Raw genomic sequence first — 57,671 nt, forward strand, 5'->3', positions numbered from 1 at the left:
AATCAACCAGCATCCCAAGCTCGTCCCGCGTGAAACGGAACGTTTTGCGATCGTCGGAATCTCGTTCAATATAACGCCCATGACGAACAGCCAAAATATCTACGAGCTTCGGTTCGCGCAGCTTAAGCACGGTTATGTTATCAACCTTCTGAAGCATGCGTCCGAGAATTTCAATCTTCTCATCGTCATTCGTTTGCAGCAGCATGCCGCGAGTGCGGTTCTCTACACCATTAATCGTAAGAATGTTTACTTCAAGCATACCCAGCAAGGAAGCGATATCGCCAAGCAAGCCGGGACGGTTCTTATGTATTCTGTATTCCATGTACCATTGTTTGAATTCCATTATGACACCTCGTGTTTGTGGAGGAATAGGTAATTATATGATAATAATTCATGTGTGATAAAAGATTATTCTACAATATTCGTCAATATCCTGCAACCTCCGGCAAACATTACAGAAAAGCCTCCGTTTCGGGAGGCTTTTCTCGTGGAAGGTTTACGAATTTTGTACAAGCTTGACCATTAGGCCAGCAATCGTTTTTCGTTCCTGCTCGTCGCCGACATCCCAAAGTTCCTTGATTGCGCGTTCCTGCTCATTTTTGGGATCGACCTTTTCTCCAAGGAAGGAGCCGATCTCATAGGCAAGATTCGCGATGGTGTCTTCATTCAATCCCATTCCTTTGGCCTGATCCACGCGATCGTGCAAGAAATGCTTCCATGTTTCGAAATTAGAAAGGACAGTTGACATTGTTTCTGTTCCTCCTTCGCATGTTAGCCGTTATACGGCAACAACCGTATTGTACACGCAAAGGGTCGATCTTATTCGGATTTGCCCATCAAGTCAGCCATCCGCCGTTTGGACTAATGATTTGGCCCGTAATGTACGCGGATTCCGGCAGCGCCAAGAAATAAACAAGCGAAGCAATCTCCTCAGGCTGCGCAAAACGTCCAACGGGAATTTCGGACTCCAATGCCGATTTTTCTTCCGCATTAAGGTTGTCCAGCATTACGGTATCGACTGCGCCCGGCGCTACCGCATTCACGGTAACTCCTGACGGCGCCAGTTCTTTGGCTAATGCTTTGGTGAAGGCATTCATGCCGCCTTTACTGGTTGAATACAGCACCTCACAAGAGGCGCCGGACATCCCCCAAATGGACGAGACATTAATAATGCGGCCGAATCGCTGGGAAATCATCGCGGGCATAAAGAGCTGCGTACAGAGAAACATACCCTTTAAATTCACATTCATGACTTCGTCCCATGCTTCTTCCGAAACATCTTCCAGCATGCTGTAATGGGCAATGCCGGCATTGTTTACGACGATATCCGGCATCATGCCGCGTGACTCCAGCTTCTCGCGCATGCGAATCAGCTGTTCCTTAGAGCGAATATCCGCTGTAACGGTCAACACGTTGGCTGCACCCAGTCGCATGCAGGTGCGAGCCGTCTCGTTAGCGGCTTCATGAGCTTGATTATAATGAATGACGACGTTCATGTTCTCCGCGGCGAAGCGGCGCGCAATGGCCGCTCCAATCCCACGGCTTCCCCCAGTCACGAGCACCGTCATTTCCTTTAATGTTTTCAATTGGTTTCTTTTGCTACGATGGATACGGCCATTCGATTCCAGTCAAAATGATTACGCAGTCGCTCATTTGCTTCTTCGAGCGTAATGCTTTCATAGACGGGCAGCATCTTAAACAAATCTGCACCGCGGAATCGATAGCGCGTGAATTCACCGGCGATAGCTTCAGGGGAGTTAAGCATACGAAGATAACCGCCGATTTTTTTGCGTTTGGTCCGCTCGAATGTTTCCTCGTTAAGGCCCGTTGTTTGGGCTTCGTCGATAGCAGCGCGAAGTCGGCGAATGAGTTCATCCGGATCGCGAGTTTCGCCGCCTACAACAGAGAAAGCATAATCCTCGCTGCTGTTGAACTCATGCCCGAAGGAATCCGAGATCAGATTATCATCGTACAAAGCATGATAAATCGGTGCACTCGAACCTAACAACGCATCAAGCATCAATTTAGTTGCAAGCTCTGTGCGAAGAAGCTCCTCCGGATTCAAAGCACCGCGATTTTCTTTAAAGCCGATCATGCATTTCGGCATGGAAACAGGCAACGCTGCTGTTTTGCGCGGGATCTTAACCGTTTCCGGCTCCGGATCGAAAAATCTCGAGATTGGGCCTTGCGGCTCAAAGGTCTTACGGGCCTGATTCTCGCGAACCAGCTTCATAACCGCTTCTGCTTGGACGCCGCCTACAACGAACAAGAACATATTGGACGGGTGGTAGAAGGTTTCATAGCAGCTGTACAGCGTTTCTTTGGTAATCTGGCGGATAGAATCGACCGTACCGGCAATGTCGATATGTATCGGGTGCTTGTGATACAGCGCGTCGATCAGACCAAAATAAACACGCCAGTCCGCATTATCGCGATACATATTGATTTCCTGCTCGATGATTCCTTTCTCCTTCTCGACGTTCTCGTCGGTGAAGTAAGGATTTTGCACGAAGTCGATTAAAGTTTCGAGATTCGCTTCAATTTGCTCCGTAGCCGAGAAAAGGTAAACCGTGCGATCGAAGCTGGTATACGCGTTTGCCGATGCGCCTTGGGATGCAAATGTAGCGAAAATATCTCCCGTCGGCTCTTCAAACATCTTGTGTTCCAAGAAATGAGCGATGCCGTCCGGCACCGAAATCGGTGTTTGATCTCCTACGGCAAACCGATTATCAATCGATCCGTAACGCGTGGAGAATGTCGCGTAGGTTTTGCTGAATCCTTCTTTGGGCAGCACTACTACTTCCAGCCCATTCGGTAAAATTTCACGGTACAGCGTTTCTTGAACGCCTGGGTAAGCTAACGTTTCCATAGGCTTAGCCCTCCTTCCTGTCACGCAGGAAATAGATCGTATCGAGCTCGGTTTTGTGTGCGATGGCGGCGATTTGCTCGGCAGTAACGGCCTGAACTTGCTCAAGCAGCTGCGCAGCGGAACGCTCGCGTTTAGATAGAATCGCATTGAAATCAAAGCCGATCATTTCATTCGCGGAATCTTGCAGCTCCCGCAGATGATTGGCGATCATCGCTTTCGTCTGATTCATCTCCAGGTCACTGTAGCTGCCGCTTCGCATACTCTCCAGCTGTTCTTTAATGATCGTGGTTGCTTTGTCGTAATTGGCGATTTCAATACCGGATTGAATGGTGCAAATGCCTTTATGCCCATCTAGACGCGAGGAAGCATAATAAGCTAAGCTGGCTTTCTCCCGTACGTTCAGGAACAGCTTGGAATGCGGATAACCGCCAAGAATACCGTTATACAGCAGTGCCGCCGGGTAATCATCGTCGCCATAAGCCGTATTAATTCGAAGGCCGAGGTTCAGCTTGCCCTGATTCACGTCCATTTGTTCGACAACCGTTTGAACTTGACTGATCGGCTTGCGAATCTCCGGCAGTTTATAATCGGCCGGTGCTCCCTCATTATGATGGAACGCCTCCGCTACGAGCGCTTTCACTTCTTCCAGCGAAGTGTCGCCGACTACATACAGATCAAAGGCTGCATTGGACAGCCAGTTACGATATGCTGCCGTTACGGACTCCGGTGTCAGACTCGCAATGTCTTCGAGTTTGCCGAGCGGATGAAGCCTGTAAGGCTCATCCTCGCACATGACCTCTAAGCAACGCTCCGCTGCATAACGAATTTTATCGTTAATAATCGCTTCTAGTCGCTTACGCAGCGTTTCTTTCTCGGCCTCTACGTATTTGGCGCGAAGATGACCGTTCTCTAATGTCGGCTCGGTTAATACCTCGCCTAACAGTTTCAAAGATTCGCCGAGCAGCGGCTGCTCGGACGAAACGAACCGATCGTTAATGACGTCCATTCTAAACTGGACGATTTGTGCGTCTCCTCGCTTATACACGTCAAAGCCGAAGCCCGCACCATACAAGTCATCCAGACGTTCGCGGAACTCAATTGTCTCCGGTGTTGAAGCCGTTCCCCGGCGCAGCACAAATGGAATTAGCGCTACAGGAGTAACGGTCTCTTCCGTCAATGGGAGACCGCAGTACAAGGAAATGGAAAATGTTTTGAAGCGCCGTGTGGGCAGAACATGCAATCGAATTCGATTCAGCTGACCTCGTTGAAATGGAGAGTTGCTCACGCAACACGACCCCCTTCCGCTCAAGTTTATAAAGTCAATCTATTCCAATTTCCTAGGATCTATTCCATTCTACCCGATCGGAAATGGAAGAAGCAACCCGCGTCGATCAGCAGGCTGCTCCTCAAATAACTACATGCAGAAAATATGTTTTCCGATCGTTTTCACTTGTGGACGCGTCCATATCCATTTGGATGTCGCAGTCACCGGATTAAAGTAATAGAGACACCCGCCGGTAGGATCCAAGCCGTTAATCGCATCCTGTACCGCTTTCTTCGCATTCTCATTCGGTGTCAGCCAAATTTGTCCGTCAGCCACCGCGGTGAAAGCACCCGGCTGAAATATAACACCGGAAACCGTATTGGGGAAGCTCGGCGACTTCACTCGATTCAAAATAACAGCTGCCACTGCTACCTGCCCGATAAACGGCTCTCCGCGAGATTCACCATACACTGCATTTGCCATCAGCTTGAGATCATTCGCAGACAGGCCAAGGTTATTGGACTTGTTTACATCCGATCCCGACGTGTTGTTATTACCGCTCGATCCACTGCCACTGCTGCTGCCGCTGCTCGTATCTGCTGCGGTCGGTTTCCAATTCTTCGTAGCTTCCCACAGCTTCAATTTGGTTTTCGCCCCGACAACCCCATCGGATTTTAGGCCGAACTTCCATTGAAACCATGTGACTGCTTTTTTCGTGTTGGCCCCGAAAACTCCGTCAACTTTGCCGTCGAAGTAGCCAAGTGCTTTCAACCGGCCTTGCAGCTCTGTGACGTCTTTTCCTGAAGACCCGACTTTGAGTGTAGCGCTGCTGAACGTTTCGGTTGTTTTACCGAACGAGGCATGCTTCAATGTGAAGGCGCCGAACAACAGAAGGACGATGACGATGGTCACCGTAATTAAACGATTTCTCATCTTTAGAATCTGCCTTTCTCTTGCAAATGGATTCGCAAAGCAAGCGAAGCATATTCCTAGTATGAGAAATCAAGGATACGATTATGCATGAATTTGCCTTATGAGCTAATCTTTCCTGCTTCATATTGATCCATTGTGAGCAGCACTTCACGTGGTTTGCTGCCTTCGTAAGGTCCTACGATGCTGCGCGCTTCCATCTGATCAATCAGTCTTGCAGCACGTGTGTAGCCAATACGCATCCGTCTTTGAAGCAAGGAAACCGACGCCTGCTTCGCTTCCAGCACGATACGGACCGCTTGATCATACAGCTCGTCCAGGATCTCTTCATTCTCGGATACGGTATCATCAATCTCCGGTACCAAATCTTCTTTATACTCGGCTTCGCCTTGACCGCGGGCATAAGCAACAACAGCTTCGACCTCGTGATCGGAGAGGAATGCGCCTTGCACCCGAATCGGCTTCGACATGCCGACAGGCAGGAATAGCATATCGCCCCGACCGAGTAATTTCTCCGCGCCTACCATATCCAGAATGGTACGCGAGTCGACCTGCGAAGAAACGCCGAAAGCAATTCGAGAAGGAATATTCGCCTTGATAACACCTGTTATAACGTCAACGGAAGGACGCTGTGTGGCAATGATAAGGTGGATTCCCGAAGCACGCGCCATCTGAGCCAGACGACAAATCGCATCCTCGACATCGTTAGCGGCAACCATCATCAAATCTGCAAGCTCATCCACGATAACAACGATATAAGGAAGTACCGCTGCCGGGTTATCCGCCATGAGCGTATTGTAACCTTCAATATTACGCGTGCCAGACTTGGAGAACATCTCATAGCGTTTCTCCATTTCGACAACGATCTTCTTCAGTGCTAACGAAGCACGTCTTGCATCGGTAACAACCGGTGCAAGCAAATGAGGAATCCCATTGTACATGTTGAGCTCGACCATCTTCGGATCGATCATAAGCAGCTTCACTTCATCCGGTCGCGCTTTATACAGAATGCTTGTAATAATCCCGTTAATACAGACGGATTTACCGGAGCCCGTAGCACCCGCTACAAGCAAATGCGGCATCTTCGCCAGATTCCCAACGATCGGTTGCCCGGAAATATCTCGGCCGAAAGCAATCGACATCTTCGAGCTCGCATTTAAGAACGAAGGTGTCTCCATAACTTCGCGCATCGTTACTACCGACACTTCTGTGTTCGGCACCTCGATCCCGATCGCCGATTTACCCGGGATCGGCGCTTCCATCCGAATATCTTTGGCTGCAAGCGCAAGCGCGATATCATCGGTCAGACCGACAATACGGCTAACCTTAACGCCTGTAGCAGGCTGTACTTCATACCGGGTTACAGTAGGACCTCGAACAACATCAAGCACCTTGGCTCTTACGCCAAAGCTCTCAAGCGTCGCTTCCAGTTTGCGTCTGGACTCCAAGGAGTCGGCTGTTTCCCCGGTCTTGCCAAGTCCGCTCGGCTTCTGCAGGAGTGCCATCGATGGCAGCACATAAGGTTTCTCCATTGGCCGCTTGACCACACTGAGCGTGCCTTCCGGCGAGTCCGGATCATCCGGCATAATGGCAGGACTTGTTGGGATGGCTGCGACCGGCAGCTCTTCCTCAAACTCATCGGCCTCCGCTACATCCTCCTGTCCTTCAGCCGGATCGTCGATCGGGCGGAAATCAGTGAGTACATCCGCGTTATCCTTCTCATCATCGTAAGGAAGCTCCCAAGCCGGAATCGGCTCTTGTTTCGGTTTCGCCGTTCGTTCTTCGATCTGCTCCAGCACATTCGCCTGCCAGCCAAGCTCGTCTTCATCTTCATCGTCTTGCCAAGGCATCCGTCCCGCTTGACCTTTGGCATCCGTCGTCTTATGTCCATCATCCATCTGCCACTCGGAATCATGAGCATCCCCATTAGTCTTCGGTACTTCGTTAAACCAAGAGAAAATAGGAAATCTGCTCTTCTTCGCACGCGGGTTATGCACCGGTGCATAATTCTCATCATCATCGTCATCCAGGTCATCCAAGGTCACGACATTGCCTTTAGCCGGACCTGCTTTCGCACCTGCAGATGCCAACGATTGTCTCTTCGTGAACAACTTCATACGCAGCAGCGACCAGAATCGTCCGCCTCTGATACGGCCAGCCCGCAGTAAATCCACATAGGATTTACCTGTCATGAGCATAATGGCGATCGCGAACATGACGATCATAATGAACTTAGCGCCAAAATAACCGAACAGCCAATAGAGCAGCGTATATTGAATGGCTCCCGCATAACCGCCGCTGACGGTCGGAACGACACCATCCACCTGAGTCTGCTGAGCTGAGGTCATTAATGTCCCGCGAATATCGCTTCCCAGTTGAGAAAGTATGTAAGAAGCCGTCAGTCCGCCAGTTGGTTCTGTTTTCAGATCCATCACGGCTACCGAGCTCCATAAGGTACATGCAAGTACGGCGAGTAGAAAGCCCGTCTTACGCGTGGACCAGCCTGTTGGCCAGGCGCGTTTCATCATGACAATCAGACCGACATAGATGCCGACTAAAGGAAGGACAAAATAAAACTTACCCAGCATTAAACCAAATAGTTTGGACAAGGAACGGCCAACCGTTGCTTCACCCGACAGCGCTATTACGGATACGGTTATGAGTAAAATGCCATATACTTCATATTTAAGGCTCGTCCCAATTGAGCTCTTTCTCTTCTTCTTTTTCTTCGCCAAAATGGTCACCTCTGGTAGCCATTATACCATAGGAGACCATAGGATGTGCTACTATTATCCAGCAAGGGCGGGCTTTCTACGAGGATGGATGCCCGAAAGCGATCAACGTTCCCGGGGAAAGCTCCGGACGTAAATACGCATCTAACGGACCGTCAAGCAAACGTACGATACGCCCGACACCCGGTGTAACCGATTCGATTTGCAACTGTACATCCCCGATCTTAATGGACACATAAGGCCCCGGCTGATGGTTGATTCCGTCATAAACAAGTTCCAGCGGCATTGTTGAATAGATCGTCATTGTGTTAACCCTCCTGCCCCGGCAGCGGTTGCTTGTTTACGCTGATCAATCAGTAAATTCAGATCACGCAGCGCCTGGCCAATGCCGCCTACAGCATCGATCAACCCATGCTTCACCGCATCCGGACCGATAACGGTCGTCCCGATATCCCGTGTCAGCTCACCTGTTTTAAACATCAATTCTTTGAATTTCGCTTCGGATATGTTGGAATGGGAAGTGACGAACCGAACGACCCGTTCTTGCATTTTGTCCAAATATTCGAAGGTTTGCGGAACTCCAATAACGAGTCCGTTTAATCGAATCGGATGAATGGTCATCGTCGCTGATTCCGCAATAAACGATTTGTTGCCGGCTACGGCTATCGGCACCCCGATCGAATGACCGCCGCCGAGTACCAAAGTTACCGTTGGCTTGGTTAGCGATGAAATCATTTCAGCAATAGCTAACCCTGCCTCCACATCCCCGCCGACCGTGTTCAGCACAATCATAATGCCTTCGATCTTAGCATTTTGCTCAGCGGCGACTAGCTGAGGAATCAAATGCTCGTACTTCGTTGTCTTGTTTTGCGGAGGCAATACGAGATGTCCCTCCACCTGCCCGATAATCGTCATGCAAAATATGTTGGACTCCGCTTGCGGCGTCGTCGTCTGACCCAACTGCTGAATCGTTTCCACGATCGGATTTGTGCTTGGTTTACGGTCAGGTGCCGGCGTCGGCTCCGGCTGCTCCGATTTATAAACTAATTGATCCTCAAACATATGCCTTGTCCTCCTCAACATTCCACCTAAACTGCCTATGGTCGGCTCTGCATAGTATGGAATCTGCCTGTAGAATTATACAATTCCGGGCAAAAAGAAACGGCCTCCGAGATTGAGCATGACGCTCTTCGGAGACCGTTTCCTATTGATGGGACAATTCTATACTTCCATGATGATTGGCAAAATCATTGGGCGACGGCGCGTTTGCTCATACAAGAAACGTCCGAGTGCATCTTTCACATTCGTTTTGAGCGATGCCCACTCATTGACTTTATCGTTCATCAGCTTATGCAACGTTGAAGTTACGATACGGTTAGCTTCTTCAAGCAGACCTTCGGACTCGCGAACGTAAACAAAACCGCGGGAGATGATGTCCGGACCGGACAAAATCGCGCCATCTTGCTTGCTTAACGTTACTACGACTACGAGAATGCCGTCTTGGGACAGAAGCTTACGGTCGCGAAGTACGATATTGCCTACATCGCCTACGCCAAGTCCGTCAATCAGGACGTTACCTGCAGGTACTTTGCTGCCTTTACGAGCAACACCGCCTGTGAATTCAACCGTATCCCCATTGTCGATTACGAAGATATTCTCGCGCTCGATCCCTACGGATTCACCCAACAAGGCGTGCTGGCGAAGCATACGGTATTCACCGTGGATCGGAATGAAATATTTCGGTCTGATGAGGTTAAGCATCAGCTTCAATTCTTCTTGGCTGCCGTGACCGGAAACGTGAACGCCGGAAACAGAACCCGGTCCGTAAATAACATTAGCTCCGAGACGGAACAGCTCGTCTACTGTACGGCCAACATAACGCTCGTTACCGGGAATTGGGGTTGCTGCAATAATAACAGTATCGCCAGGCATAATATCGACTTTACGATGTGTCGAACGCGCCATGCGCGTAAGAGCGGACATTGGCTCGCCTTGGCTTCCTGTCGAAAGGACTGCAACACGGTCAGCGGCCATTTTGTTGATTTCTTCAGGCTCGATAATCGTGCCTTCCGGAATGTTCAAATAGCCCAGTTCGGATGCGACCGACACGACATTGACCATGCTGCGGCCAACGACGGCTATTTTGCGTTTTGTTGCGATTGCTGCATTCACGACTTGTTGAATACGGTGCACGTTGGATGCAAAAGTTGCAACAACGACACGTTGCGTAGCTTTACGGAAGATATCTTCAAGCTCGACACCGATCATGCTCTCCGATGGAGTAAAGCCTGCACGCTCCGCATTCGTGCTATCCGAAAGCAAGGCCAGAACGCCGCGCGCTCCGATTCCCGCCATGCGCTGCAAGTCTGCATATTGATTGTTTACGGGTGTATGGTCAAATTTAAAGTCGCCCGTATGCACGACTGTACCTTCCGGAGTATCCAAGCATACGCCAACGGAATCCGGGATACTGTGGTTCGTTCTGAAGAAGGACGCTTTCATGGATCCCAATTGCACTTCAGAATCTGCATTGATCAGGATGCGTTTCGTCTCGCCAAGCAAGCCCGCTTCCTTCAATTTGCCTTCGATCAGGCCAAGTGTTAATTTCGTACCGTAAATCGGCACATTCAGGTGCTTCAATACATATGGCAAACCGCCAATGTGATCCTCATGGCCGTGCGTAATCAGAATCCCTCTTACTTTATCGCGATTCTCCGTTAAATACGTAATGTCTGGGATGACAATATCAATTCCGAGCATATCTTCTTCCGGGAATTTAAGACCTGCATCTACGACTACGATATCATTTCCATATTGAATGACATACATGTTCTTCCCGATTTCACCGACGCCGCCCAGTGCGAAAATAAGCAGCTTATCCTGGATGTTTTTCTTAGACAAGTGTATCCGTACCTCCTAATAGTTTTACGAAACAAACCAGACCTCATCTCTGCCCAACGACAGAAACCGAAGCTAATCTGATCGAACTTATATAATAGTTGTCCAAATTGTATGGCTGTACGTTCCTCCCGCAGGAACGCTGCTTCATACAAGTAATAACTAGTGCTGTTCAACGCCACCCTAGGCGTTACACATTTTCAATATTTTGCCGCACACCGTCACTTGCATTCATTATACATGATTGAAAATACGAAAAACAAGTAAAGGAGAAAATGTCCAGTCAAGAATGGCCTTCTCTATGTACAAACAAAAAACCGATGCAAGCGCACCGGTTTGTGGCGACTGCGGAAATAAGTACCACGAGCAGTGAATAACGTACTAATTTAGAATGCTGCGCAGCGCAGCCAGCTCCGACTCGTTCGCATCAACCAGAGGCAAACGAACGCCGCCTACAGGCAGCCCTTTCAGGTTCAGTGCCGCTTTCACGAGCACAGGGTTCGGAAGATCAAAAAGCCCTCTGAAGATAGGCAGCGAAGCAGCATGCACCTTGTAGGCTTGTGCAACGTCGCCCTTCAAATAAGACTCGATGATTTCACGAATCTGCTTGCCGATAATATGGCTGGCCACGCTGACAATACCATGTGCTCCTACAGCAACCGCAGGCAGTGCACTGCTGTCATCCCCGCTGTAAACGCGGAAATCGGCAGGTGCTTGCGAAGCGATCAAGGTCACTTGGTCAAGGGAAGCACACTCTTTGGTCGCCACGATATTCGGAATTTGAGCAAGACGAAGTGTAGTCTCAGCAGACATGCTGACAATCGTACGTCCAGGAACGTTATAGACCATAATTGGCAGTTTAGTGCCTTCAGCGATAACTTTGAAGTGCTGGAAAATCCCTTCTTGCGTCGGCTTGTTATAATAAGGCACAACCAATAATGCCCCATCCACTCCGCATTTCTCTGCCACTTGAGTCAAGTGGATGGAATGAGCCGTTTCATTGCTTCCGGAGCCTGCAATAATTTTGCAGCGTCCGCGAGCGTGCTCTACGGCAAAAGTAAACAATGCGATCTTCTCATCATCGGTTAGCGTCGGGGATTCTCCGGTCGTCCCGGAAACCACGATGCTGTCGCTCTGCTGATCCTCGATCAAGTAGTCCATTAACCTTCCTATCGTTTCCCAGTCAATCGATCCGTCCGCATGGAACGGGGTAACCATTGCAGTAATTATTCTTCCGAAATCCATGTATGATTCCTCCCAAGGTGAATCGGCTGTCTCCTTCACATCGACGGATAAGCACGTTTCATTCCGATGAAATATAAGTTAAGTATAAAGTAAAACTTATACGTTCTTATATGAAAAAAAAGGTCTGCGAAGCAAAACATTAAAACTCGGCTGCCTTGCTTCGCAAAACTTGACTTCGTAATCTGGTTTCGTGTTTCGAATTGCATGATTATAAGGCTACCTAAGATTGTTATTCATGTAAAGAAAATTTAGTGTGCAGCGCCTGCAGTGCACCGGCCATGTACTTCTCACTGACCAGCACCCAAATTGTCGTGTTGGAATCCGCTGATTGCAAGATGGGAATCCCTTGCTCCGTCAGCGCTTCCACAATACGTGCCATGATGCCGGGAACACCGTTCATTCCGCCGCCTATGACGGAGATTTTGGCACATCCGCTTACTGCCCGCGGTGTATAACCGATATCGTGCAGAACCGAAACGGCTTTGTCTGCATCATGATCAAATACGGTATAAACCGCACCACCGGGATTTACGTTAATAAAATCAACACTGATTTGATGCCTTGCCATCGCTTGAAACACTTGCAATTGCACGTCGGTGTGTCCATCCTGCGCCTGTACCGTAATTTGAGTAACGCCGCTGACATGTGCCACACCGGTGACATGACGATCTCGCACTGCAGAAGCTTTGGCAGCCGCATCGAAGGTGTCCGTCACAAGCGTCCCCTCTTCTTCGGAGAAGGTTGAACGTACTCGAAGCGGAATACGAGCCTGCTGGGCAATCTCTACCGCTCGCGGATGAATGACTTTCGCGCCTTGCCTTGCCATGTTGCCGATCTCAGCATAGCTGATTACGGATAATGGCCGAGCATCCTTCACGATCCTGGGATCTGCGGTTAGAATGCCGTTTACATCTGTATAAATATCGACTCGTTCAGCGCGGAGCGCAGCACCTAAGGCAGTCGCCGAAGTATCGCTGCCACCTCTGCCGAGCGTCGTAATATCCCCTGCTTCTGTCACGCCTTGAAATCCGGTTACGATTACAACTTGACCATCCTCTAATGCTTTATGAATGGCTTCCGTCCGAATTTCAATAATACGGGCACGCCCATATTGATTATCGGTTATAATGCCTGCGCCTCCGCCCGTCAACGCAATCGCCGGGATCCCTGCACCACGCAACAGACTGCATAATAAAGCGGCGGAGATGATTTCTCCGCAACCCTGCAGCATATCACGTTCTTTAGCAGGTAGTGAATCCCCATGATTGCGAATAAGCGAGAGAAGCGTGTCCGTTGCATAGGGATCGCCTTTTCTCCCCATTGCAGAGACGACAACGACGAGTCCATACTGTCGTTGCCGTTCCCGCTCAATATGTCCGATGACTAATTGTCTGGCTTCGTCCGAGGACAATGACGTCCCGCCGAACTTCTGAACGAGGATGCGCATTCACAAGCCTCCGTATCCGAACGAGAACAACGTCGTCGAATCGTTAGCTTCCTGAACAACCTGCTTCTGTTGTGTAGTGTCTACTCTTTCTCAATGGCGATGTATTCTGCGATTTGTACAGCATTCCATGCTGCACCTTTGAGCAGATTATCGGAAACGATCCATAGATTCAAACCGCGTGCATGGCCTAGATCACGGCGAAGCCGTCCAACGAAAACTTCAGGTTTGCCAGCCGCTTCGGTAGCCAGCGGATAACGTTGACCTGTAGGATCGTCGACAAGCTCGACACCCGGAGCTTCGGCAATGAGCGACCTGACGTCTTCCAGTTCATAATCTTGTTTGAGCTCTACGTATACGGATTCTGAGTGACCATAAACGACAGGAATACGAACACATGTCGCAGTTACGTCGATGGACTCATCATCCAAAATTTTCTTCGTTTCTCGAACCATCTTCATTTCTTCAAGCGTGTAACCATTGTCTTGGAACTTATCGATTTGCGGAATCGCATTGAACGCAATCTGATGTTTCACCGGCAACGATCCTACCGGCAAAATATCCGGATTCACGTCATTGCCGTCCAAAACCTCGCGTGTCTGACGCAGCATCTCGTCTATTGCACGGCTGCCTGCGCCGGAAACGGCTTGATAGGTGGAGACAATAATACGAGAAATACCGTATCGGTCTTGCAATGGCTTCAACGCTGCAACCATCTGTATCGTCGAGCAATTCGGATTCGCGATGATCCCTTTGTGATCATTTACCTTATCGATATTAACCTCAGGTACGACTAGCGGCGTATCCGGGTCCATCCGATAAGCATTCGTATTGTCGATGCAAACAGCGCCATGCTCGACAGCGTGGGGGGCAAGTGCCTTTGTCACATCGCCGCCCGCACTGAACAAGGCGATTTCGATTCCTTTAAAGCTGTCCGGTGTAGCTTCCTCCACCGTAATTTCTTTTCCCTTGAACATGATCTTCGTACCTGCTGAACGTGCGGAAGACAGCAATTTCAGCTCAGCGATCGGAAAATCCCTTCTCTCGAGCAAACCAATGATTTGTTCTCCTACTGCGCCTGTCGCACCAACTACTGCGACGTTAAACAACTTCTGATTCGACATGCTGGTTGTTGTCTCCCCTCAAAAAAGAACGTCCGTCAAGGCTTGCTCCGATTACATCTGAATTCGTAAAATCGAGACTTTTCTGCTTACAAATTAAGAACGTTCAATCAATAAAGGCTGCAGCTGTTTACCCAGTAATGCGGCTTCGCATGCCTCAGGTACGAGCTCCATTTTGGCGACAAGCGAGTTGGGCTTCTGAATGGGATTATCCTGCCCGAAGGGTACAAAATAAACGTTTTTACAAACTAAAAGTTTTGCAATGTTAGCGGCGTTTAAGCCGAGACCGTCATTCGTCGAGATGGCGAGAACAAGCGGACGTTGATTGCGCATTTGCGCTTTCGCAGCCATGAGTACAGGGCTATCAGTCATCGCATTGGCGAGTTTACTTGTCGTATTGCCCGTGCAAGGTGCAATAACAAGAACGTCGAGCAGTTTAGACGGCCCCAGGGGCTCAGCATCGACGATTGTCGAAATAATTTCATTGCCAGTGATGGACTTTAGCTGCCGCTGCCACTCTGCCGCAGTTCCAAATCGCGTATCCGTAGTAATCAGTGTTTGCGTCACGATTGGAACAACATTCGCTCCCTCGTCAACAAACCGCTGAATGACCGGCATGACCTCTGCAAACGTACAGTGAGAACCGGAGAGCGCATAGCCCACCGTTTTGCCTTGCCATTTCATTGCTCATTCCCCCGTTGCCTGAAATCTTCCTCAATCAATCGACTTAAACAATCCGCAATGATACGTCCAGCGGTTTTGGGTGCGACGATTCCTGGTAGGCCGGGGGCGAGCAACGCTTTAATTCCGCGCTTCTCGGCAAAGCGGAAATCCGTTCCGCCGGGCTTCGAAGCGAGGTCTATAATGACCGCTCGCGATGGCAAATTTGCTATAATTTGCGCTGTGACTATCATAGTCGGAATTGTATTAAAAAGCAAGTCAATATTCCCTACAAACTGCTGTAATTGCTTGATGTAGAAGGGCTCGAACCCCATCTCATAAGCTCTTGCAAAATGCTCCTCGCGGCGCACGCCTACCTTCACTTTTGCCCCAAGTCCTTGCAAGGTGCGTGCCAATGTAAATCCAGTTCTGCCGATACCGAGCACCATGCAGGATGAACCGTGAATGGTGATATCCGTGTTCTGAATCGCCATCATGACGGCACCTTCCGCTGTCGGGATCGAGTTATAAATGGCGACATCATCGCGGTCGAACAATTCAACAAGCCGAATCGCATATTTAGCGCATAAATTCCGCAAATATGGCTTTGCCATCCCCGTATACACGGTGCAATGCTTCGGTAAACGTGCAACATAATCATCAGTCAGCACTAATTCGCGGTCACTGAAAACAGCAATGATTTTGCCGTCATCGTCCGTTCCGACGGCCGGCAGCACCAGCGCATCAGCAGTCGCGAACAAATCCTCGCTGAGCTCGGCGCGCACCGCTCCGTCCAGTGAGGAATGCAGCTGATCAAAGCCCGCAACCGTAACCGATGCATCGAGCTCGGTCAGCTTCCGGATGACCTCAAGCCCCCGAGCGTCGCCGCCAAGAAGCAAGACCTGAACCCCTGTCAACATAAGGGTATCACTCCTTTCCTACTGTAACCGTTAGACGCGTAAGCATCGCGGCTCGGTTAGCAGCACTACTGTAACCGTTAGACGCGTAAGCATCGCGGCCCGGTTAACAGCATCTCTGTAACTGCCCCAGCGCCTTCCGTCAAGGCAACCCAAATGACAGTATGCGCACTTGGTTATAGACCATCTTATGCATCCGCCCAGAGCGGGGTGAAAATGAAATTCGGGCCGCCATTAAACGCAAAAGAGCACCGAGGCTGCTGCCTCGGTGCTCTTCTCGCAATAAATATATAATTTCTGCTTTTTCGGGTTACACGCCTGTATGGCCAAAGCCGCCTGCACCGCGCACGGTATCCGGCAGCTCATCCACCTCGGTAATGGCTACATCAGGCACGATTTGGAACAGCATCTGCGCAATGCGCTCCCCGCGCTCAATGGTAAACGGCTCTTGCCCCAAATTAACCAGCAGCACCTTTACCTCGCCGCGGTAATCGGCATCGATTGTCCCGGGTGAATTCAAGCATGTTATCCCATGTTTGTAGGCAAGCCCGCTTCTTGGACGGATTTGCGCTTCCAGTTCTGCGGGCATTGCCATCGAGAACCCCGTCGGGATGAGCTTGCGCTCTCCCGGGTTCAAGATGACAGGCTCGTTAACTGCCGCTTGAAGATCGAATCCCGCCGCAAGCTCTGACATCTTGCGCGGCAGTGCGATTTCTTCACTGCCTGGCAGTCTTTTAAATAACACTTGAAACAAGTGAATCCCTCCCGATTGACGCTGCTGCTTTATCGTTGCTGCCGACCATCGCCACGGCAAAAGGAACGGATAGCATTCGTTTCGTTACGTCTTGAATATCCTTCATATCGACATCATCAATGCGCTTCAACATTTCATCCAGCGTATAGTGACGGCCGAGCATCAGCTCGTTCTTGCCGAGTCGATTCATTCGGCTTGACGTGCTTTCGAGGCTAAGAATCAGACTTCCTTTCAGCTGCTCCTTACCACGGTGCAATTCAGTATCCGTTAAGCCTTTAACGGCCAAATCATGCATTTGAGCCATCGTCAACTCCAGCACTTCTTTCGTTTGCTTAGGCGCTGTCCCTGCATAAACGGTAAACAATCCGCTGTCTGCGTAAGATGTGTGATAGGAATAAACCGAATACGCAAGTCCGCGTTTCTCGCGAATTTCTTGGAACAGTCTGGAGCTCATGCCTCCGCCAACCGCATTGTTCAGCAAAATCATCGCATACAGCTGCGGATCTGCAATGGAACAGCCCGGGAACGAGATACAAATATGGTTTTGCTCGGTCTTCTTCTTATGGAACAAGTATTGCCCGCTAAAGGTTGGAGTGGAAACCGCAGTTTCCGTTCCGTTATTTTGGAAGCCGCCGAAATGTTTCTCCAGCAGCTCGATCAGCGCTTTTTCTTCCACATTGCCTGCCACACTAATGACGGTGTTGTCGATTCGATACTGGCTCTTCATATAACCGCGCAGCGAGTCCCCGTCCATGGCACTTAAACGCTCTTCCAGACCAAGAATGGAATAAGCAAGCGGGTGATCCCCGTAAGCGGCACGCGACGCTTCATCATGTACTTTATCATCGGGTGTATCTTCATACATCGAAATTTCTTCGAGAATGACGTTTTTCTCTTTTGCCAATTCTCCCGCGTCCATTTGTGAATTGAAGAACATGTCTGCTAACGCATCCACGGCGATTGGCAAATGCTGATCCAATACTTTGGCAAAATAACAAGTGTATTCTTTGGCCGTAAACGCATTGACATTCCCGCCGATACCATCGAAAAGATCCGCGATATCTTTAGCGCTGTGACGTTCCGTTCCTTTAAACAACATGTGCTCGATAAAATGGGAAATGCCATTATTCTCCGGCGATTCATTTCGCGAGCCGGTCTTGACCCAAATTCCAAAGGCCACCGATCGGAATGTCGGTATGTATTCTACTACGACGCGCAAACCATTGCTAAGGGTATAGTTATTCAATTCGGTTCCTCCTACACGTTTTCTGCTGCTTCTTCTCCACCTAGCAGAAATACAATGACTTCACTATAACAAAATTATGGTCTTGCCTCAACTAATGAGGTTCTCTTGGAGGAAAGCGTCTCGCTTACCGTGCCGAGCATAAGCCCTTTCTGCTTGATTGCGGTTATCATCCCTTGAAGCGCAGCACTCGATGAATCCGTCGGATGCATCAGGATGAGCGATCCGGGCTCTACGCGAGTGCGGACCTTGCGAATGATCGAATACGCAGGCGGATGCATCCAGTCTACCGTATCGAGCGTCCAGAGGACGGTTTTGAGCCCCTGCTCCGCTGCCACATCAACCGTCATTTGGTTATAGTCCCCGGAAGGCGGCGCGAACCACTTGTTCGTGACATTCAAGGTCGACTTAAGGAGCGCTTCGGTCTTTGCAATTTGATTATATGCAGAACGCCGATCAAGTTGACTCATCTTTGGATGCGTATAGGCGTGATTCGAGATTTCATGTCCCTCTGCTTGAATCTGCTTAGCGACATCGGTATTTTTCTTGAGCCACGACCCATCGAAGAAGAACGTAGCTTTTACGTTTTCCTTCCTCAGCGTGTTCAGCATGGACGAAATGTATTCATTGCCCCAAGCAACATTGATCATTAGCGCTACCATAGGTTTGTTTGGATTGCCTTTATAAATGGGAACCCGTCCAAGGTCATCCAAACTAATTTTCGGTTCTACTTCTTTGTATACAAACCGAATAGGCTCGCTCTCCGGGGCATTCTCCATGAGCCGATAGGTTTTGTCCACATCAATCTCGAGCCCGTTATAGCCCGGTATCGCTTTCCATACCCGATCCACTCTCGCGTCGACCGGTGCTATACGCTTCTTCTCTGCCTCCAATTGAATCGTATCCAGGAGCGCCGAATTCGTACCGGAAAATGCGTATAGCGTTGGTACAAAAGCCTCACGGTCTCCATGCTTAAGTAGCATCACATAATCATTGAGCGGGCTATTAAGCCTTACAAACAAAATCAGTGTAAGCATGACTGATGCCATGACGATTGCTTTTTTCAGCTTCATAGGAGCTGTCCCACCCTTCTCCTTCATCATATTATGGCTAGGCCCACTTTATGAGAAGAAGCGAAGAACATCGATGCAACAAAAAAAGAGACAGATGCTGTCATCTGTCTCTAACTTCGTATCTGCCCTCGCATTCCTTAGGACTGCTGAGCAGGAACCTCTGGAGTCAGAACCGCTTTGCGGGACAAGTTGATGCGGCCTTGTTGGTCGATTTCCGTTACTTTAACGGTAATTTGATCGCCGATTTTCAAGACATCTTCAACCTTCGCAACACGCTCTGTGGAGATCTGTGAAATATGAACCAAACCATCTTTATTCGGCAAAATCTCAACGAAGCAGCCGAATTTCTCGATCCGTTTTACTGTACCGAGGTAAACCTCGCCTACAACGACTTCGCGAACGATGCCTTCGATGATTTGTTTTGCGCGCTCATTCGCTTCTGCGTTGGAAGAAGCAATGAAGACTGTTCCATCTTGCTCGATATCGATTTTCACGCCGGTCTCATCAATGATTTTATTGATGATCTTACCGCCGGAGCCGATAACGTCACGGATTTTGTCCGGATGGATCTTCATAATGACGATCTTCGGTGCATATTGCGACAGGCTCGTACGAGGTGTTTGCATGACTTCATTCATTTTACCTAGAATGTGCAAACGGCCTACACGTGCTTGCTCCAAGGATTGCGAGAGGATCGCACGATCGATACCGTCGATTTTGATATCCATTTGAATGGCAGTTACGCCTGCTGCCGTACCGGCAACTTTAAAGTCCATATCGCCGAGGTGATCTTCCATCCCTTGAATATCCGAGAGAATGGAGAAGTGATCGCCGTCTTTGATTAGACCCATTGCGATACCTGCTACAGGTGCTTTGATTGGAACGCCTGCATCCATCATGGCAAGTGTGCTTGCGCAGATACTTGCTTGGCTGGTGGAGCCGTTCGATTCCAATACTTCGGAAACGAGACGGATCGTATACGGGAATTCCGTTTCATTCGGAATGACTTTGGACAATGCGCGCTCGCCAAGAGCACCGTGACCGATTTCACGACGGCCCGGAGGACGCAGCGGTCTGGCTTCCCCTACACTGAACGGAGGGAAGTTATAGTGATGCATGAAGCGTTTCGTTTCGGTCAGATCGATACCATCGAGAATTTGCACGTCGCCAAGTGCGCCAAGCGTACAAATGCTTAGTGCTTGCGTTTGTCCACGTGTGAACAACCCGGAACCATGCGTACGTGGCAGCAAGGCAACATCACATTCGATCGGGCGGATTTCGCTCAGAGCTCGTCCGTCCGGACGAATCTTATCATGCGTGATCAAACGACGAACTTCTTCTTTCACGATATCGTAAAGAACTTCCTTTACATCGCCAAGAAGCTCAGGCGTTTCCGCATATTCCGCTTCAAAGTGAGCGATCGTATCCGCATTCACAACGTCAATCGCTTCTTGACGAGCATGCTTCTCCGCAATGCTGACTGCTTCAACAAGACGTGTTTTCGCGTAGGCGCGAACAGCCTCATTCACCGCAGCATCCACTGTATGTAGCTTCACTTCAACCTTCGGTTTGCCTGCAAGAGCTTGAAGCTCTTCAATTGTAGCGACAATACGTTTGATTTCATCGTGTCCGAACATGATGGCTTCGAGGATGACATCCTCCGGTACTTCGTTTGCTTCCGCTTCAACCATCATAATCGCATCTTTTGTACCTGAAACTACAACGTGAACGTCGCTCTTCGTTTCTTGATCAACCGTTGGGTTAATGATGAATTGACCATCGATACGGCCAACGATTACGCCGCCAATCGGTCCGTTGAACGGAATATCAGACAGCGTTAACGCTGCCGATGTACCGATCATCGCTGCGATTTCCGGTGTGCAGTTTTGATCCACGCTCATGACGATGTTGGCAATCTGAACTTCGTTACGGAAGCCTTCCGGGAATAGCGGACGAATCGGACGGTCGGTCAAACGGCTCGCCAGAATCGCTTTCTCACTTGGACGTCCTTCACGTTTAATGAAGCCGCCCGGAATTTTACCTACGGCATACAGACGCTCTTCATAATTGACTGTCAGCGGGAAAAAGTCCAGATTCTTCGGTTCGCTGGACGATACCACCGTACACAAGACTACAGTTTCACCGTATTTCACGGTTACTGCTGCGTTTGCTTGTTTTGCCAGACGACCCGTCTCCAGAATAAACGGTCGGCCGCCGAGCGTTGTTTCTACACGATGCAGCATATTATTCCTCCTTAACTGCAAGCCGCTACATCCCACCCGGGATGCTCAGCTGTCAGGTTTCGTTAATTTCCATGCGCAAACTTACATACCAAAAACTGCTGTAAAATTACCTATAAGAAAAGCTCCGAATGGAGCTGTTCAAAAACATTATGTATGCTTTATTTACAAAAAGCAACCCAGTGCAGCTGAGCCTGGAATCCCAGGCGGCTTGACAACCAGGTTGCTTTTATCCCCGCATCTATTATCGGCGAAGGCCGAGTTTTTCGATCAATGCGCTGTAACGTTTAACGTCTTTGTTTTTCAAGTAAGCCAACAGTTTACGACGTTGACCAACCATCTTAAGCAGACCGCGACGCGAGTGATGATCTTTCTTGTGCGTCCGAAGATGATCTGTCAAGTTGACGATGTTTTGCGTCAGGATAGCGATTTGAACTTCCGGAGAACCGGTATCGTTCGCGTGGGTTTTGTGTTCGTCGATCAATTGGTGTTTACGCTCTTGTGTAAGTGCCATCCATGTTCACCTCCTTCTATCATAATCGCCGTTAGCCTCGCCGTCGCCCGGTGAAAAACGAACTGGCCAAGCTAAGGTTCTGTGCATTGCGCGTGTAGTGAGACTAGAATATGATTACGCAACGAAATAGAGTATACCACAACTGCCTATAAGAAGTAAATGCCGAGCTTAATTCTTATTGTAAGCAGCCAGAACGGAACTCGCCTGTTCGGCATCCGATTTGATCTGAGCAATCAATTCATCAATGGATCCGAACTTCTTCTCGCTTCGCAAAAAGGAGATAAATTGGACTGTGATGGATTTGTCGTACAGATCGCCGCTGAAATCAAGCAGATGCGCTTCCATGACAGGCTCCGGCAGTTTCTCGTGGAAAGTTGGCTTCACGCCAATGTTGAGTACAGCCGGCACCCGCTTCCCGTCAACTTGTACCATTACCGCATAAACGCCTTGTCTTGGAATCACATAAGCTGCTTCCTGCTTAATGTTCGCTGTCGGAAAACCAATCGTCCGTCCTCTGCCTTCCCCGTGAATAACTACGCCCCGCACTTGGTACGGTTCGCCGAGCAGCTGTTCCGCTACTTCGGGCCGCCCTTCCGAGAGTGCCTCACGTATCAGCGTGCTGCTTACTTTATCCCCATCCTGCATGAAAGGATCCACGATTTCCACCTCGATATCAGGCTCACCAAGTGCCCATAATGTTTCCGGCTTCCCTGCACCCTTGGCTCCGAAGGTAAAATCAAAGCCTACCGTCGCTTTCTTCACCTGAAGAGGACGAAGTACCTGCTCGACAAAGTCCGCCGGCGTAACGCTCGCGAACTCCAAATCGAAGTTCACGATGTATACGACTTGAGCGCCTAATTTGCGAAAGCGTTCGACCTTCTCATCAAGAGGAGTTAGGCTTGCCGTATACTGCCCGCTCTGACCAAGCACTTCCTTCGGGTGAGGATGAAAGGTCATGATAGCTCCCTGCAGGCCAGCCGCACGGGCAGTTTCCATCGCATGCCGAATCACGTTCTGATGGCCGCGATGTACGCCGTCAAAATGACCGATTGCCAGCGTTTTCGGTTTCGCTGTAAGCGCTGCTTGAGACGAGACAATTGGATATTGTAATGAGATGATTTCCACTGCAGTCACACCTGCTTTATGTTCTTCACTAATCTGCTGTTTTGGTGAACACCTTCACAGCTTTAAGCGTCGCTGTTTCTTCATCCGGAGTAAACAACCCTACGAATGAACCGTCTTTGCCATAGAGGCGAATGATGGAATCCGCAGCATATTCTCCATGAACGAACATCGCGTTCAAGTAGATCCGCTTGCCTTGGAAGGCGCGCTGTACATTCTCCATGCTGACAGTAGCACGGGGAAAATGATCAAGCGCCTCATCAGATGGCGTCAGCTTCTCTTCCAGTTCGCCGGCAGCTTGTAGCTGCGCGATTTGTTCGAGCGTGAAGCATTGCTCCTTTGTAAAACCTCCGGACATCGTCCGAATTAATTCCGCCATAACAGCAGGTACTCCAAGGGCTTGTCCAATATCTACACACAGCGTGCGAATATAGGTGCCTTTGGAGCAGGAAACGGAGAAACGAATAGTCGGATGAGTCTGATCCAGCTTCATGTCCAGCAAATCCAATGCATAAATCGTTACTGGCCTGGATTTGCGTTCAATCACTTGGCCTTCGCGTGCCAATTCGTATAACCGTTTACCATATACTCGAACAGCGGAGTACATCGGAGGCACCTGCTCGATATCGCCCACGAACGAAGACAAGACGCGGCGAATATCCGCTTCCGTCAACGTCACGGAAGGAAGCTCTTCGAGCACAGTTCCGGTTAAATCCTCTGTATCGGTCGCGATGCCAAACTGCATCACCGCTTCATAGCATTTAGGCCGCTCCTGCACGTATTCGACTACGCGCGTCGCCCGCCCAATACAAAGCGGCAGCACACCGGTTACGGCAGGATCAAGTGTACCGGTATGGCCGATTCGCTTGACTTTAACGATCCCTCTGACTTTCGCGACCACGTCATGCGAGGTCCAGCCAGCCGGCTTCCAAACCGCCAATATGCCATCCATCATAAGTTTAACGCCTCACTTGCTACCTGCACAACTTTGCCGATCGCTTCCTGTATGCCTTGCTCCAATCGAAAACCTGCAGCCCGAACATGTCCGCCGCCGCCAAACGTTTGCGCAATTGCCGAAACATCTGCTTTTCCGGAAGAACGCATGCTGACTTTCACATCGCCATTCTCGGTTTCTTTAAACAAGATGCCCACGTCAACGCCTTCCACATTTACAGCATAGTTGACCAGACCTTCAAGGTCATCGCCAACCGCACCGGTTTCCGCCATATCGGAGAAAGCAACATACAACCATGCAATCCGGTTATCGTCGGAGAACGTCAACCGATTCAATCCACGCTGCAAGAGAAGCAGCTGCGGCTTTGTCATCTGCTCCAGCAAATGATTGGCGATCCAGTGTCCTTCAACCTCTTCCGCAAGCATGCGGGCTGCAACCTGCATAACCCTTGGCGTTGTGTTGGAGTAACGGAATCCGCCGGTATCGGTAAGAAGACCTGTATAAATGGCGGTAGCAACCTCACGATCAAGTGAAATGGCCCCATGCTCAATAAGATCATATAAAATTTCGACCGTTGCGGCCGCATCGATTCGGATCAAGTTAGCGGTGCCGAAAGCATCATTAGTAGGATGATGATCGATATTAAGCAGTTGAGCTGATTCGGCAAATCTTTCGCTTACACGCCCGATTCGGCGGAAGTCCGCGCAATCAACGGCAATGATACGGTCGAACGTTTCTTCCAACGGCTGCTTGCTATAATTAATAATCGACGCAGACGATTCCATATAATGAAGACGAATCGGTACGGCACCTTCATTAATCAGGACGGCTTGTTTGCCCAATTGACGAAGAATCCAGCCGACTACGATCGTCGAGCTGATTGCATCTCCATCCGGCTGAACATGCGAGACGACAAGAAACCGATTGCCGTCTCGAATGAACTCAAGCGCCGCTTGCAGCTGTTCCGTATAAGCGGCCGAGAAAACCGCAGCTTTCGCCGCAGTCATTCGCCGCTCCGGCCATTAATCGTATGCAGCAACGCTTCGATCTTGCTGCCATACTCGATGCTGCTATCGAATTTAAACAGCAGCTCCGGTGTATGGCGGAATCGAATTCGTTTACCGAGCTCAGAGCGAATGAAACCTGTACCGCGGGCTAGAGCTTTAAGCGTTTCTTCTTTCTGCTCTTCACTTCCGAGGACACTAAGATACACACGTGCTTGCGACAGGTCATTCGTAAGATCAACGCCGGTTACTGTAATGAAACCGATACGCGGATCTTTAAGCTCGGTCTGAATGATTTGGCTTAATTCTTTCTTGATTTGTTCACCTACACGTCCTACGCGGACTTTAGCCATAGGTTGATCACCTCTCTACACTTTCCAGGACGTAAGCCTCGATAATGTCTCCCTCTTTAAGGTCGTTCATCTTCTCGAGCGTTATGCCGCACTCATAGCCTTGCGCCACTTCTTTTGCATCATCCTTGAACCGTTTAAGCGATTCGATTTCGGTTTCCAAAACTACGATACCGGCACGGATTAAGCGAGCTTTCGCGCTGCGTGTGATTTTTCCGGAAGTAACCATACAGCCTGCAATTACGCCGACCTTAGTCACTTTGAAAATATTACGCACTTCGGCCTGGCCCATAATAACTTCCTTGAAGATTGGATCCAGCATCCCTTTCATGGCATGCTCAATTTCGTCAATCACGTTATAGATAATGCTGTGCAGACGAATATCGACTTTCTCCTGCTCCGCCGTTGCAAGAGCCTGCGGCTCCGGACGAACGTTAAAGCCGATCACGATAGCGCTTGATGCTGCTGCCAAGTTGATATCGGATTCCGTGATCGCGCCTGCACCGCTATGGATGATTTTAACGCGTACGCCTTCGATATCGATCTTAGCAAGAGATCCTTTAAGCGCCTCAGAGGAACCTTGAACGTCAGCTTTGATGATTACGTTCAGATCCTTGATCTCGCCTTCTTTAATATGATTGTACAAATCTTCAAGCGTTACTCTCGAATTTGCACCCAGCTCGGATTGACGCTGCTTAATCGCACGACGTTCCGCAATGGCACGTGCTTTACGCTCGTCTTCGAATACAAGGAACGGATCCCCGGCTTGCGGAACTTCCGTCAGACCGGTAATCTCGATCGGTGTGCTTGGGCCCGCTTCTTTGAGACGACGGCCTTTGTCATTCACCATGGCGCGAACGCGGCCGAAGCAGTTACCTGCAACGAATGCATCGCCGATCTTAAGTGTACCGTGTTGAACCAGAATACGCGCAACCGGACCTTTACCTTTATCCAGCTCGGCTTCGATTACAGTACCGCGAGCACGTTTGTTAGGGTTTGCTTTATAGTCATTCATTTCAGCTACAAGCAAGATCATTTCAAGCAGCTCTTCGAGGTTCGTGCGTTGTTTCGCAGACACGTTTACGAAGATTGTATCGCCGCCCCACTCTTCCGGAACGAGTGCATATTCAGTCAAGCTTTGTTTGATTTTATCAACGTCAGCGCCCGGCTTATCGATTTTGTTAACGGCAACGATAATCGGAACGCCTGCTGCTTTCGCATGGTTGATTGCTTCAACCGTTTGAGGCATAACGCCGTCATCCGCTGCTACAACGATAATGGTAATATCCGTTACTTGAGCACCACGTGCACGCATGAGCGTAAACGCTTCGTGACCCGGTGTATCGAGGAACGTAATTTTCTTATTGTTGATTTCAACTTGATAAGCACCGATATGCTGCGTGATACCGCCGGCTTCACCGGAAGTGACGCTAGTATGTCTGATCGCATCAAGAAGCGTTGTTTTACCATGATCGACGTGACCCATGATCGTTACAACCGGTGGACGATTCTCGAGTGTATCCTCTTCGTCCTTCTCTTCCAATGTCTCAAACGCATCCTCTTCAACAGGGATCTTCACTTCAACCTCAACGCCGTATTCAGTCGCGATCAATTGAACGGTATCCAGATCCACCTCTTGGTTAATGGTAGCCATTACACCAAGCATGATGAGCTTCTTGATAACCTCGGAAGCATCCTTATGCAGCAATTTAGCCAATTCGCCAACCGTTACTTCGCCGCGAACGATAATCTTCTTAGGCGTGTTGTCGATTTTCTCTTTGCGTTCTTGCTGTTGACCTTTACCACGGTTGTTCTTACCGCCGCGGTTGTTTTTGAAATTGCCGGTACGGGAATCATCGAAACGTTTATTCGCACCGAAGTTGTTGTTGGCTGCCTTCGGATTATTTCTTTTCTTTGCATGATCATCGGAACTTGTGCTGCGTGACTCGAATGTACGAGCGGGCGCACTGTTGCGACTAGGTGCTTGACTTGCTTGATCCGGACGCGGAGTCGAAGGACGGAATCCGCCGCCTTGACCGCCTTGCGACGAGCCTTGGCCTGATGGACGGTTGCCTTGATAGCCGCCGCCGCCGGCGCCTTGACCTTGCGGACGGTTGCCTTGGTAGCCGCCCTGTCCTTGCGGACGTTGACCTTGGCCGCCTTGCGACGAACCCTGTCCTTGCGGACGTTGACCCTGACCGCCTTGCGACGAGCCTTGGCCTTGTGGACGATTACCTTGATAACCGGTGCCTTGACCTGCTGGACGGTTGCCTTGATAGCCGCCGCCTTGGCCTTGCGGACGATTGCCTTGACCGCCTTGACCTTGCGGACGGTTGCCTTGGTAGCCGCCTTGACCTTGCGGACGATTGCCTTGATAGCCGCCTTGACCTTGCGGACGCGGATTTGAGCTCGAGCTGCCTTGCGGTTGGCCTGATGTAGGCTGTTGAGTGGAGGTCGTCGGTGTCGTGCTCGCTGTTACGCCTGTTGCCGGTGTTTGCGTGCTTGCCGGATTTGGCGCCGCGTTCGCAGTCTGAGCTGCGTTCGTGCTAGGTGCTTGCGTATTAGTTGTATTCATATTCCCCTGCTGTTCCTGAGTATTTTTGTTGACCTGTCCATGTCCTTGCGCTGGAGCATTCGTGCTTGATTGAGCCTTGCGTTCAGGCTGACCCTGCGGTTGCTGGCGATTAGACGACTGAGCTGCTGCAGAGACGGTCGCGCTCTCCTGGGCGCGTTTCGCTGCTGCGTTAGCTTTAATATCGCGGAAGAAGCCTTCCACCTTCGAAACCATTTCATTTTCCATAACGCTCATATGATTGTTTACGGGCAGATTGAGTCGCTTTAGGATCGTGATGATTTCCTTGCTGCTCATATTTAAGTTTTTCGCGTATTCGTAGACGCGTAATTTATCTTTGTCTTGTTGTTTAGTCAATATACTCCACCTCCGAAGGTTCAATTAAGCTCTGTGCAATGCTTTTGGAAAAGCCCGAGTCGGTTACACCAATGAGAACTCGCTCTGACTTGCCGATTGCTTCCCCAAGCGTAATGCGATCGAATGCTTCTACCAGTTTGACATTGTAAGAGGTACATTTGTCCCGAAACTTCTTCTTCGTATTATCTGATGCATCACCGGCAACTATGACAAGTTTCGCTTTTCCCTGCTGAACGGCTTTCAGTACGGTTTCGTCTCCGGTAACGAGCTTACCGGCCCGCATCGCCATGCCCAGCGTGTTAAGCGATTTATGCTTCGTCTTCGTCATCGATCTCATCCTTATTCGCGTTAAACGTGTCCTCAACGGCGATAAAATCTTGCTCGAGCTGATCATAGATTTCGATGCCAACGGTTTGTTTCAAGGCCCGATCCAGCGCTCTGCTCTTCTTGGCTAGCTTAAAGCAAGCAACTTTCCCGCAAAGATAAGCGCCGCGACCTGCTTTCTTCCCCGTCAAATCGATCAGAACCGATTCATCAGGCGTACGAACGACGCGGATCAGCTCTTTCTTCGCCTTCATCTCTTGGCAAGCTACACATTTACGCAGTGGAATTTTTCTAGGTCTCACCGTTCATCCCCCCCTGAACATCAGCTCTTAGTCGATGGAGACGGAATCCTGATGCATCGTGCTCATCGGCGACTTTGGACGACCGAATTCTTGCTCCGCCTGCGTTTCGCTCTTAATATCAATCTTCCAACCCGTCAGCTTCGCAGCCAAACGAGCATTCTGACCTTTGATCCCGATTGCCAGCGACAGCTGATAATCCGGAACGATCACGCGTGCCATCTTCTCTTGCTCGTACACGATTACCTCGATAACTTTAGAAGGGCTAAGCGCATTCGCAACATATTCTTCAACGTTCTCGGACCAACGTACGATGTCGATTTTCTCGCCTTTGAGCTCCGTAACGATGGTTTGTACGCGCATCCCCTTCTGACCTACGCATGATCCAACCGGATCTACTTCGGCATTGCGGGAATAAACAGCGATCTTGGAGCGGAAACCCGCTTCACGTGCGACAGAACGAATCTCAACAACGCCATCGTAAATCTCAGGCACTTCGAGTTCGAAAAGGCGTTTCAGCAAGCCCGGGTGCGTACGGGAAAGGAAGATTTGCGGTCCTTTCGTCGTGTTCTCCACTTTCGTGATGAACGATTTCACGCGGTCTCCATGCTTGAATTTGTCCGTTGGCATCAATTCCGTCAGCGGCAGCACCGCTTCTACTTTGCCAAGGTCGATAAACAGGTTGCGCACGTCTTGACGCTGCACGATACCATTCACAATGTCTTCCTCTTTATCAATGAAGGCATTGTAAATGAGGCCGCGTTCTGCTTCACGGATACGCTGCGTAACGACTTGCTTCGCGGTTTGTGCCGCAATCCGGCCAAAATCACGAGGCGTTACTTCGATTTCCGCGATATCATCAAGCTGATAGTGCGGGTTGATCTCACGGGAAGCTTCGACCGAGATCTCAAGCCGCGGATCCAGTACATCCTCCACTACGGCTTTGCGTGCATACACTTTAATGACTCCGGTAAACCGGTTAATATCAACGCGTACATTTTGGGCGGTATTAAAATTGCGTTTGTAGCTCGATATCAGGGCTGCTTCAATGGCTTCCAGCAAGATATCCTTGCTGATCCCCTTCTCTCTTTCGATTTCCGTCAGTGCTTCAATAAATTCCATGCTCATTGGAAATGAGTTCCCCCTTTCAACTAGTTCCCTAACGTTATAATCATGCCGTTGTCTTCTTCTTAGAAGACGATGGCTAAACGGGCGCTTGCAACTTTCGCATACGGCAAGGTGTGTTTCTTCTTACCGATTTCAATGACGATCTCTTCCCCATCAAAAGAAAGAAGCTTGCCTTCGAATTCTTTCAAGCCGCCAATCGGCTCATAGGTCGTCGCAAACACATGCTTGCCGACCGCTTTCTTAACATCTTCGGGCTTCTTAAGCGGACGTTCCGCACCCGGTGAGGATACTTCGAGAAAATAAGCGTCAGATACCGGGTCATTCTCATCCAGTTTCTCGCTCAAATATTCGCTAATCCGGCCGCATTCATCGATATCTATGTTGCCTTCTTTGTCCACGTAGACACGAAGAAACCAGTTGCTTCCTTCTTTCACATACTCTACGTCAACGAGTTCAAATCCATTTTCATCGAGGAACGGTCTAACCATTTCTTCGACAGCGGTTTTGATTGTGGATGTGCTCAAAAACAATGTACCTCCCACTGCAGCGGTGCGCCACAACATAGGCGGCGTACGGTCAGTTTAATTTTTCAGCTGAAATGCACCTGTTGCAGACCTGCTTATGTCCCATCGTATATGTAAAAAGGTGCAGACAAAACGTAAAGAGTGGGTTTCCCCACTCTTCTGCGAAAAGGTCGTATCATCAGCATTACCAGAAAGATTATAACATAACCATGATGTGGTGACAATACGGCGCCGGAGAGTGCGCTCATGGTGGGTCGCTATATTTGAGTTTCGACTGCCGCCGCTGTTGAACTCGGAATGCACGATTTGTCGGCTTCGCGCTGGCATCCCGACTTCACAGGCGGCACGTAAACTCTCCGATTGCCCCTCGGATTGAGCTACTTTCCCTCGCTTACCTGCGCTTAAGGCGAAGCCAAAGTTGCCCGGGGTTCTCCGGCAGCTTCGGGTGGCACCCATAGTCCTATAACTACCATAAACTCCAGAAGAAAAATGGCGCTGGAAGGTGCGCTCGCCGTGGTTCGCTCCATTCGCAGTGCGCCTGCGGCCGCTGTCGGGATGCTCCCCCGCGTAAATACAGGCTTTAATAAAACGTTGATTTTTCGCTCTTAACTGCTGCATAAGAACCTAAATCAGCCATTTTGCCGTGTATATCGATGCTGACAGCCGTTAGAATTTCTAGAGTTATACCTTTCATGAATTAGGCAAGCTGGCAACCGTTAAAGTTCGGACTAAATCGAATCAAAATGGAAAGCGACCGAACATCATGAAGAAGAGAAGATTGAGCCTAAAACTAACCGATAAATACAAAGAAACCCGACGTTATCATAAACGTTGGGTTTCTCTGCATTCTATGTTCACAGCGGTGAGACTCAACCTAGAACAACGACAACTGATTCGACTCCGGCAAGCCCCTGAAGCAGCCCATTGTCGTCAGTACTTCGACGATGGTTTTGGTTGCTTTGGACTTTTGCTGGAAATCTTCGATCGAGAGGAACTCACCGAAATCGCGAGCTCCTGCGATGTTCTTCGCAGCGTTCTCGCCGATTCCGCTGATCGCGCCGAACGGCGGAATGATCGAGTTGCCGTCGATAATGAATCGAGTAGCTTCCGAACGATAAAGATCTACCGGCTTGAATGAGAAACCGCGTGCAGTCATCTCAAGCGCCATCTCGAGCAACGAAACGCTGTTTTTCTCTTTCGGCGTGGCGTTGAAGCCTTTTGCTTCAATTTCGACCAGCTTCTTAGCGATAGCTTCATAGCCTTTGCAAAGCAGCTCTAAGTCAAAGTCCTCGGCGCGAATAGAGAAGTAAGTCGCATAATACGCAATAGGATGATACAGCTTGAAGTATGCTGTCCGAACGGCCGAAATAACGTAAGCAGCCGCATGGGCTTTCGGGAACATGTACTCGATTTTCAGACAGGAATCAATATACCATTGCGGCACTTTGCAGCGTTTCATTTCATCGATCCACTCTGCGGTCAGACCTTTACCTTTACGAACGCTCTCGGTAATTTTGAAGGCGAGACCTGCATCCATACCTGCTTTATAAATTAAGAAAAGCATAATATCATCACGACAACCGATAACGGTCTTGATCGTACACGTACGGTTCTTAATCAGCTCTTGCGCGTTACCTAGCCATACCCCTGTTCCATGAGACAAACCTGAAATTTGAAGCAAATCGGCAAAGGTCGCCGGTTTCGTCTCTTCAAGCATCTGGCGTACGAACTTGGTTCCCATCTCGGGCACGCCGTAAGTCGCGACTGAAGAACGGATCTTATCCGGCGTGACGCCAAGGGCATCTGTTGAACTGAACATACTCATCACTTTCGGATCGTTCATCGGAATCGTAGTCGGATCAATTCCGGTGAGATCCTGCAGCATACGCATCATGGTCGGATCGTCGTGCCCCAGAATATCGAGCTTCAAGAGGTTATCCTCGAAAGCATGATAGTCAAAATGGGTCGTTTTCCACTCGGCATTCTGGTCATCGGCGGGGTACTGCACCGGCGTTACATCCTCAACCTCGATGTAGTCCGGCACTACGACGATACCACCGGGATGCTGGCCCGTGCTTCGTTTCACACCGGTACAGCCGTTGGCGAGCCTCGCAAGCTCAGCACCGCGCCATTTTTTGCCGTAATCTTCTTCGTATTTCTTCGTATAGCCGTAAGCGGTTTTCTCCGCAACCGTACCGATTGTACCGGCACGGAATACGTTTTCCGCTCCGAACATCGTCTTCGTGAAGTTATGGGCTACCGCTTGATATTCACCGGAGAAGTTCAAATCGATATCGGGAACTTTATCCCCTTTAAAGCCTAGGAACGTCTCGAACGGGATATCCTGCCCTTCACCTTTGAGCGGTTTACCGCAGTTCGGACAAGCCTTATCCGGTAAATCGAATCCGCTCGGATAGCTGCCGTCAAGAAACCATTCACTAAACTTACAGGCTTCATCCAAGCAAGTGTAATGCGCAGGTAACGGATTTACTTCGGAGATCCCCAGGAAGGTTGCAACGATGGACGAACCTACGGAACCCCGTGATCCAACCAGGTACCCATCCTCATTGGACTTCTTCACAAGCTTCGCCGAAATGAGATAGTTGGCTGCGAAACCGGCTTTCGTAATCGGAACAAGCTCTCTCTCCAGACGTTGAACGACGACATCCGGAAGCGGTTCGCCATAGAGTTTACGAGCAGTGTCATAACACGTATTACGCATTTCGTCATCGGCGCCTTCGATAATCGGAACGAACAATTTCGGCGGGAACATATCAAAAGGTTCAAATCGTTCCGCAAGCTCTGACGTATTCTTGACTACAACCTCATAAGCGCGGGCTTCACCGAGAAAAGCGAACTCCTCCAGCATTTCTTTCGTCGTGCGGAAATGAGCATCCGGCTTGCGGATATCTTTCAGCGGACTGAAGCCTGTTATGCCATGGATTGTAATGTCGCGGAACAACTTGTCCCGTTGAAGCAAGTAGTGCACGTTGCCTGTTGCAATGACCGGCTTACCAAGCTTGTCGCCAATCTCGCATACGCGGCGTATGGCCTGTTCGATCTCAGCACGGCTTGCTACAAAACCTTTCTCAACAAGATGCATATAGAAGTCGATCGGCTGAATTTCCAGTACATCGTAGTAATGCGCGACTTCTTCCGCCTCTTCCATCGACTTGTTCATAACGGCTTCGAAGAACTCGCCTTTCTCGCAACCCGAGATTACCAGCAACCCTTCACGCAATTCGGTCAGTTTGCTCTTCGGAATCGTAGCGACGCGTTTAAAATGTTCCGTATGCGATTTTGAGATCAGCTTGAACAAATTTTTCTTCCCCGCACCGTTGAGCGCGTAGATGCAGCAGTGGAAAGGCCGCATGTTCGACAAGTCGAGCCCGACATAGTCATTCAGCATTTGTAATCCGGTTATGTTGCGAGCAGCTGCATCCCCGATCAATCCGAATAGTACGCCGCCGAGCGCAATGGAGTCATCGATCGCGCGGTGATGATTTTCGAGACTGATTTTATATTTATCCGAAAGGGTATTCAAACGATGATTCTTCATCGTCGGATGCAGGAATCGCGCAAATTCAAGAGTATCCAGAACGGGATTTTTCACTTCCGGAAGGCCATGAAGCTTACAAGCCGCTTGCAGGAACCCCATATCAAACCGAGCATTATGGGCAACCAGCACCGCATCGCCGATAAACGCAATAAACTCGTGAATCTTCGGACCCAGCTCCGGCGCGTCCTCAACCATTTCGTTCGTGATATTCGTCAACTGTTGAATGTTATAAGGAATGTTCTCATGCGGGTTAATGAACGTCGAGAACCGATCGATTTCTTTGCCTTCATGCATTTTGACGCCGGCAAGCTCAATGATTTTGTTGTTCACAACCGATAGTCCCGTCGTCTCCACGTCGAATACAACGTATACGGCAGACTGCATCGCTTCTTCGCGTGCATTCATTACCATCGGAATAGCGTCATTGACCACGTTCGCCTCTAAGCCGAACAACACTTTAATGCCATGTTTCTTAGCCGCTTTCGCCGCCTCCGGATAACATTGCACGTTTCCGTGGTCCGTAATGGCGATCGCCTTGTGCCCCCATTTGGCAGCCTGCTTAATGTAAGCATCAACCGGAGCAACAGCATCCATGGTACTCATCGTTGTATGCAAGTGAAACTCGACGCGTTTCTCTTCGGCATCGTCTTTCGTTTCCTTAGGCGCCACAACCTCATGCATGTCAGATGGCATCATGACTAGCTCGGGCTCCATCATGAACCGGTCGTACTCGACGCGTCCACGTGCTTTGATCCATTTGCCATTCGCGAGCTGCTTCAACACTTTGACATCGTCTTTTGTTTTCGCGAACATCTTCATCGCAATCGAGTCCGAAAAGTCCGTAACATTGAACGTGAATAAGGTGCTGCCATTACGAAGCTCTTTCTCTTCAAGGCCGAAGACCGCGCCTTGTACGGTGACCTTCTTCTCTTCTTCAATAATATTCATAATCGGCACAGGCGCATCTCGAATGTCATAACCGACAACAAGGCGAACTTCGCCTTCGTCCAGCGTCGGCTCTTCGGATACTGTCGTGCTCGTCATCATGGCTTGTATCACTTCGCGCTCTTCTTGCTCCCGCTTCTGCGCAAACTGCTCGTACACCTCTTGATTGGATTCAGCGACAATCATCTTCATACGGCAGGTTGTGGCAAATTGCTGCTTGAAGAAATCGATCGCCAGCTCGTCGATCTTTTTCTTCTTCGCCAGCTCAAGACCCATGTCGTCCATCAGATGAAGGGTGATTAGGTCGCCTTCTGCAATGATCTTCGATTTGCTGATCCAGCCGTTAACGGAAGGATTATTCTGCTGCAGCCATTCCACAAACGCCGGCCAATATTCTTGGATCAGTTCATCCTTCGGTACATCGCCGCTATATTGAAATTGAAACGAGATTTGAGCAATATGGGCATACTTCGAAACAACTGCACGGCAAAAAACACTAAAAGCCGGTAAAGGAACCATAGTCGTTTTGCCAATACAAAACGTCCATTCCCGGTTACTCCGGCTTACGATTACTTTCTCTATATACCCATCCGCAAAATACTCATCAACCATTTGCTGCGGCAGATCGGCCTGCTTCAAGAGCAGCTCGAACCGCTGACGCTTTCCCCCGGTTTGGTTCATATTGTCCTCCCCCAAGACGAAACGGCTGTCGCCGCTTTTCAGCGAATACAGCCGTTTATTCCTTTTTTACTCTTGTTGCTATTAATAAGCTCTGGCGAATACGACGGAATGCTCGGATTTCTCTCCACAAACGAGGCAAACTGTTTTGTGCTCTGCAGGCTCAAACGGAATGTTACGGCTCGTTGCACCCGTTTCTTCCTTCACTTGACGCTCACATGCATCTGATCCACACCAGCCGGCAAGCGCGAAACCGCGCTGTTCTTCGAAGAGAGCTTTCATCTCATCAAGCGTCTCCACCGAGTAGGTATGCTCCGTACGGAATTGCTTTGCACGCTCAAGCATATCATTATGAGTCTCAACCAGCATATGCTCAATTTCTTCCTTCAAATTGCTTTGCAGGACAACCCGCTTCTCACCGGTGATACGCGACACGAGAACAACTTGTCCGTTCTCCATATCACGTGGGCCAAGCTCAAGGCGGATAGGTACGCCGCGCATTTCATATTCATTGAATTTCCAGCCCGGACTTACATCGCTGCGGTCATCCACTTTCACGCGGATACCGGCTTTCTTCAGCTCAGCGAACAGCTCGTCCACCCGGCCAACCACTTGCTCACGCGTCTTCGGAGGGCCGATCGGAATCATGATGACTTGTGTCGGCGCTACTTTCGGAGGAAGCACAAGACCGCGATCGTCACCGTGAACCATAATCATCGCACCCAGAAGACGTGTCGATACACCCCATGAAGTGGTGTGAACAAATTGTTGTGTATTCTCGCGATCCAAATACTTAATATCGAACGCAACCGCGAATTTATTGCCAAGGTAATGGGACGTTCCTGCCTGAACGGCACGGCCGTCTTTCATCATCGCCTCAATGGAATACGTATCTACTGCGCCTGCGAAACGTTCCGATGGGGTCTTCTGCCCCATAATAACCGGAATAGCCAAGTAGTTCTCGCAGAAGTCGCGATAAATTTCGAGCATTTGGTTTGTTTCTTCACGCGCTTCCGTTTCGGTTTCATGCGCGGTATGGCCTTCCTGCCATAGAAACTCCGTTGTACGCAAGAATGGCAGCGTCCGTTTCTCCCAACGAACGACGTTTGCCCACTGATTGATCAGCACAGGCAGATCGCGGTAGGATTGAATCCATTTGGAGTACATATGGCCGATAATCGTTTCCGAAGTCGGACGAATCGCCAAACGTTCTTCAAGCTTCTCTCCGCCTGCTTCGGTTACCCAAGGCAGCTCTGGATTAAAGCCTTCCACGTGCTCCTTCTCTTTGAGGAAGAAGCTCTCCGGGATGAACATCGGGAAGTAAGCGTTACGGTGACCGGTTTCTTTGAACCTGCGATCGAGCTCATCCTTCATATGCTCCCAAATTTCAAAACCCTCTGGGCGGAATACGATACAACCGCGCACCGGGGAATAATCCATTAATTCCGCTTTCTTGATGACATCGATATACCACCGCGAGAAATCCTCGTTTTGCGGTGTGATTTCCGTTACGAATTGCTTATCCTTCGACATGACCGACTCAGTGCTCCCCTCGTACCAATCGCAATATATCATTATAAGTAACCGCCAGCATGAGCAGCATCAGCATTGCAAATCCGATGAAATGCACCATGCTTTCCCGATTCGGATCCACCGGACGGCCTCGTACAGCTTCAAATCCGAGGAAAACCAACCGGCTCCCATCGAGCGCCGGAATTGGCAGCAGGTTAAAGATACCTAAATACAGACTGAGAACCGCTACCCATGAAGTCAGCTGAACGATGCCTTCATCCGCGATTTGACTCGTCACTTGAGCAGTCCGTACCGGTCCGCCAAGATCCTCCATCTTGAAATCACCGAGAATCAGCTTCTTAAATCCATCGAAGATCATGATCGTCATGTTCTTCATCGCTTTGCCGGCATACGTGAATGTTTCGCCAAAAGTAACCGAACGTGTAGGTACAGCAGCAGATATGCCGAGTTTACCGACACCTGTAGTCGGGTCCTTCTTCGGTGTAATTTTGAAAGATATCGGCTTTCCGTCACGCAGTACGTTAAATACGAGCGGCACATCAACCGATTTACTGATCAGCTCGATCATCTTATTGGAATCTCCGCCGATCTTCTCTCCGTTCACCGAATCAATCACGTCGCCAACACGAAGATCCGTTTGGGATGCCGGCATTCCTTCCACTACGCTGCCAATTAACAAACGGTCCGGATTCTCCATCGGAACGCCGGCCATTTGGAAATAGAGACCAAACAATACGAAAGCTAAAACAAAGTTCATGACAGGACCCGCAACGATAGCAAGAGCCCGTTGACCTACTGTTTTACTCCCAAATTGGCGGTCGATCGGAGCGATCTGTGTTTCTTTTCCTTTACTGATCAGAAGCGCTTGCGGATGCACGTCGTAAGAATCCGTGATTCCGTCCGCACTCAGAGCAAGCTTCAATTTACGTTCGATATCGATGGTTTCGACTTCACCGCGGACAACATTGCTGCGATCGTCTAAGCGATCCAAGTAAATACGAGTAACCGTATTATCTTTAACCCGTACTGCAACGGTCTGCCCGGGATGAATCTCAATTAACTCCGGATCCTCACCGGCCATTCGGACAAAACCACCTGCTGGAACAAGCCGCAGCGTATATCTGGTTTCGCCGCGTTTAATGGAAAACAGCTTTGGACCGAATCCAATCGCAAACTCTCGAACCAATATTCCGGCACGCTTCGCAAAATAAAAATGACCCCACTCGTGAATGGTCACAATGACGAAGAAGACCATTACCGTCAAAAAGACGACTTGAATCGTATGCATCGTTCCCCTTGCCTCCTGTTCGTAACGGCCTGTACTTAGATTATCATTATTCTCCCGTTCGATACAAGAGAACCACCGGTTAGACGCTTGCCGCTTCTCTTCGAGCCCAGGCATCTACTTCTGCAATGGCCTCGACATCGGGAACATCTACAAGCTGATGCTTGTTCAGCACAGTCTCTATAACAGATTCAATCTCAAGGAATGTGATTTCGCTTGCCAAGAAACGGGCAACCGCAGTTTCGTTCGCCGCATTGTATACAGTTGGCGCAGATTGACCGGCCTGACCGCTCTCATAAGCGAATCGCAGACAAGGGTAACGATCAAAGTCCATTTCCCTAAAATGAAGGGTAGACAGCTTGGCTAATTGCAGTCGCTCTGTCGGCGTTGGCCTGCGTTCCGGATACGTAAGCGCATATTGAATCGGGACACGCATATCCGGCATCCCCAGTTGAGCAATGATGCTGTGATCCACGAACTCTACATAGGAATGAATGATACTCTCTGGGTGAATAAGTACATCGATTTGATTGTAAGGAAGGCCGAATAACCAATGTGCCTCTATAACTTCTAACCCTTTGTTGGCCATAGTTGCGGAATCGATCGTAATTTTGGCACCCATTGACCAATTCGGATGATTAAGTGCTTCAGCAACGGTGACACCTTCAAGCTCTGCCCGAGTACGGTCCCGGAAAGAGCCTCCCGACGCTGTAAGAGTAATACGGTTCACATCACTGCGACGTTCCCCATTTAAGCATTGAAATATTGCAGAGTGCTCGCTATCGATGGGCAGAATGGACACACCTTTGTCAAAAGCACGCTGCATCACGATATGACCTGCCGTTACAAGCGTTTCCTTATTCGCAAGTCCGATATGTTTCCCTGCATCAATGGCGGCAAGTGTTGCCTGCAATCCGCGGCTGCCCACGATTGCGGTCACAACGGTATCGGCTTCATTATCAGCCGCAATTTCAATCAGTCCTTCATTGCCGTAGAGCACCTTAGTCCCTTGCGGCAAATGAGGAGCCGCTTCTTCCGCTAACGCCTTGGTGGATAAGCAAACGCTCTTCGGCTTGAATTGATTGGCTTGCTCAATAAGCAATTGCAGGTTGTTGCCTGCAGCCAAGCCTTCAACCTGATAGCGGTCAGGTTCATGACTAAGAATATCCAAGGTTTGCGTCCCTACAGAACCGGTAGAACCGAGAATCGTTATTTTCTTCAACGCTAAGGAGCCTCCTTGAATCAGAGGGGGAGCAACTCGGTCATAACGAGCAATGGAAACACGATTAGCCAGCTGTCGCAACGATCCAGCACACCACCATGACCGGGCAAAATCGAGCCGGTATCTTTGATGCCGCGAATCCGTTTGTAAGCCGATTGAATGAGATCTCCAAACTGCCCGGCAACGGCTGCAATTAGACCGATAAGCAGCGCCCTGCTGATGCTGATGATATCCGGGTATATCCATGCAAAAACGGCCGCGATGGCCAGTGAAAGCACAATACCGCCGATCGAACCTTCAATTGTCTTATTGGGACTGATGGATGGCCACAATTTATTTCGACCAAATGCCCGTCCGGTGAAATAAGCTCCGATATCGGAAGCCCAAATCGCCCCGAAAGCCATGCAAGTCGTAAGCAAGCCATGGAACTCCGCGTTACGCACCTCGTACATCGCATGGAATCCGTAGCCTACATAAACCGCTCCAAGTAACATCAATGCCGCTCCGTCAATGGTTATGACATTTTTCGTCAGAACCGTTACCGTGAGTAATAAGAATAACAATAACCAAATTGTATGTATGGCTGCAGGCGAATCCAGGCCGAAATCTTCCCAAGGAATAAATAAGACCAGCATGCCTGCCAGCCCGATTAATGATAACGGATGTTTGGCAGAAACCCCGTTCATCCGTGTATATTCCATAAACCCAATAACAGCAAGTAGGAGGAGGAGTGCAAAGAAAAACCATCCGCCGAGTACAGTTAGAAAAATAAATGCCGCACCGCCAATTAGGCCGGTAATTATACGTTGTTTCACCTATATGACACTCTCCAGTAAGGCCGATTACAGCCCGCCGTAGCGACGGCCGCGACGCTGATACTCTCGAACAGCTTCAAAGAAATGCTCTTCCGTAAACTCAGGCCAATAGACGTCAGTGAACCACATCTCGCTGTAAGCGAGCTGCCAAAGCATAAAGTTACTCAATCGAAGTTCACCGCTCGTACGAATAAGTAAATCGGGATCAGGAACACCTGCGGATAACAAGTTCGCTTCCATCATCGATTCATCGATATCATCCGGCGACAGCTTCCCATCTTGAACAGCTTGTCCGATTGTGCGCACCGCTTCAATCATTTCTTTGCGACTGCCATAATTAAGGGCAAAGTTAAGAACCAGTCCTGTATTATTGGCCGTTTGGACAATCGCCTCTTCTACCGCTCTCAGTGTGTAGTCCGGCAAATCCCCTTTATAGCCCATCATTCGAACCTGAACATTGTTCTCCATCAGATCCTTAAGCTCAATGGACAGAAACTCCTGAGGAAGTTTCATGAGAAACTCCACTTCCGCTTTCGGGCGTTTCCAATTCTCCGTGGAAAAGGCATACAGCGTTAAATATTTCACGCCAAGTCGATCGGCAGCCATCGTAATTCGTTTGACCGTTTTCATACCGGAGTGATGTCCGGCCATTCGAGGCAAACCGCGGCTCTTCGCCCATCTGCCGTTGCCGTCCATAATAATGGCGATATGCTTCGGGATGCCATCCGGATCAAGCGTCGGCGAAGTTGGTTTCGCGGACGCTTTGCCGAATAACGCCATCAATCGTTTTAACACACGCTCGTCCTCCCACGCTAACGTTGATTTATGCAACAAACCCCACCATTTGGAGGGGCCGGAGAGCTTGCATTATACTTCCATGATTTCTTTCTCTTTCGAAGCAAGTACTTTATCCACTTCTGCGATAAATTTATCCGTTGTTTTCTGAACGTCGTCTTGATGACGGCGGGACTCATCTTCCGAAATCTCGGTTTTTTCGAGTTTCTTGATATCGTCATTCGCGTCACGACGAACGTTACGGATAGCTACCTTCGCTTCTTCGCCAAACTTCTTCGTCAATTTGACGAGCTCCGAACGGCGTTCTTCTGTCAGCATCGGAATGCTGAGGCGGATGGTTGTGCCATCGTTCGACGGTGTCAAACCAAGATCCGATTTCATGATCGCTTTCTCAATCGCAGACAAAGAGGTTTTATCCCAAGGCTGGATCATAATCGTACGGGAATCGGGCGTATTGACGTTAGCCAATTGATTGACGGGCGTCATTGCCCCGTAATATTCAACTTGAATGCGGTCAAGCAGCGCAGGAGTAGCACGGCCGGCACGTAGTGTTGAGAGATCACGTCTCAGTGCCCCGATTGCTTTCTCCATCCGATCTTCTGCGCTTTTCTTAATTGCTTGTGGCATTAATTTACACGCTTCCTTTCATCACAATAGTACCGATTTTTTCACCAAGGACTACACGTTTGATATTCCCTTGTTCGGTAATGTTGAAGACGACAAGCGGAATATTGTTGTCCATGCAAAGCGATGAAGCGGTTGAGTCCATTACGCCTAGATTGCGGTTTAGGACTTCCATATACGTCAGCGTTTCGAACTTCTCCGCTGTCGCGTCTTTAAATGGATCTGCGGAGTAAACGCCATCCACTTTATTTTTCGCCATTAGGATAACTTCTGCTTCGATTTCAGCTGCGCGCAATGCTGCAGTTGTATCTGTCGAGAAGAATGGATTGCCCGTGCCTGCCGCGAAAATAACGACACGCCCTTTTTCCAGGTGACGGATCGCCCGGCGGCGTATGTAAGGCTCGGCGATTTGTTGCATGGCGATAGATGTTTGCACACGAGTTGGCACATCGATTTGCTCCAGCGCGTCTTGAAGCGCCAAAGAGTTCATGACTGTCGCTAACATACCCATATAATCAGCTGTAGCACGGTCGATCCCTTTTTCCGAACCGGCAATTCCGCGCCAGATGTTACCGCCGCCGCATACGATCGCGACTTCAACATTCAATTTCACTACTTCTTTTACTTGCTCTGCAATAGAGGAAATCATTGCGGAGTCGATTCCAAAACCATTATTACCCGAGAGCGATTCGCCGCTCACCTTCAGCACTATACGTTTGTACACGGGACTTTGCAACTTGGTATACCTCCATCTTCAACTTTGTTTAAAAGGCCGTATACGGACTTGAAAATTTAGACCTAATTATAGGAAATAGGCGGGGCGAACGCCCCGCCCCGCCTGCGCGTTCGGTTTACAATTTAGCTTGCGACATAACTTCTGCAACGAAGTTGTCTTCTTTTTTCTCAAGGCCTTCACCAAGCTCAAAACGAGCGAAGCGGCGGATAGAGATATTCTCTCCAATAGTGCTGATTTTCTCTTTCAGCAATGTATGGATTGTTTTGTCTGGATCTTTGATGAATGCTTGCTCAAGCAAGCAGTATTCTTCGTAGTATTTGCTGATGCGGCCTTCAACCATTTTTTCAACGATTTTCTCTGGTTTGCCTTCGTTCAGCGCTTGAGCTCTCAAGATTTCACGCTCTTTATCCAGCTCTTCTGTGGAAACTTCTTCGCGGCTAACAAACTTAGGGTTTGCAGCTGCGATTTGCATAGCGATATCACGAGCGAACTCGCGGAATTGTTCAGTTTTACCAACGAAGTCAGTTTCGCAGTTGATTTCAACCAGAACGCCGATACGGCCGCCAGCGTGGATGTAGGATTCTACTGTACCTTCAGTAGCTACACGACCCGCTTTGTTTGCTGCAGCGGAAAGACCTTTTTCACGAAGCAAGTCGATTGCTTTCGCGATATCACCGTTTGTTTCATCAAGCGCTTTTTTACAATCAAGCATGCCTGCGCCTGTTCTTTCACGCAATTCTTTTACTGCACTAGCACTAACTGCCATGTTGGAAACCTCCTGAAATTAGTTAAGTATAGCTGATTGCCGAGCGAACCGCGGGCTCACTCAAAACCATCAGCGCGAACATTCGAAAAAAGGGCGGTGAGAGGTTATGCACCTTCTGACCACCCTTTCGTGTCGTATCGAAAAACTCTATTAAGCAGTCGTTACTTCGCCTTGACGCGATTCAACGATTGCGTCAGCCATTTTAGCTGTCAGCAATTTAACTGCACGGATTGCATCATCGTTACCTGGGATCACGTAGTCGATTTCGTCCGGATCACAGTTTGTATCAACGATACCTACGATTGGGATACCAAGTTTGCGTGCTTCAGCAACCGCGATACGCTCTTTGCGCGGGTCGATGATGAACAATGCGCTTGGCAAACCTTTCATGCCTTTGATACCGCCGAGGAATTTTTCAAGACGATCTTTCTCTTTACGGAGAATGATAACTTCTTTCTTAGGAAGAACTTCGAAAGTGCCGTCCTCTTCCCATTTCTCAAGCGTTTTAAGACGGTCGATACGTTTTTGAATCGTTTGGAAGTTAGTCAGCGTGCCGCCGAGCCAACGTTGATTGATGTAGAAGTTGCCGCAACGTTCCGCTTCTTCTTTCACCGAATCTTGTGCTTGTTTCTTAGTACCTACGAAGAGAATAGTGCCGCCTTCTTCGCCGATCGAACGTACGAAGTTGTAAGCTTCTTCGACCTTCTTAACTGTTTTCTGCAAGTCAATGATGTAAATACCGTTACGTTCTGTGAAGATATAACGATCCATCTTAGGGTTCCAACGACGAGTTTGGTGACCGAAGTGTACCCCAGCTTCTAGAAGCTGTTTCATGGAAATTACCGCCATCTCTTACACACCTCCTGTTAAATGGTTTTTAGTGGTTACCTCCGCCAATATCATTTTCCGTCATCACTTCGACCGGGTCGAAGCACCAATAACGAAATTAATCGGCGTGTGTTTTTAACACCGTCAATTATTATAACACATCTGCCTGCACGCTTGCAACCACAATTGACAGGTTTCCTTATCCTATTTTGCTAGACACCGAATTATTGGTCGGATGATGACTGTTCAGGCGATGAAGCATTCGGTTTACTCGTAATAATCGTGCGTATCTGCGTCAAAGACAAGTCGTCTTTAAACGAAAAATAACCTGCGCGTATCTTCGTTGTACGCATCAGGCTGATAAAAGCTTTCTTATCCGAAATGACGCCACTGGAATTCAAGATATCTGCTGTGTCGGTTACACTGGCGTTCGGCGGAATGCGAACTATGATAGGTTTAGAGACAGCTGTGTTCTCAGATTCTGCTGTCTCCTTGTCGTTCATATCATTATTAGCTGCAGCCGCGGCATCTTGTTTCGCTTGCTCCTGTTTTACTTGCTCCAGCTTCGCCTGCTCGTCAGCCAGTTTCTTCTTATATTCAGCTTCTACCCGTTCACGCTCATCAGCAACGGCCTGGTCCAGTTCCGTCTTCGTATACCCGATTACTTCTGATTCGGTAGTCTCCTGTTTGACCGGCTCTTCCATATGGTTTACTTGTTTCTCGCCAATAAACATAAGCTGCAGAAGAGCTGCACCGATGATAATTCCTATACCTACACCAAAGAGAAATGTTCGTTTATTCATGACGTGCTGCTTCCTCCTGCTTCGACAGCTGAAGAATAAGCTGGACTTCCCCTTTGTTCTTACCGAGTTTCTTAGCTATTGCATCAATGGATTTGCCGTTTTGATACATATCAAACAAGTCGGTATAACGGTCACGAATCGTTGAAATTGGTTCTTCAGCTTCCGATGCCTCTTCCAAATCATCCGAAACTGCCGGAAATGGATGCTGAGCTGCCGGATGAGCTGAAGGCTGAGTAACCGACACTGGGCTGGTCATATTCGAGATTTTCACCGACTGCTGCTCCAAAGCGGAAGCATGCTGCTTGGTTTGTTCAGCCAGAAGCAATTCAAGCTCGGCACAGCGCTTCTCAAGCACTTCCATCCGCTCATCGCGCTTCTTGGTCTGGAGCTGTGTCTCTTGGGTGGATTTGCTGACAAGCTCAACAAGCTCGCGATTGTCCGCTTCCATGTTCTCCATGAACTGCTCTAGTGCCGTTTCCATATTCCGTACGGTTTGGGTCGACTGCTCCTGCTTACCGCTTGGTATTCTTCGCGGCAGAACAGCTGCGCAGACAACAACAATACCGCCTATTAGCATGATCGTTTGCCATGATTCCATCTTCATTCACCTGCATTTCGGTTTAACAATCCGTTACATGGAGATATCGATATGATTTCCCTTGTAAGGATGCTTCTGTACTTGCTCGGTTTCCGCATCAGTACCGGCTTCACCATCTTGCTTCTTCTTTTGATTCTGCTTAAATAGAGATTCCCGCTGCCGGTTGTCTTTGATCCTGGTATCTATGTTCTGTTCAACAGCGGTATTGCGATTGCGGAGCAGCTCCGTTTGTTTGGCCGTATCGTTCTCCAATCGCATTTGTTCTGCGACTGGGCGCTGATTCAACTGTTGTTGATGCAAACTGTTATCCGGCGTACGTGGTATAGACATTTGGAAATCAATAGGTTTAAAAGGCATTCGGTTTCCTCCTAAACTTCAAGCCTCTCACTTGCTAAGCAAAAAATACTAGACATAAGGTGCCATTACGATGTCACCTTCAAAATAGCGGAAGGAAACACGCTGTGTGGCATCTTTGACAAAACGTGTGTAGCGGCCAATGACGATCTTGGTCCCCCCATACACGACGTTAACGACATCAATTTTGGCACGATCGGTATCCTCTAGTGACTTCTCTATTTCAAGTACGCGATCCTTCGCTGTTGCAATCTCTTCGACTGCAGCGCGCTTGGTTGAAGTAAGCTTAACGCGCATGGCCATTTTGTCTGGTGTCAGTTGGCCGACTGAAGCGAGCTGATCCAACAATTTGAGTGCTTTCTCGGTCTTGTCGAGATTATCCACTTTATTCTTGATTTGTAAGCGAAGCTCAGTTAGTTCCGCTCTCAGCTCCGGGCGTACGCCAACCTCGAGCGTTGTTGCCGTCGACATGGTATTACCGATCGTTCTCGCGACAACGCGATCTCCGGCCAGGATGTTCCCTCCGACAAGCAGCCCCTTAGGGCCGCTGCAAACGACGTTTCTCCCTGCGCGAACATGCGAGTGCATAATACTTTGGGAGACCAATACATCTTCTCCTGCCGTGACATTGCTGTCTTGGATAAAGGAGCTCTTCACATTCCGATTTGCTTTCACATACCCTTTGTTACTTGCGAGAATGCCGCCGGTAATTTCAATCGAGCCGTCTGATTCCAATATGGCCCCTTCAACCCCGCCGATTACTCGAATATCGCCGGAAGCCTTAATCTTAAATCCGGTCAATACGTTTCCTCGTATGACTACAGTACCTACGAAATCAATGTTGCCGATTTTGTAATCGACATCTCCATTTACTTCAAAGATAGGGAATACGTTAATTTTGCTTTTATCTGTAAGCGAGATGAGTCCATCGATCGTGGCGTACATAGCTGTTTGTTCAGGATTCAACACGACATTTTTACCGATTTTAAAATAAGCTTCTTTGCCGTTTCTGCAAGCAATCGTATCCCCTGTTACCGATCTGCCTTCCACGCCTGCTCTTGCCGGAACTTTCTCGGCGATCAATTGACCACGCTTTACATTTCTTAGTTGCGTGACTTCTTTAAAATCAATTTTTCCGCCTTCGAGTTCCACCGGACGGTACTCGCCTTCATTCATATCATGGGAGAACCGGATGTAACCATCCTCGCCATGTACCGGCTGCTCTCCCAGCGCAATAACATTTTGACTGTAAAAGTAAGCACTCGGTCGCTGCGCGATATTACGAAGCATGTCGCGGCTGATTCCGTAACAAATGCCGTGGCTTTTCAAAAACTCTTCAAGCTGTCCTTCCGTGCACGAGAACTGCTCATCCGCAACATTAAATTGGATCGTAGCGGTCAGTTTATCAGGTGCAAGCTGAACAACGAGATGTGATTGTAATGTTTCAGATGTAGACAAAACTGGCCCCCCTTTAATTCTCTAATGCTGCATTAATTGATCCTTTTGTTTTTCTAATGCACCTCGTAATCTCAAAATTGCTTTTGAATGAAGCTGTGAAATCCGCGAGGGAGATAAGGACATCACCTCAGCGATTTCACTTAACGATAATTCCTCGTAATAGAAGAGCGAGATAACCGTTCTCTCTTTCTCTGTCAAACGATCAATACCGCGAATCAAAGATTCTTTAAGGAAAAACTCATGTACCTTGTAATCCGGGTTCTTCGCTTTCTCATCGATGAGCAGCGACAATCGGGTCTCGGATTCTTCTTCTCGAATCGGATCCTCGAGTGAACAGACCGTCGTAACGGCAATCTCTTGCAGCATGACGTCAAACTCTTTCTCCGAAACATCCAAATAACCGCTGATTTCCGCATCCGTTACCGAACGCATGTATTGCTGTTCAAGCAGCTGATACGCTTCCTCGATACGCTTGGCTTTCTCTCGAACCGAACGAGGAACCCAATCGCCTTGACGCAAACCATCAATAATCGCTCCGCGAATTCGCCAAGAAGCATACGTTTCAAATTGTAAGCCGCGCCGGTAATCGAATTTCTCGATTGCATCGATTAGCCCCATTGCCCCGTTACTTGCCAAATCATCCTTGGAAACATTCTTAGGCAACCCAATGGCCATACGATTGCTCACATAATCAACCAATGTTAAGTATTGTTCGATCAACAGTTTCTTCGCTTCAATGTCCCCGTCTTCTTTCCACTTCTGCCAAATCTCGATGTTAGACAAATGAGGCGCTTTCGGCTCAATCATCTTCTCACCCTCCTGTTAGGTGACGTATTGCTTTAGCCAATTCTTCAGGCTCTCTATTCTGAGTTGATACTAATTTAGGTGGTGTCAGCGGTTGAAAAATGGCTCCCTGATTCGAATCGGGCTGTAAGCTTCCATCCATCTGATTTTTCAACAAATTATTCAACTCATCACTTTGATCCGGTGTTGCAAAATCAACCGAACTCCCTTTCGATTCATCACCGTCTAACTGTGATAAAGCCTGCGCCCTTGGATTCATAATAAGTGCCACTAACGCGCGGAAAACAAAGCCCAGTACAAAAAAGGTGAGAAATGCGTACAGGCAACGGAGGCTGGTAACCGCCATCCCATTACTGTCCAGCGAGAATAATAATGTAAGTAAACTGCCGCCTACTCCAAGGAAGACATTCCAGCGCCAAGACCCTACCATACTAAATCTCCTTTACTCCTTGCTGCACACTGCGTATTACAAGTACACCGCTTAGACTGTTAAATTCAATCGTCCGGCCATAATTAGCACCGGTATCTTCCGCGAGCAGCGGGATCGAGAATTGACGCAGCATCTCCTTACAGGACTCTACATTTCGCGGACCAATCCGCATCGAATCACTGTTTGTGTTGAAAGCGAACATTTGCGCGCCGCCTGCCATCTTAGCAACGAGTCTTCTCGGTTCTGCGCCTGCTTGCTTCATGAGCCCAATCAAATGAGGAACCGATGTATCCGCATATTTTGCGATATTAATCGGTGCCTCTCTTGCAATCTCGGAGGAGGGCAGCATGACATGTACCATGCCTGCCACCTTCGAGCGTTCGTCAAACAAAGTCAAGCCTACGCATGACCCGAGACCCGTTGTTTTCAAGATTGCACCATTCAGTGCAATCTGTAGGTCAGCCATGCCCACTTTCACGAGATTTTCCTGCATCATTCGTTAGGCACTCCTAAAGCGCTAAATATTTTACCGAACGATTCCGGGTCCGGAATAAGGAAGAAATGTCCTGCCAGTTCCTCCCGACCTTCAAGAAACGTGGTATCAATTAAAAGCGCGGAATCGCCCATTTCACCATATTGAACAAGTCCGTAACTCAAGATAGCACCGGCCATATCGATTGCGATGGCTGGGACGGTCGGCGACATGTACAATTGCGTGAAATCGGCCAAAGATGATAAATAAGAACCTGCTAGTATGTTACCGATTTCAGCTAGTGCGGAAAATTCCATTTCGGAATATCCTTCTTCTGAAACTGGAATGGAAAGCAAATTGCGCAACAGTTTCTTTGCTGAATGCTCTTCGATTAGAAAGAACATATTACCCGGCGCATCACCTTCTACTCTAAGGAACACGGCGATAACGACCTGTTCGAATCCCCCTACTCGATCAGCAACCTGCTCGAAGGGGATTAAACTGACAGTGGGAACATTCATATCGACAGGCTTGTCCAGAAGTCTGGAGAGCGCCGTTGCTGCATTGCCTGCACCGATGTTCCCGACTTCCTTCAATACATCAAGCTTGAATGCTTCTAACGTATCTAGTGGATTCACTCGGCTTAGACCTCTTGCTGTTCCAGTTGAATGATTTCGCTCTTATTGAGCACTTCGGAAAGGTTTAGCATGATTAGCAATCGGCTGTCTCCGATTTTTGCTACACCGCGTAAGTACTTAGCCTTAATGCCGCCTACAACCTCGGGAGGCGAATCAATGAAGTCCGGATCGATATCGATGACATCATTTGCCGAATCGACGATGAATCCGACTTCCAAATCATTGACGGCTACGATGATGATTCTGGAGCTTTCCGTTTCTTCAGATTCCGCTAGGCTAAAACGGCCGCGAAGATCGATAACGGGAAGGACGACGCCGCGTAAATTGATAACACCTTTAATGAAAGAAGGCGTTTTGGGAACGCGGGTAATCGGCATCATACGCTCAATCGTGCGTACTTTTTCCACTTCAATTCCATACTCCTCATGTGCCAGACCAAATACGATAACTTTGATTTCCTCAGCCATTCGTAACCCTCCTTTATTTAATTAGCGCGTTTGGATCAACGATCAAGGCAACTTGTCCATCGCCAAGTATGGTTGCACCGGAGATTGCTTCAATATTTGTTAAGTATTTTCCAAGCGATTTCAATACGATTTCGCTTTGACCGATAAATTCATCTACCGTAATGGCACAGGTTTTGTCGCCTTTACGAATGACGACGATCTCCGTCTCATACTCTTCTTCCTCTAAGAAGGACTTTGCCTCCAGCACTTGGCTAAGGGAGATTAGCGGTATAAGTGAACCGCGATAATCGATCATACGGTTACCGTGTATTTTACGAATCTGCTCACGCGGAACGATGCCCGTTTCTACGATCGATGAAAGCGGAATCGCGTATTTCTCCGTCCCAAGCTTCACAAGCATCGCAGAAATAATCGAAAGCGTAAGTGGCAGCTGTATCGAGAATTTCGTACCTTTGCCAGGCTCGGATTCTACGCTGACATGACCACCCAGTGAAGTGATTTTGGATTTGACGACATCCAGTCCTACGCCTCGGCCGGAGATATCGGAAATTTTATCCGCCGTACTGAAACCAGCCGCGAAGATCAGCATGTTAATTTCGCTGTCTGTTAGCCGTTTTGCTTCTTCAGCGGTGACAACTCCGTTCTTAATGGCAATTTGCTTCACTTTCTCTCGGTTAATGCCGCGGCCATCCTCTTCTACTTCAATAAAGACGTGGTTGCCGCTATGGAATGCCCGGAGATGAACGATGCCCGTTTCCGACTTGCCTGCCGCAATGCGATCAGCAATCGGCTCGATACCATGATCAAGCGAGTTACGAAGCAAATGAACGAGAGGATCACCGATTTCGTCGATTACCGTACGATCAAGCTCCGTATCGGCGCCTGAGATGATGAGATCCACTTTCTTATCAAGCGACTTGGCCAAATCGCGAATCATCCGAGGGAAGCGATTAAATACGGATTCTACCGGAACCATTCTCAGCTTCAACACGATATTCTGTAAATCACTGCTAACGCGAGTCATGTGCTCTACCGTTTCGGTCAGCTCATTACGACGAATCTCGCTGGCAAGCTGCTCTAGTCTGACTCTGTCAATCAACAGTTCGCTAAATAGATTCATCAATGCATCCAATCGCTCGATATCTACACGAATCGTGCGAGAAACATTGCTTCCAGCCGCTGTTGGTGCCTGAGCTGCTGTCGGTGCTGCAGTTGTCGCTGTTGCTGCGGTCTGCGCTCTGGCGGCATTCACTTCAACTTGGGCGGCATTCACAGGACTCGCTGCTGCAACAGGTGCGATTTGCGATGCTGCACCGCAAAGCTGCTGCAGCGATTCACGATCCAATTGCGTAATGGCCGCACCTTCGATTTCAGAAACCGATTCAATCCCATTTCTCAGTTCCTCTTCCGTAATGCTGGAAATCGTAAATACCGTGAAAGAACGGTCGAACTTTTCTTGTTCGATCTCTTGAACGCTTGGCGTTGACTTGACAATCTCGCCACTGCGTTCCAGGAAGTCAAATACCATATAGGCACGTGCTGCTTTGAGCACGCAATCCTCGCGGACTGTGACTATTACGTGATAGACGGAGTGACCGGCATCGATAGATTGCAGAAGAATAGAGCTTTGGAACTCGTCCAATATTGCGCCCTCTCCGTTGCTGCCGCCTGCCGCCGACGATGCGGATGAGCTTTGTTCACTTTTATAGTCGGCTTTCACGATCGTTTGCAAAGAAGCAACGATAGCCGAAACATCCGCTTTTCCCGTTCCGCCGCCGATAATGTCTTGGACCATAGATTCTAGCGCATCAAGCCCTTTGAATAACGTATCAAAGATGAAGTTATCCATCTTGAGTTTGTTATTACGGACCAGATCAAGCACATTTTCCATCTCATGCGTGAGCGACGCGAGATCTTCAAAACCCATGGTCGCAGACATGCCTTTTAATGTATGGGCAGAGCGGAAAATGATTTGAACGATGCTGATGTCTTCCGGAGCGCTTTCGAGTTTCAATAGATTCTCGTTTAATGACTGTAAATGATCATTCGATTCGTCAATAAACATTGATAGATAGGCGTTCATATCCATTTCCATGCACCTCCTGTATAAATGGTTGCCATGCGAAAATGTAAGCCTTACTTTCTGACGGCATGGGTTATTGCGGTTGCGATTTGTCTAAGCGGCACAATAGACTTTGCGACGCCTGCTTCTACTGCGGAACGAGGCATTCCATATACGACGCAAGTCTCTTCCGACTCGGCAATAGCCGTTTCTGCTCCGGTGTCATTCAGCGCTTTCATTCCTTTTACGCCATCGCTTCCCATGCCGGTCATAATGACCGCATGTCTGCGTAATTCCGGGAATGCGGCGCAGGATTCGAACATCGTATCGACGGAAGGTCTATGCCCGCCTCGCGGTGCATCTTCGGAAAGTTTGATTGAATAAGCGCCGCTTTCTTTGACAAGCTCCATATGATATCCACCCGGTGCGATGTATACGACGCCTGCCTCTACGCGTTCACCATGAATCGCTTCTGTAACATGCAGTGAACTGAACGTATCGAGCCGCTGCGCCAATGAGCGCGTAAACTTTGGAGGCATATGCTGCACAACCAGCACAGGAGCCGGGAAGTCAATCGGCAATGTCGTTATCACTTCGTGAAGGGCACGCGGTCCGCCGGTAGAGGTTCCGATCGCAACCAAATGCTTGAAGTTTCTGGAACGTACAGGCTTATTTGGCTTAATAGCCGTTTCGATTTCGTGATCCGCTGTTGGTAATGCAAGCTCAGGTTCCTTCTTAGCCGCCCGTTTGTTAACCTCGATGGATGGCGCCGGTTTCTCCACTTTCTCTTGAGCGGCATGTTTCGGCTTCTGCTCACGAAGACTCGTAAACTCCTCCACCGGAGGTTGTACGGGCTTCAGTGAAAACTCATCCTTATTCGATGGCGCCGACTCGAAGCTGATGGTTGCCGGCTTCGATTTAGCGATACTAGGCTTCTTCGTTGCAGGCGCAGGCTTCGATGGCTGGAACAAGTAAGAATGCCGCTTCGTCAGAACTGCAATTCGAAGCTTTTCTAACAATTGCTCACCGACTGTATGGATATCAGGTGACATCGGCCCAGAAGGTTTACGGATAAAGTCAAAGGCGCCATTTTGCAGCGCTTTGATGGTCTCTCTTGTACCGTCATCGCTTATGCTGGAGAGCATGATGATCGGCACCGGATGAATGCGCATGATCCGCTCTAACGCTTCAAGTCCGTTCATCTCGGGCATTTCCAAGTCCATCGTAATGACATCCGGTTTAAGCGTTTGAACTGCCTCGATTGCTTCGCGGCCATTATTTGCAGTTGCAATAATGTCAAACTGTGGATCAACAGCGATCAGATCGCATAGAATTTTCCGCATAAAGGCAGAATCATCTACAACCAATACTCGCGAGATCGTATTCATTGATGTGCCTCCTCGATTCCAAGGATTATTATGAAAGTCTGAACATCTTATGTAGAAATCCTTTGACACCGCTAATCGCGGCGGCAGGAGGTTGAGGAACGTCAACGAATCGTTTCGCAATTTCCAAGATCGACTTCGACGCATCAGAACCCGGATAGGCAATTGCAAAAGGAACTTGTTTCTTCACAGCCTTTGTTACATTCGGATCATCCGGTAAAATGCCCAGCACCGGCAGTTCAATATTTAGAAAACGCTGTGCCACAAGACCGATTTTGTCTGCGGTCGCGTTGCCTTCCTTGGTATCGATTGCGCGATTCACAATCAGTTTAAATTTAACGTCATGCTCCATTGCCGTGACCATCTTAATGAGTGCGTACGCATCCGTAATCGAGGTCGGTTCAGGTGTCGTGACGACGATGGTTTCCTGGGCAGCGGTTATGAATTTGACCGTTTCCTTCGAAAGTCCCGCCCCGGTATCAAACAATATAAAATCGTATTGACCATGAAGCCTGCTAATTTGTTCAGCGAAATAATTGAGCTGCTCCGCCGATAAATCAAGGAGATCTTTAAAGCCTGATCCGCCCGCAATAAAATGTACGCCTTGCGGGCCTTCTTGGATAATCTCCCAAATCGTTTTCTCTTGTTTCAAGAGATGATAGAGGTTATAAGGGGACGAAACGCCCATTAACACATCGATATTCGCCATTCCGATATCGGCATCGAAGATCAGAACCTTCTGCCCGATCCGCTGCAATGCAAGCGAGAAATTCAGACTAAAGTTGGATTTGCCAACGCCGCCTTTGCCGCTTGTCACCGTAATCACCTTTGTCGTTCGTCCTTCATTCTTCAGTTCTTGGTTGCGCACTAAATTTCGCAGTGCTTCCGCTTGGTCAGTCATCATTGGGACTCCCCCAACAATTGCGAAACGTAAGTCGATACCTTGAAAGTCGTAATATCATCAGGAACCGTTTGCCCGTAAGCTATGTAAGTAGGACGAAGACCTTGTTCCATGGCCAAATTGAGAATGGCGCCGCATGCGTTCGTCTCATCCTGTTTGGTATAGAGCACGCGATCAATACCGTATTTCGCAAAATTCTCAGCCACGCTCGACATATCGGCAAACTTGCTCGTTAGACTGAGCACTAGGAACGTTTCAGATCGTCTGTCGGATTGGAGCAAGCTGTTCACTTCAGATACATAAAGCTCGTTGCGAAAGTTCCGACCTGCCGTATCCATGAATATGAGCTCGCGATCTTCCAGCTGCTTGAAAGCTCTGGCAACCTCCGATGGCGAGAATACAACCTCAAGAGGAACATTCAGTATCGTAGCGTACGTTCTCAGTTGATCGACAGCGGCGATCCGATAGGTGTCCGAGGTGATGAAACCAACCTTACGACCAGACTTCAACGTTTGCTCTGCGGCCAGTTTAGCAATAGAAGTCGTCTTCCCTACTCCCGTTGGCCCTACGAAATGGATAACCTGTGTATCCCTTCCAATGACGCTGGCTTCAAAGTCCTTAAGCCATTCCAGCAGAAGCTGTTCGGCGATTCGCCATACAGTCAATCGATCAACTGCAGTGGGTTGCGTCGATAGATCGGCAACTTCTAGCTTCTCTTCGATTTCATCTATTAATTTGTCGATCAACTTCTGGCTGACTTCTTGTTCCAGCAGCCGTTCCTGTAAAACTTGCAATGCCTCAGGCCTTGTTTCCAGCTTCTGCTGCTTCGACATTCTGACAATCCACTGCTTCATATCACGGATTTCCGCAATCAATTCCTCTTCCGTCAATCGAGGCTTTCGATTCTCTTCGCCGGATTGCTGCTGTTGTACAGCCATTCTGGCTTCATAAGTAGCAGCCGGAGAAACGCGAGCTGCCTCAGGCACCTCAGGAACTAAATGAACGGCTGCATCCTGTCTGGTTGGTTTTTCTTTCGTGACTTGTTGTTCTGCAACTGCCGTTGACGCCATAGAAGCAATCGAAGCCATCATGGACGGAGACACCGCTGGCTGTTTAGCCGGTTGAGGACGAGGAGGCGACTTAGGTGTAGGCGCTGATTTGCTTCCCGCCTCTATGGCTGCAATGACCTCGGTTTTCTTCTTGCCGAACATGCCAAGAAACCCGCCAACGCGAATCTCTTTCGTATTTAAAATAATGGCGTCTACACCAAGCTCATTGCGAATCATCGGCAGCGCTTCGGGTAATGCATTGACCACATAACGCTTTACCTTCATAGATTCACCACTCCAATGCTTTGTACTTCAATACTCGGCTCGAGCTCGCTATAAGAAAGAACAGGAACATCCTGCATCGTGCGTTCCACGATTTGTCTTAAATACATGCGAATGGTAGGCGATGCGAGCACGATCGGCTGATTGCCGGATTGAATCTGTTTATTTACCTGCTCATTCAACTTCTGGTATATGGTTTGAGTTGAAACGGGGTCAAGAGCCAAATAACTTCCTTGATCCGAGCTTTGAACCGATTCTGCTATCTTCTTCTCCAGAGTCGGCCCTACGGTTATTACGCGAAGCGTGTCCCCATTATGGGAGAACTGCTGTGTAATTTGTCGCGATAAGGCCTGACGAACATACTCGGTCAAAATATCCGTATCCTTCGTATAGGTTCCATGATCCGCAAGCGCTTCGAAGATCGTCACCATATCGCGTATGGATACTTTCTCGCGCAGCAGCTTGGACAGAACCTTCTGGATTTCTCCGACGTTGAGTATAGACGGAATGAGTTCGTCCACCAACGCAGGGTAGGAATCTTTGACATTGTCCACAAGTGCTTTCGTTTCTTGGCGGCCGATCAGCTCATGCGCATGACGTTTAATTAGTTCTGTCAAATGAGTGGCTACAACGGACGGAGGATCCACGACGGTATAGCCCGTCAATTCAGCTCTCTCTTTGGTTGCCTCATCAATCCAGATAGCCGGTAAACCGAATGCCGGCTCCACGGTCTCGATACCGATAACCGATTCATCATCATAGCCGGGACTCATTGCAAGATAGTGATTGAGCAGCAGCTCTCCGCGAGCTACCGTATTCCCTTTAATCTTAATTATGTATTCATTCGGTTTAAGCTGAATATTGTCTCGAATTCGGATGACCGGAACGACAAGTCCAAGTTCAAGCGCACATTGCCGACGAATCATAATAATCCGATCCAGCAAATCGCCTCCCTGCTGCGTATCGGCAAGTGGGATCAAGCCATACCCAAATTCAAATTCAATCGGATCCACTTGCAGCAAGCTGATAACACTTTCAGGGCTCCGAACCTCTTCAATTTCCTGTTCTTCCACAAGAAGCTCTTGTGCCTCCTGTTCCTTCGTGAGCGATTTTTGCATCCGATAGGCACCATACGAAATAATGGCTGCAAAAGGTAATGTGGCTATCGGCCCGATAGGCGTTCCAACTCCGAGCAGGGTGATTGTCCCTGCTACGATGTAGAGCAGTTTCGGATAACGAAACAGCTGTGAAGTCACATCATGAGCCAAGTTACCGTCAGATGCAGCGCGGGTCACGATTAAGCCTGTTGCCGTCGAAATCAATAGGGCAGGAATTTGACTGACCAGTCCGTCACCAATCGTTAGAACGGAGAACGTATGTAAAGAATCAGAAAAACTCATGCCATGAATCGACATCCCGATTACAAATCCGCCAAGTAGGTTAATAATTAGTATGATGATGGATGCAATGGCATCCCCTTTAACAAATTTGCTCGCACCATCCATCGATCCGTAGAAATCAGCTTCGCGTTCGATTTTCTGACGGCGCTCTCTTGCTTGGACTTCGTTAATAAGGCCGGCATTCAAGTCGGCGTCGATGCTCATCTGTTTACCTGGCATGGCATCCAAGGTAAACCTTGCGGC

General features: G+C 49.0%; 53 protein-coding genes (2 of these 53 running past the window's edge). All 53 read right to left on the reverse strand.

What is annotated here, in order from left to right; all coding sequences use genetic code 11:
• Positions 1–343 carry the start of a DUF3388 domain-containing protein gene (locus I8J30_RS20910; protein WP_090976411.1) on the reverse strand. The gene continues 422 nt to the left of window position 1, outside the view, so only the first 343 of its 765 coding nucleotides appear in the window; its start codon is at positions 341–343; its stop codon lies off the left edge, out of view.
• 153 nt (positions 344–496) lie between these two features.
• On the reverse strand, positions 497–748 hold the full coding sequence (locus I8J30_RS20915; protein WP_210661421.1) for a DUF3243 domain-containing protein: 252 nt from the start codon (positions 746–748) through the stop codon (positions 497–499).
• 88 nt (positions 749–836) lie between these two features.
• The gene (gene ymfI / locus I8J30_RS20920) at positions 837–1,568 is read right to left on the reverse strand and encodes an elongation factor P 5-aminopentanone reductase (RefSeq protein ID WP_091220405.1); all 732 of its coding nucleotides are present in this window, start codon (positions 1,566–1,568) and stop codon (positions 837–839) included.
• A gap of 14 nt (positions 1,569–1,582) precedes the next feature.
• Positions 1,583–2,869 carry an EF-P 5-aminopentanol modification-associated protein YfmH gene (gene yfmH / locus I8J30_RS20925; protein WP_210661423.1) on the reverse strand — a complete coding sequence of 429 codons (1,287 nt, stop codon included), beginning with the start codon at positions 2,867–2,869 and terminating at the stop codon, positions 1,583–1,585.
• A 4-nt stretch (positions 2,870–2,873) separates the two neighbouring features.
• The gene (gene yfmF, locus I8J30_RS20930) at positions 2,874–4,154 is read right to left on the reverse strand and encodes an EF-P 5-aminopentanol modification-associated protein YfmF (RefSeq protein WP_210661424.1); all 1,281 of its coding nucleotides are present in this window, start codon (positions 4,152–4,154) and stop codon (positions 2,874–2,876) included.
• Between the two features lie 129 nt (positions 4,155–4,283).
• Positions 4,284–5,066 (reverse strand): spore cortex-lytic enzyme, encoded by a 783-nt coding sequence (gene sleB, locus I8J30_RS20935; protein WP_210661426.1) that lies wholly within the window; start codon positions 5,064–5,066, stop codon positions 4,284–4,286.
• Between the two features lie 98 nt (positions 5,067–5,164).
• Positions 5,165–7,798, reverse strand: a complete 2,634-nt coding sequence (locus I8J30_RS20940; protein WP_210661428.1) for an FtsK/SpoIIIE family DNA translocase — start codon at positions 7,796–7,798, stop codon at positions 5,165–5,167.
• A 76-nt stretch (positions 7,799–7,874) separates the two neighbouring features.
• Positions 7,875–8,099, reverse strand: a complete 225-nt coding sequence (locus I8J30_RS20945) for a YlzJ-like family protein (protein ID WP_210661430.1) — start codon at positions 8,097–8,099, stop codon at positions 7,875–7,877.
• Positions 8,096–8,857 (reverse strand): ClpP family protease, encoded by a 762-nt coding sequence (locus I8J30_RS20950; protein ID WP_210661432.1) that lies wholly within the window; start codon positions 8,855–8,857, stop codon positions 8,096–8,098. Before I8J30_RS20950 ends, I8J30_RS20945 begins: the two co-directional genes overlap by 4 nt.
• A gap of 159 nt (positions 8,858–9,016) precedes the next feature.
• On the reverse strand, positions 9,017–10,696 hold the full coding sequence (locus I8J30_RS20955; protein ID WP_091218615.1) for a ribonuclease J: 1,680 nt from the start codon (positions 10,694–10,696) through the stop codon (positions 9,017–9,019).
• A 378-nt stretch (positions 10,697–11,074) separates the two neighbouring features.
• Positions 11,075–11,938: a 4-hydroxy-tetrahydrodipicolinate synthase gene (dapA, locus tag I8J30_RS20960; RefSeq protein WP_210661435.1), complete on the reverse strand. Its 864-nt coding sequence runs from the start codon at positions 11,936–11,938 to the stop codon at positions 11,075–11,077.
• A 229-nt stretch (positions 11,939–12,167) separates the two neighbouring features.
• Complete coding sequence (gene dapG / locus I8J30_RS20965; protein WP_210661437.1) at positions 12,168–13,385, reverse strand: aspartate kinase; 1,218 nt, start codon at positions 13,383–13,385, stop codon at positions 12,168–12,170.
• Positions 13,386–13,465: 80 nt separating this feature from the next.
• Entirely contained in the window at positions 13,466–14,506 is a 1,041-nt protein-coding gene (locus I8J30_RS20970; protein ID WP_210661439.1) for an aspartate-semialdehyde dehydrogenase, read from the reverse strand.
• 93 nt (positions 14,507–14,599) lie between these two features.
• On the reverse strand, positions 14,600–15,187 hold the full coding sequence (locus tag I8J30_RS20975) for a dipicolinate synthase subunit B (RefSeq protein WP_090976436.1): 588 nt from the start codon (positions 15,185–15,187) through the stop codon (positions 14,600–14,602).
• Positions 15,184–16,083, reverse strand: a complete 900-nt coding sequence (gene dpsA / locus I8J30_RS20980) for a dipicolinate synthase subunit DpsA (protein ID WP_210661441.1) — start codon at positions 16,081–16,083, stop codon at positions 15,184–15,186. Before dpsA ends, I8J30_RS20975 begins: the two co-directional genes overlap by 4 nt.
• Positions 16,084–16,390: 307 nt before the next feature.
• Positions 16,391–16,834, reverse strand: coding sequence for a dUTP diphosphatase (dut, locus tag I8J30_RS20985; protein WP_210661443.1), 444 nt, complete (start codon positions 16,832–16,834; stop codon positions 16,391–16,393).
• Positions 16,815–18,080 carry a M16 family metallopeptidase gene (locus I8J30_RS20990; protein ID WP_091218630.1) on the reverse strand — a complete coding sequence of 422 codons (1,266 nt, stop codon included), beginning with the start codon at positions 18,078–18,080 and terminating at the stop codon, positions 16,815–16,817. Before I8J30_RS20990 ends, dut begins: the two co-directional genes overlap by 20 nt.
• Positions 18,081–18,154: 74 nt before the next feature.
• Entirely contained in the window at positions 18,155–19,150 is a 996-nt protein-coding gene (locus tag I8J30_RS20995; protein ID WP_210661445.1) for a polysaccharide deacetylase family protein, read from the reverse strand.
• Positions 19,151–19,287: 137 nt separating this feature from the next.
• Positions 19,288–21,393, reverse strand: coding sequence for a polyribonucleotide nucleotidyltransferase (gene pnp, locus I8J30_RS21000; protein WP_210661447.1), 2,106 nt, complete (start codon positions 21,391–21,393; stop codon positions 19,288–19,290).
• A gap of 241 nt (positions 21,394–21,634) precedes the next feature.
• Positions 21,635–21,904: a 30S ribosomal protein S15 gene (gene rpsO, locus I8J30_RS21005; protein ID WP_090574209.1), complete on the reverse strand. Its 270-nt coding sequence runs from the start codon at positions 21,902–21,904 to the stop codon at positions 21,635–21,637.
• A 168-nt stretch (positions 21,905–22,072) separates the two neighbouring features.
• Positions 22,073–23,029 carry a bifunctional riboflavin kinase/FAD synthetase gene (locus tag I8J30_RS21010; protein ID WP_210661449.1) on the reverse strand — a complete coding sequence of 319 codons (957 nt, stop codon included), beginning with the start codon at positions 23,027–23,029 and terminating at the stop codon, positions 22,073–22,075.
• Between the two features lie 28 nt (positions 23,030–23,057).
• On the reverse strand, positions 23,058–23,981 hold the full coding sequence (gene truB / locus I8J30_RS21015; RefSeq protein ID WP_420831244.1) for a tRNA pseudouridine(55) synthase TruB: 924 nt from the start codon (positions 23,979–23,981) through the stop codon (positions 23,058–23,060).
• Positions 23,978–24,988, reverse strand: coding sequence for a DHH family phosphoesterase (locus I8J30_RS21020; protein WP_210661450.1), 1,011 nt, complete (start codon positions 24,986–24,988; stop codon positions 23,978–23,980). The genes truB and I8J30_RS21020 overlap by 4 nt, the downstream gene beginning before the upstream one ends.
• Positions 24,985–25,338, reverse strand: a complete 354-nt coding sequence (rbfA, locus tag I8J30_RS21025; RefSeq protein WP_091218644.1) for a 30S ribosome-binding factor RbfA — start codon at positions 25,336–25,338, stop codon at positions 24,985–24,987. The genes I8J30_RS21020 and rbfA overlap by 4 nt, the downstream gene beginning before the upstream one ends.
• Before the next feature lie 7 nt (positions 25,339–25,345).
• On the reverse strand, positions 25,346–28,264 hold the full coding sequence (gene infB, locus I8J30_RS21030; RefSeq protein WP_210661452.1) for a translation initiation factor IF-2: 2,919 nt from the start codon (positions 28,262–28,264) through the stop codon (positions 25,346–25,348).
• The gene (locus tag I8J30_RS21035; RefSeq protein ID WP_091218649.1) at positions 28,257–28,592 is read right to left on the reverse strand and encodes a L7Ae/L30e/S12e/Gadd45 family ribosomal protein; all 336 of its coding nucleotides are present in this window, start codon (positions 28,590–28,592) and stop codon (positions 28,257–28,259) included. The genes infB and I8J30_RS21035 overlap by 8 nt, the downstream gene beginning before the upstream one ends.
• A complete protein-coding gene (gene rnpM, locus I8J30_RS21040) occupies positions 28,573–28,890 on the reverse strand; it encodes an RNase P modulator RnpM (RefSeq protein ID WP_210661455.1) in 318 nt (105 codons plus the stop codon). Before rnpM ends, I8J30_RS21035 begins: the two co-directional genes overlap by 20 nt.
• Before the next feature lie 27 nt (positions 28,891–28,917).
• A complete protein-coding gene (nusA, locus tag I8J30_RS21045; protein WP_091218655.1) occupies positions 28,918–30,015 on the reverse strand; it encodes a transcription termination factor NusA in 1,098 nt (365 codons plus the stop codon).
• Between the two features lie 62 nt (positions 30,016–30,077).
• On the reverse strand, positions 30,078–30,539 hold the full coding sequence (gene rimP / locus I8J30_RS21050; RefSeq protein WP_091218658.1) for a ribosome maturation factor RimP: 462 nt from the start codon (positions 30,537–30,539) through the stop codon (positions 30,078–30,080).
• A gap of 874 nt (positions 30,540–31,413) precedes the next feature.
• Positions 31,414–35,724: a PolC-type DNA polymerase III gene (locus tag I8J30_RS21055; RefSeq protein WP_210661456.1), complete on the reverse strand. Its 4,311-nt coding sequence runs from the start codon at positions 35,722–35,724 to the stop codon at positions 31,414–31,416.
• Positions 35,725–35,805: 81 nt separating this feature from the next.
• Positions 35,806–37,254, reverse strand: coding sequence for a proline--tRNA ligase (proS, locus tag I8J30_RS21060; protein WP_210661458.1), 1,449 nt, complete (start codon positions 37,252–37,254; stop codon positions 35,806–35,808).
• 7 nt (positions 37,255–37,261) lie between these two features.
• A complete protein-coding gene (rseP, locus tag I8J30_RS21065) occupies positions 37,262–38,542 on the reverse strand; it encodes an RIP metalloprotease RseP (RefSeq protein WP_091218666.1) in 1,281 nt (426 codons plus the stop codon).
• Positions 38,543–38,621: 79 nt separating this feature from the next.
• On the reverse strand, positions 38,622–39,761 hold the full coding sequence (locus tag I8J30_RS21070; RefSeq protein WP_210661460.1) for a 1-deoxy-D-xylulose-5-phosphate reductoisomerase: 1,140 nt from the start codon (positions 39,759–39,761) through the stop codon (positions 38,622–38,624).
• A gap of 20 nt (positions 39,762–39,781) precedes the next feature.
• Positions 39,782–40,576, reverse strand: coding sequence for a phosphatidate cytidylyltransferase (locus I8J30_RS21075; protein WP_210661462.1), 795 nt, complete (start codon positions 40,574–40,576; stop codon positions 39,782–39,784).
• A gap of 27 nt (positions 40,577–40,603) precedes the next feature.
• Positions 40,604–41,371, reverse strand: coding sequence for an isoprenyl transferase (locus I8J30_RS21080; protein ID WP_338044911.1), 768 nt, complete (start codon positions 41,369–41,371; stop codon positions 40,604–40,606).
• A 72-nt stretch (positions 41,372–41,443) separates the two neighbouring features.
• Positions 41,444–41,998 carry a ribosome recycling factor gene (gene frr / locus I8J30_RS21085; RefSeq protein WP_091218676.1) on the reverse strand — a complete coding sequence of 185 codons (555 nt, stop codon included), beginning with the start codon at positions 41,996–41,998 and terminating at the stop codon, positions 41,444–41,446.
• 4 nt (positions 41,999–42,002) lie between these two features.
• Positions 42,003–42,731 (reverse strand): UMP kinase, encoded by a 729-nt coding sequence (gene pyrH / locus I8J30_RS21090; RefSeq protein WP_090976478.1) that lies wholly within the window; start codon positions 42,729–42,731, stop codon positions 42,003–42,005.
• A gap of 115 nt (positions 42,732–42,846) precedes the next feature.
• On the reverse strand, positions 42,847–43,497 hold the full coding sequence (gene tsf / locus I8J30_RS21095; RefSeq protein WP_210661463.1) for a translation elongation factor Ts: 651 nt from the start codon (positions 43,495–43,497) through the stop codon (positions 42,847–42,849).
• A gap of 150 nt (positions 43,498–43,647) precedes the next feature.
• On the reverse strand, positions 43,648–44,346 hold the full coding sequence (gene rpsB, locus I8J30_RS21100) for a 30S ribosomal protein S2 (protein WP_091218682.1): 699 nt from the start codon (positions 44,344–44,346) through the stop codon (positions 43,648–43,650).
• A gap of 203 nt (positions 44,347–44,549) precedes the next feature.
• On the reverse strand, positions 44,550–45,128 hold the full coding sequence (locus tag I8J30_RS21105; protein WP_210661465.1) for an MltG/YceG/YrrL family protein: 579 nt from the start codon (positions 45,126–45,128) through the stop codon (positions 44,550–44,552).
• Positions 45,121–45,726: a DUF6115 domain-containing protein gene (locus I8J30_RS21110; protein ID WP_210661467.1), complete on the reverse strand. Its 606-nt coding sequence runs from the start codon at positions 45,724–45,726 to the stop codon at positions 45,121–45,123. The genes I8J30_RS21105 and I8J30_RS21110 overlap by 8 nt, the downstream gene beginning before the upstream one ends.
• Before the next feature lie 33 nt (positions 45,727–45,759).
• Positions 45,760–46,083 carry a hypothetical protein gene (locus tag I8J30_RS21115; RefSeq protein WP_210661469.1) on the reverse strand — a complete coding sequence of 108 codons (324 nt, stop codon included), beginning with the start codon at positions 46,081–46,083 and terminating at the stop codon, positions 45,760–45,762.
• A gap of 48 nt (positions 46,084–46,131) precedes the next feature.
• On the reverse strand, positions 46,132–47,538 hold the full coding sequence (locus I8J30_RS21120; RefSeq protein WP_210661471.1) for a DUF342 domain-containing protein: 1,407 nt from the start codon (positions 47,536–47,538) through the stop codon (positions 46,132–46,134).
• Positions 47,539–47,559: 21 nt separating this feature from the next.
• Positions 47,560–48,345 carry a FliA/WhiG family RNA polymerase sigma factor gene (locus tag I8J30_RS21125; protein WP_091218697.1) on the reverse strand — a complete coding sequence of 262 codons (786 nt, stop codon included), beginning with the start codon at positions 48,343–48,345 and terminating at the stop codon, positions 47,560–47,562.
• Between the two features lie 4 nt (positions 48,346–48,349).
• Entirely contained in the window at positions 48,350–48,772 is a 423-nt protein-coding gene (locus tag I8J30_RS21130; RefSeq protein ID WP_210661473.1) for a hypothetical protein, read from the reverse strand.
• 1 nt (position 48,773) lies between these two features.
• Entirely contained in the window at positions 48,774–49,268 is a 495-nt protein-coding gene (locus tag I8J30_RS21135) for a chemotaxis protein CheD (protein WP_091218702.1), read from the reverse strand.
• On the reverse strand, positions 49,265–49,882 hold the full coding sequence (locus I8J30_RS21140) for a chemotaxis protein CheC (RefSeq protein ID WP_091218705.1): 618 nt from the start codon (positions 49,880–49,882) through the stop codon (positions 49,265–49,267). Before I8J30_RS21140 ends, I8J30_RS21135 begins: the two co-directional genes overlap by 4 nt.
• A 5-nt stretch (positions 49,883–49,887) precedes the next feature.
• Positions 49,888–50,349, reverse strand: coding sequence for a chemotaxis protein CheW (locus tag I8J30_RS21145; RefSeq protein WP_210661475.1), 462 nt, complete (start codon positions 50,347–50,349; stop codon positions 49,888–49,890).
• Between the two features lie 13 nt (positions 50,350–50,362).
• Positions 50,363–52,438, reverse strand: a complete 2,076-nt coding sequence (locus I8J30_RS21150) for a chemotaxis protein CheA (protein WP_210661477.1) — start codon at positions 52,436–52,438, stop codon at positions 50,363–50,365.
• 47 nt (positions 52,439–52,485) lie between these two features.
• Positions 52,486–53,799: a protein-glutamate methylesterase/protein-glutamine glutaminase gene (locus I8J30_RS21155; protein ID WP_210661479.1), complete on the reverse strand. Its 1,314-nt coding sequence runs from the start codon at positions 53,797–53,799 to the stop codon at positions 52,486–52,488.
• A gap of 28 nt (positions 53,800–53,827) precedes the next feature.
• On the reverse strand, positions 53,828–54,697 hold the full coding sequence (locus I8J30_RS21160; RefSeq protein WP_210661572.1) for a MinD/ParA family protein: 870 nt from the start codon (positions 54,695–54,697) through the stop codon (positions 53,828–53,830).
• Positions 54,697–56,031, reverse strand: coding sequence for a flagellar biosynthesis GTPase FlhF (gene flhF, locus I8J30_RS21165; protein ID WP_210661481.1), 1,335 nt, complete (start codon positions 56,029–56,031; stop codon positions 54,697–54,699). Before flhF ends, I8J30_RS21160 begins: the two co-directional genes overlap by 1 nt.
• Positions 56,028–57,671 carry the 3' portion of a flagellar biosynthesis protein FlhA gene (flhA, locus tag I8J30_RS21170; protein ID WP_210661483.1) on the reverse strand. The gene runs 390 nt beyond the window's last position, so only the last 1,644 of its 2,034 coding nucleotides appear in the window; the start codon falls outside the window, past its right edge; its stop codon occupies positions 56,028–56,030. The genes flhF and flhA overlap by 4 nt, the downstream gene beginning before the upstream one ends.

The organism is Paenibacillus lignilyticus (genome assembly GCF_017942085.1).
Taxonomy (GTDB): domain Bacteria; phylum Bacillota; class Bacilli; order Paenibacillales; family Paenibacillaceae; genus Paenibacillus_Z; species Paenibacillus_Z lignilyticus.

What these genes read in the sequence shown, in the direction of transcription:
- I8J30_RS20915 (WP_210661421.1), bottom strand. Translation starts at nt 748, where the DNA reads ATGTCAACTGTCCTTTCTAATTTCGAAACATGGAAGCATTTCTTGCAC.
- ymfI (WP_091220405.1), bottom strand. Translation starts at nt 1,568, where the DNA reads ATGACGGTGCTCGTGACTGGGGGAAGCCGTGGGATTGGAGCGGCCATT.
- yfmH (WP_210661423.1), bottom strand. Translation starts at nt 2,869, where the DNA reads ATGGAAACGTTAGCTTACCCAGGCGTTCAAGAAACGCTGTACCGTGAA.
- sleB (WP_210661426.1), bottom strand. Translation starts at nt 5,066, where the DNA reads ATGAGAAATCGTTTAATTACGGTGACCATCGTCATCGTCCTTCTGTTG.
- I8J30_RS20945 (WP_210661430.1), bottom strand. Translation starts at nt 8,099, where the DNA reads ATGACGATCTATTCAACAATGCCGCTGGAACTTGTTTATGACGGAATC.
- I8J30_RS20950 (WP_210661432.1), bottom strand. Translation starts at nt 8,857, where the DNA reads ATGTTTGAGGATCAATTAGTTTATAAATCGGAGCAGCCGGAGCCGACG.
- dapA (WP_210661435.1), bottom strand. Translation starts at nt 11,938, where the DNA reads ATGGATTTCGGAAGAATAATTACTGCAATGGTTACCCCGTTCCATGCG.
- dapG (WP_210661437.1), bottom strand. Translation starts at nt 13,385, where the DNA reads ATGCGCATCCTCGTTCAGAAGTTCGGCGGGACGTCATTGTCCTCGGAC.
- I8J30_RS20970 (WP_210661439.1), bottom strand. Translation starts at nt 14,506, where the DNA reads ATGTCGAATCAGAAGTTGTTTAACGTCGCAGTAGTTGGTGCGACAGGC.
- I8J30_RS20975 (WP_090976436.1), bottom strand. Translation starts at nt 15,187, where the DNA reads ATGAAATGGCAAGGCAAAACGGTGGGCTATGCGCTCTCCGGTTCTCAC.
- dpsA (WP_210661441.1), bottom strand. Translation starts at nt 16,083, where the DNA reads ATGTTGACAGGGGTTCAGGTCTTGCTTCTTGGCGGCGACGCTCGGGGG.
- I8J30_RS20995 (WP_210661445.1), bottom strand. Translation starts at nt 19,150, where the DNA reads ATGAAGCTGAAAAAAGCAATCGTCATGGCATCAGTCATGCTTACACTG.
- pnp (WP_210661447.1), bottom strand. Translation starts at nt 21,393, where the DNA reads ATGCTGCATCGTGTAGAAACAACGCTCGGCGGCCGACCGTTTATTCTG.
- rpsO (WP_090574209.1), bottom strand. Translation starts at nt 21,904, where the DNA reads ATGGCACTTACACAAGAGCGTAAACACCAATTGATCGACGAACACAAA.
- truB (WP_420831244.1), bottom strand. Translation starts at nt 23,981, where the DNA reads ATGATGGATGGCATATTGGCGGTTTGGAAGCCGGCTGGCTGGACCTCG.
- I8J30_RS21020 (WP_210661450.1), bottom strand. Translation starts at nt 24,988, where the DNA reads ATGACTGCGGCGAAAGCTGCGGTTTTCTCGGCCGCTTATACGGAACAG.
- rbfA (WP_091218644.1), bottom strand. Translation starts at nt 25,338, where the DNA reads ATGGCTAAAGTCCGCGTAGGACGTGTAGGTGAACAAATCAAGAAAGAA.
- I8J30_RS21035 (WP_091218649.1), bottom strand. Translation starts at nt 28,592, where the DNA reads ATGACGAAGACGAAGCATAAATCGCTTAACACGCTGGGCATGGCGATG.
- nusA (WP_091218655.1), bottom strand. Translation starts at nt 30,015, where the DNA reads ATGAGCATGGAATTTATTGAAGCACTGACGGAAATCGAAAGAGAGAAG.
- I8J30_RS21055 (WP_210661456.1), bottom strand. Translation starts at nt 35,724, where the DNA reads ATGAACCAAACCGGGGGAAAGCGTCAGCGGTTCGAGCTGCTCTTGAAG.
- proS (WP_210661458.1), bottom strand. Translation starts at nt 37,254, where the DNA reads ATGTCGAAGGATAAGCAATTCGTAACGGAAATCACACCGCAAAACGAG.
- rseP (WP_091218666.1), bottom strand. Translation starts at nt 38,542, where the DNA reads ATGCATACGATTCAAGTCGTCTTTTTGACGGTAATGGTCTTCTTCGTC.
- frr (WP_091218676.1), bottom strand. Translation starts at nt 41,998, where the DNA reads ATGCCACAAGCAATTAAGAAAAGCGCAGAAGATCGGATGGAGAAAGCA.
- tsf (WP_210661463.1), bottom strand. Translation starts at nt 43,497, where the DNA reads ATGGCAGTTAGTGCTAGTGCAGTAAAAGAATTGCGTGAAAGAACAGGC.
- rpsB (WP_091218682.1), bottom strand. Translation starts at nt 44,346, where the DNA reads ATGGCGGTAATTTCCATGAAACAGCTTCTAGAAGCTGGGGTACACTTC.
- I8J30_RS21105 (WP_210661465.1), bottom strand. Translation starts at nt 45,128, where the DNA reads ATGAATAAACGAACATTTCTCTTTGGTGTAGGTATAGGAATTATCATC.
- I8J30_RS21110 (WP_210661467.1), bottom strand. Translation starts at nt 45,726, where the DNA reads ATGGAATCATGGCAAACGATCATGCTAATAGGCGGTATTGTTGTTGTC.
- I8J30_RS21115 (WP_210661469.1), bottom strand. Translation starts at nt 46,083, where the DNA reads ATGCCTTTTAAACCTATTGATTTCCAAATGTCTATACCACGTACGCCG.
- I8J30_RS21125 (WP_091218697.1), bottom strand. Translation starts at nt 48,345, where the DNA reads ATGATTGAGCCGAAAGCGCCTCATTTGTCTAACATCGAGATTTGGCAG.
- I8J30_RS21130 (WP_210661473.1), bottom strand. Translation starts at nt 48,772, where the DNA reads ATGGTAGGGTCTTGGCGCTGGAATGTCTTCCTTGGAGTAGGCGGCAGT.
- I8J30_RS21135 (WP_091218702.1), bottom strand. Translation starts at nt 49,268, where the DNA reads ATGATGCAGGAAAATCTCGTGAAAGTGGGCATGGCTGACCTACAGATT.
- I8J30_RS21145 (WP_210661475.1), bottom strand. Translation starts at nt 50,349, where the DNA reads ATGGCTGAGGAAATCAAAGTTATCGTATTTGGTCTGGCACATGAGGAG.
- I8J30_RS21150 (WP_210661477.1), bottom strand. Translation starts at nt 52,438, where the DNA reads ATGGATATGAACGCCTATCTATCAATGTTTATTGACGAATCGAATGAT.
- I8J30_RS21155 (WP_210661479.1), bottom strand. Translation starts at nt 53,799, where the DNA reads ATGAATACGATCTCGCGAGTATTGGTTGTAGATGATTCTGCCTTTATG.
- I8J30_RS21160 (WP_210661572.1), bottom strand. Translation starts at nt 54,697, where the DNA reads ATGACTGACCAAGCGGAAGCACTGCGAAATTTAGTGCGCAACCAAGAA.
- flhF (WP_210661481.1), bottom strand. Translation starts at nt 56,031, where the DNA reads ATGAAGGTAAAGCGTTATGTGGTCAATGCATTACCCGAAGCGCTGCCG.